The following is a 57,024-nucleotide window of genomic DNA, read 5'->3' on the forward strand; positions in this document are numbered from 1 at the left end:
GTGCGTTCGCTCATGCGTGCACCCCCACGCGGACGCCGCGGAAGCGGGCCGGCGCGGCCGGGTGACCGGTGTGCCCGACCTGGCCGGGCTGCCCCTTGCCGCAGTTGGGCGTGCCCCAGGCGACCGTCTCCGAGGAGAGCATGTCCATCGAGCGCCAGAACGCCGGCCCGATGCCGGTGTAGGTGGGGTTGCGCAGCATCCGCCCCCGGCGGCCCTTCTTCACCTCCCAGCCGACCTCGCAGCCGAACTGGAAGTTGAGCCGCTTGTCGTCGATCGACCAGGACCGGTTGATGTCCATCAGCACCCCGTCGTCGGTGGCGGCGATGATCTCGTCGAGCGTGTGCGGGCCCGGTTCCAGGCCCACGTTCGTCATCCGCACCATCGGCAGCCGTGCCCAGCCGTCGGCGCGTACGCTGCCGCCGTAGCCCAGGCCGGCGACGGCGGCCGAGTCCCGGCCGGCGAGCACACCGACCCACCGCCCCTCGCGGACCGCGTCCCGGGCGACCGCCGGGGAGCCCTCGTCGTCGAAGCCGAAGCTGCCCAGCGCGCCCGGGATGGTCGGGTCGATCGTCACGTTCATCAGCTCGGAGCCGTAGCGCAGCGAGCCGAGGCGGGCCAGGTCGAGCCAGGAGGTGCCGGCGAAGGCCGCCTCCCAGCCGAGGATCCGGTCCAGCTCGATGGCGTGCCCGACCGACTCGTGGATCTGCAACGCGAGCTGCTCGCCGCCGAGGATCAGGTCGGTCTCGCCGGCCGGGCACTCCGGGGCGGTGAGCAGCTCCCGGGACTCCTCGGCGATCCGGGCGGCGTGCGCGGCCAGGTCGAGCGAGGTGACCAGCTCCCAGCCGGTGGTGCCGTACTGCCCGCGGTAGCTCGGGTAGGACCGGCGCTGCGTCTCGCCGTCGCCGATCGAGGTGGCCGAGATGCCGCCGCCGCACTCGCGGATGTGCTGGTCGATCCGGTGGCCCTCGCTGGAGACGAACCACTTGGTGGTGTCCCAGATCTGGTAGAGCCCCTCGGCCAGGTCGGCCCCGTGCTCGCGCATCGTGGCCGTGGCGCCGACCAGCAGGTCGCCCTTGGCCGACAGCGGCACCCCGAGCGGGTCGACCGCGCACTCGGAGGCCCAACTCGCCACCGCCGCGTCGACAGGCACCAGGTCGATCGGCGGCCCCGGGACCCGCGCGCTCGCGGTGGCGACCGCCGCGGCGCGCCGGCCGGCCTCGCGGGCCGCGGCGTCCGACAACTCGGGTACGGCGTGGAAGCCCCAACCGGAGCCGACCAGGGCGCGCACGCCCAGGCCGATGCTCTCGTGCTGGGCCAGCTCCTCGACGTCGCCGTTGCGCGCCGACATCGACTCGTAACGGCGGTGCATCACCCGGGCGTCCGCGTAGCGGGCTCCCGCGTCGAGGGCGGCCTGGACGGCGGCGGTCGCCGCGTCGAATCCCATGCGCCCGACCCTAGGCGAGCGCACCGACATCCGTCAGGCGAGCAGGTCCTCCGGGCGGATCAGGACGCGGACGGGTTCGGTCAGCTCCAACACCTCGCCCGCCTTGGTGACGGACCGTTCGACGTAGTGCGCGCCTCGCCGCTGGTACAGATGCATCGTCAGCGACTCCTGGTCGACGAGGAGGTACCACTCGATCCCGGCAGCCGCGTAGTAGTGCATCTTGAGCACCTTGTCGGTGGCGGCGTTGCTCGGCGAGATGATCTCGCACACCAGGCGGACGCTGCTCGCCTCGATCACCGGATTTCGAAGATCCACGTCCTCGACGACGGCGAGGTCCGGAATCGGTATCCGACCGGGCCTGAGCCGGACGTTCACTGCTTCCAGCACGCGGAGTCCGGCTTGGCGTACCGGTACTCGGAGTGCGGCACGCAGCTCACCGGAGATGTTCTGGTGAAGCGGAGTGGGACCTGGGGTCACGTGAAGGCTCCCGTCGAAGAGTTCGACGCGTTCCTGCGTCTCGCCGAGGGCGAGGTACTCCTCTTCGGTCCACGGGCCGTCGTGGCCGAACACCGCCGCGCTCATGGTCACCTCCACCTCGTGTCGGCGGGAATCTTCCCTTCGTCGTCGGGACCATGGTCGCACCTCCGGTGCGGCGACGAGGCGACCACGCGCAGTTGCGGCGGTGGATGTCCCAGGTGAGGGCTGTTCAGGTGGGAAACCGAGTCGTTACGCTCTGACCGCTGACAGCCCGGCCTTTGTAGCTTATTTTCGCCTCCAGAGGTTTCCTGTAGGTTCTCTTCATCACCGAAGGGGAGGCGGTCATGGGCAGGTCGGAGGCGGTGCCGTCCGGGGAGCCGGACCGCTCGGAGGTGCCGGAGCAGCGCTCCGGTGAAGCGCCCTATCTCCAGGTCAGAGACCTGCGGGTGCGGTTCGACACCGAGGACGGTGTGGTCCGGGCCGTGGACGGGGTGTCGTTCGCCGTGGAGCGCGGCCGCACGTTGGGGATCGTGGGGGAGTCGGGTTCGGGTAAGAGCGTGACGTCGTTGGCGATCCTGGGTCTGCACGACTCGAAGCGGGCCACTATCGCCGGGGAGATTTCGGTGGGTGGGCGTCAGCTCGTGGGGCTGCCGGAGGAGGAGGTGCGGCGGCTGCGGGGTCGGGACATGGCGATGATCTTCCAGGATCCGCTGTCGGCGTTGCACCCGTACTACTCGGTCGGGAAGCAGATCGCCGAGGCGTATCGGGTGCACCATCCGAAGGCGGGGAAGCGGGAGGCGCGTGCCCGTGCGGTGGACATGCTGGGGCGGGTGGGGATTCCGCAGCCGGCGAAGCGGTTCGATCAGTATCCGCACGAGTTTTCCGGTGGGATGCGGCAGCGGGCGATGATCGCGATGGCGTTGGTCAACGATCCGGATCTGGTGATCGCGGATGAGCCGACGACGGCGTTGGATGTGACGGTGCAGGCGCAGATCCTGGACCTGCTCAGTGATCTGCAGGAGGAGTTCCGTTCGGCAATCATCTTGATCACCCACGATTTGGGTGTGGTGTCGCAGGTGGCCGACGACGTGTTGGTCATGTATGGCGGTCGGGCGGTGGAGTACGGCAGTGTGGCGCAGGTGTTGCGGGCGCCGCAGCATCCGTACACGTGGGGGTTGCTCTCGAGCGTGCCGTCGTTGCACGGTGACGCGGACGCGGATCTGGTGCCGATCCCGGGTAACCCGCCGTCGTTGATCAACCTGCCGTCGGGGTGTGCGTTTCACCCGCGCTGCCGCTACGCCGACGACCGCTCCCGCGTCGAGGTGCCGGAACTGCGTGATGCCGGCCAGCCGGGGCACCTGGTGGCGTGTCACCTGTCGGCGCAGGACCGCACCCGGCTGTATCGGCAGGACGTCGCCCGGACGGGGGTGGCCCGATGAGCGCCGAGACCGAGCCGCTGTTGTCGGTGCGGGGGTTGACCAAGCACTTCCCCGTCCGGCAGGGGCTGCGGGGCAAGGCCGTGGTGCGGGCGGTCGACGGCCTGGACTTCGACGTGCGCCCCGGCGAAACCCTGGGCCTGGTCGGGGAGTCCGGCTGCGGGAAGACCACCACCGGGCGGATGCTGGTGCGCCTGCTGGAACCCACGAGCGGCAGCATCACCTTCGCCGGGCGGGACATCACCCACGCCGGGCGTCGTGACCTGCGCGGCCTGCGGCAGGACCTGCAGATCATCTTCCAGGACCCCTACGCGTCGCTGAACCCCCGCCACACCGTCGGGCGGATCGTGGCCATGCCCCTGCAGGTCAACAACATCACCCCACCCGGCGGGGTGAAGAAGCGTGTGCAGGAGTTGCTGGAGCTGGTCGGGCTCAACCCGGAGCACTACAACCGCTACCCCCACGAGTTCTCCGGCGGGCAACGCCAACGCATCGGCATCGCCCGCGCCCTCGCCCTCAAACCGAAACTGATCGTCGCCGACGAACCCGTCTCCGCCCTCGACGTCTCCATCCAGGCCCAGGTCATCAACCTGCTCCGCGACCTGCAACGCGACCTCGACCTGGCCTTCGTGTTCATCGCCCACGACCTCGCCGTCATCCGCCACTTCTGCCACCGCGTCGCCGTCATGTACCTCGGCACAATCGTCGAGATCGGCGACCGCGACACCATCTACACCCACCCGCAGCACCCCTACACCCGCGCCCTGCTGTCGGCCATCCCCGACGTCACCGCCCCCGCACCCGCCGGCCGCATCCGCCTCACCGGCGACGTCCCCACCCCACTGGACCCCCCATCAGGCTGCCGCTTCCGCACCCGCTGCTGGAAAGCCACCGACCACTGCGCCACCGAAACACCCGCACTCACCACCCGCGACGGCGGCACCCAACTCACCGCCTGCCACTACCCGGAGGGCGGGCCTGTCGACGCCGTCGAGCCGGCGACCGTCGGCGGCGGCGACACCCCGCAACTGAAGGAGGTGGCGGAATGAGTCTCTCCCCGGTCGAGGGCGTGGCCCTCGCGGAGATCGAGTCCCCCGGTGAGGGCGACGAGCGCCGGGACAAGGAGTTCGTCGGTCGCTCACCCGGTCAACTCGCGCTGGCGCGGCTCCGGCGGGACCGCACCGCCATGGTCAGCGGCGCGCTGCTCGTCTTCTTCGTGCTTGTCGCGCTGGCCGTGCCGCTGATCCAGGCGCTGTACGGGGTGGGCCCGAAGGAGCAGTTCCAGAGCCGCCTCGACGGCTACGGCATGCCGTTGGGCTACGCCGGCGGTGTCACCGGCGAGCACTGGTTCGGGCTGGAGCCCGGCCTGGGCCGGGACATCTTCATCCGGATGGTGCACGGCCTGCGGACGTCGCTGTTCATCGCGTTCGCCGCCGCCGTGCTGACCGCCGTGATCGGCGTGACGCTGGGTACGCTCGCCGGCTACCTCGGCGGCTGGCTGGACTCGGTGATCAACTGGATCACCGACCTGACCTTGGCCATGCCGTTCCTGATCATCGCGCTGGCGCTGATGCCTACCGTCGCGCTGCGCTTCTACGGCCAGCGGGAGGCCGTGCCGGCGTACTTCCAGATCGGTGTGCTCATCGCGATCTTCGCGCTGTTCGGCTGGACCAGCACGGCCCGCCTGGTGCGGGGCCAGATCATCGCGCTGCGCGAGCGCGAGTTCGTGGAGGCGGCCCGTGCCAGCGGCGCCGGGCTGGGACACATGCTGTTCCGCCAGTTGCTGCCGAACGTCTGGGCGCCGATCCTGGTCGCCTTCTCGCTGGCGGTGCCGCAATACATCACCAGCGAGGCGGCGCTGTCGTTCATCGGCGTCGGCCTGACCGACGAGACGCCGAGCTTCGGGCGGATGATCTACCGCAGCCTCGACTACCTGCAGACCGACCCGTCGTACGTCTTCTTCCCCGGCATCACGATCTTCGCGCTCGTGCTCGCCTTCAACCTCTTCGGCGACGCGCTGCGCGACGCGCTCGACCCGAAGTCGTCCCGGTAGGAGGCCGACCCATGACGCGTTTCCTCGTCCGCCGGCTGCTCTCGGCCGCGCTCACCCTCTTCGCGGTGAGCGTGCTCAGCTTCCTGATGTTCTTCGCGCTGCCGCGGGACCCGGTCACCGGCATGTGCCCGAAGAACTGCAACCCGGAGCGGCTGGAGCGGGTCCGGCAGGAGCTGGGCCTGCGCGACCCGCTGATCAGCCAGTACGCCGGCTACATGAAGGGCATCGTCACCGGCCGGGACCTGGGCAGCGCCCAGGGCGGCAGGTGCGACGCGCCCTGCCTCGGCTGGTCGTACGTCTCCAACGAGGCGGTGTCGGACACCATCGCCCGGGTGTTGCCGGTGACGCTGAGCATCGTCATCCCGGCGGCGGTCCTGTGGCTGCTGCTCGGCGTCGGGCTCGGCATGCTCTCGGCGCTGCGCCGGGGCAGTTGGCTGGACCGGGCGGCGATCGGCTTCTCGCTGACCGGCGCCTCGTTGCAGCTCTACTTCGTCGGCGCGGTGCTGCTCATCGTCTTCGTCTACAACCTGCGGTTGCTGCCGGTGCCGAGCTACACCTCGCTGTTCGACAATCCGCTGAAATGGGTCAGCGGGCTGGTGTTGGCCTGGGTGGCGCTGGCCTTCCTCTTCTCCGCCATCTACGCACGGCTGTCCCGGGCGCAGATGCTGGAGACCCTGTCGGAGGACTTCGTCCGCACCGCGCGGGCCAAGGGCCTGGCCAAACGCTCGGTGTACGGCCGGCACGCGCTGCGCGCCGCGATCACGCCGGTGGTGACAATCGCCGGCCTGGACGTCGGCGGGGCGCTGGGCGGGACGGTGATCACCGAGACGACGTTCGGTCTGAACGGGATGGGGCGTACCGCTGTCGACGCGGTCCGCTCCGGCGACCTGCCGACGATCATGGCGACCGTGCTGATCGCGGCGGTCTTCGTGGTGCTGGCGAACGTGGTGGTGGACCTGCTCTACGCGGTGATCGACCCGCGGGTACGGCTCGGCTGAACCGCGACGAAATTTATCGACAACTGTTACCCAACTTGTAGTTTTTCTTCTTTACGATCCTCGGGACGTCGGCGGATGCGCTCGGCGAACGGGTGGAGGAGGTAGGACATGCGACCACGCGCAGCGGCCGCCGCTGGCGGCGCCATCGCACTGGTTGTGGCACTCGGGGCCTGCTCGGAGAACACGGGCGAAGGCACCAAGGTGGACGGCAACCGGCAGCAGACCGGGGTCATCGCGACCGACCCCAAGGACTCGCAGGGGCCGGCCGCCGAGATCGACGGCGCGGCCAAGGGCGGGACGTTCACCATCATCCGGGAGACCCCCATCTCCCACCTGGACCCGCAGCGGACGTACTCGTTCGCCGGTCTGATGGCCAACCCGCTCTTCGCCCGCTACCTGACCACCTGGAAGGACGACGGCAAGGGCGGCCTGGTCCTGGTCGGCGACCTGGCCGAGACCCCGGGCAAGAACGTCAACAACGACTGCAAGGTCTGGGAATTCACCATCAAGGACGGGGTGAAGTTCGAGGACGGCAGCCCGATCACCGCCAAGGAGATCGCGTACGGCATCGCCCGCTCCTTCGACCCCGACCTGACCGGCGGCCCGACCTACATCCAGGAGTGGCTGGCCGACACCCCGCAGTTCGACACCAAGTGGGACTTCAAGAAGAACAAGACGTCGCTGCCGCCCGGCCTGACCACGCCGGACGACAAGACGCTGCGCTTCGAGTTCGCCAAGCCCCGCTGCGACCTGCCGTTCGCGGTCTCGCTGCCGACCACCGCGCCGCTGAAGCCGCAGGCGGACACCGGGGTCAACCTGGACCAGAAGCCGTTCTCGTCCGGCCCCTACAAGATCGCCAAGAACCAGGTGGGCGTCCAGCTCACCCTGGACCGCAACCCGAACTGGGACGCGAAGACCGACCCGGTGCGCCACCAGTACCCGGACCAGTTCGTGTGGACCTTCGGTCCGACCGCGGACGCCGCGAACAACCGGGTGATCGCCGACAACGGCGCCGACCAGAGCGCGCTGGCCTTCAACTCGGTGCCGGCCTCGCTGGTCGCCAAGGTGGCCGGTGACCCGGCGCTGAAGGCCCGCACCCTGCTGTCGCCGACCCCGAGCGCGAACCAGCTCGTGATCAACACCCAGCGGGTCAAGGACCTGAAGGTCCGCCAGGCGCTCAACTACGCGATCGACCGGGAGGGCCTGGTCAAGGCGCTCGGCGGCCAGACCGTCGCCCAGCCGATCACCACCCTGATGCCGCCGTCGACGATCGGCTACAAGGCGTACGACGCCTACCCGGCCGGCGCCAACGGCAACATGGAGAAGGCGAAGGAGCTGCTCGGCGGCCAGGCGCCCGAGCTGGTCCTCGGCGTCGCGGACAACACCACCGAGCAGCAGGAGGCGGTCCAGCTCAAGGGCAACCTGGAGCGCGCCGGCTTCAAGATCACCGTGCGGAACATCCCGGACGACTCGAAGCTCGACGAGGTCAAGAAGAAGAACAACCCCTGGGACCTCTACATCGGCAACTGGGCCGCGGACTGGCCGAGCGGCGCGTCGATCCTGCCGGTGCTCTACGACGGCCGCACCATCAAGGCCGAGGGCAACAGCAACCAGTCCTACTTCAACGACGACGCCATCAACGCCGAGATGGACCGGATCCTGGCCATGCCCCCGGCCGACCAGGGCCCGGAGTGGGGCAAGCTCGACGAGCGGATCATGAAGGAGCACGCGCCGGTGGTGCCGCTCTACGTCGACGTGGCCTACAACGTGCACGGCTCCAAGGCCGGCGGCGTCTTCATCTCGTCCGTCTTCGGCTACCCGAACTTCGTCAACGCCTACGTCAAGCAGTAACACCGGCCCGCCGGTAAGGAGGGGCCCCCTTTTAACACTCGTTGTTAAAAGGGGGCCCCTCCTATGCAGAATGCGTTAACAGGGGGCCCCTCCTTACATGTGGCGGCGGAGGAAGTCCAGCTCCAGGCGGAGCAGGCGCTCCGACACGCCGCCGGCCGCCAGGTGGCTCGCGCCGGTCAGCGGCAGCACCGCGTGCGGGCGGCCGGTGGACAGCAGCGCGGCGGAGAGCCGGAGCGTGTGCGCGGCCAGCACGTTGTCGTCGACCAGGCCGTGCACCAGCAGCATCGGCCGGGCCTCGGCCGGGTCGCCGAGCGGCTCGGCGGCCAGCTCGACGAGCGAGTGGTGGGCGTAGACGTCCATGCCGTCCTCCGGCATGCCCAGGTAGCGCTCGCTGTAGGCGGTGTCGTACAGCGCCCAGTCGGTGACCGGCGCGCCCACGATCGCGCACGAGAACAGCTCCGGGTGGCGCAGCACCGCCAGGCCGGCCAGCCAGCCGCCGAACGACCAGCCGCGCACCGCCACCCGGCCCAGGTCCAGGTCCGGGTGCTTGCCGGCGAGCGCGGTCAGCGCGTCCACCTGGTCGATCAGGATCACGTCCGCCACCCGGCGGTGGATCGCCTTCTCGAACGAGGGCGCGATTCCCGGCGTACCCCGGTTGTCGACGGTCACCACCGCGAAACCCTGGTCGGCCCACCACTGCCGCTCCAGCCAGGCGCCGCGCGCCGCGATCACCTCCTGGTGACCGGGGCCGCCGTAGATGTCCACCAGCACCGGCAGCCGGGTGCCCTTGACGTGCTCGGTGGGGTAGAGCACCGCGCTGGGCAGCCGCCTGTCGGTCACCCGCACCAGCGTCGGCCGCGGGGCGTACGAGCTGATGGCGGCGAGCGAGCGCAACTCGGCCACCTCGCGGTCGCCGTGCCACACCCGCCAGCGGACCCCGGCGTGCTCCAGCGAGGCGACGCCGACCGCCAGCGTGGAACCGCCGAGCGCGGCGGTGTGCCAGCCCGGGTCGCTGCCCATCCGGCGGGCGTCCATCCCGCCGCCGATGGCGGTCCGCACCCGGTAGAGGTGGCGCTGGCTCGGTTCGCCCTCGCTCGCCTCCACCAGCAGGTCGGCCGCGGTGCCCGGACCGGCCGGCAGTCGCCCGACCACCCGCCGGACGTAGAGCGAGGGCGGGGTGAGCAGCGTGCCGTCGGCGAACAGGCAGCGGGCGTCGTACCCGTCGTGGGCCAGCTCGCCGCCGACCAGCACCCGCCCGTCGGGCAGGTGCGCCGGGGTGCCGGGGATCGGCTCCACCCAGCGCGGGTCGGCCAGCTCGGCGTGCACCTGCGTCTCGCCGGTGCGCGGGTCCACCGCGAGCACCAGGCCGTGCTGCTGCGAGCGGCGCAGCACGGTGATCAGCGGGCCGCCGTCGGCCCATTCGACCGAGCTGAGGTAGGGGTAGGTCTCCCGGTCCCAGTGCACGTCGACCCAGCCGCCGTCGAGGTCGAGCAGGTGCAGGCTCACCTCCGCGTTCGGGCCGCCGGCCACCGGGTACGCCAGCGACGTCGGCGGGCTCGCCGGCTCGGCCGGGTCGTGCAGGTACCAGCGGGGCAGGCGGGACTCGTCCACCCGGGCGGCCAGCACCGAGCGCCCGTCCGGGGCCCACCAGTAGCCCCGGTAGCGGTGGAACTCCTCGGCCGCGACGTGCTCGGCCAACCCCCAGGTCACGCCGCTGTCCTCGCCGGCGAGCAGGTTGTCGGCGCCGTCCGGCTCGACTACCCGGAGCTGGCCCCGGCGGATGCCCTCGGCGGTGTCGGTGACGTAGGCCAGCCGCTCGCCGGTCGGGTCGGGTCGCGGATCGATCACCGGGCCGACGGCGGCCACCTCGATCACGTCGCCGTGCACCAGGTCGGCCCGGAACAGCCGCCCGGCCAGCGCGAACGCGGCGACCCGCCCGGCGGCGTCCAGCGCGTACGAGCCGATGCCGCCGGAGCTGAGCCGCAGCCGTTCGCGCAGCGCCCGCTCGCCCGGCGCCAGGCGAACCGGGTCGGCGTCCGCGCCCAGCAGCACCACCGGGTCGGCGACCAGGTGTTCCTCGCCGCTGTCGACGTCGAGCAGCCAGAGCGCGTCGGCCGGGTCCTCCGGCCCGGCGGACCGCAGGAAGAGCACCCGACAGCCGTCACCCGCGACGGTCACGGCGCGCGGCGCGCCGTGGCTGAACCGACGGGTACGGGCGGCCAGCTCGGGGAAGTCCACGCCTGCAGATCGTAGGCGGGCGTCGGGCGTGATGTGGCCGACCTGGGCGGACGCATGACCGCCGGTGGGGCAGGACCGCCGGTTAGAGTGACGGGCGTGACGACGCTGCCCGACCGACGCCTCCTGCTGGTCCACGCGCATCCCGACGACGAGTCGATCGGCACCGGCGCGACGATGGCGCACTACGCCGCCACCGGCGCCCACGTCACGCTGGTGACCTGCACGCTGGGCGAGGAGGGCGAGATCCACGTGCCGGCGCTGGCCGGGCTCGCCGCGGCCGAGGCCGACCAGCTCGGCGGCTACCGGATCGGGGAGCTGACCGCCGCCTGCGCCGCGCTCGGCGTCACCGACCACCGGTTCCTCGGCGGCGCGGGCCGCTACCGCGACTCCGGGATGATGGGGCTGGCCACCAACGACCATCCGCGGGCGTTCTGGCGGGCCGACCTCGACTCCGCCGCCGGGCACCTGCTGGAGGTGATCCGCGAGGTCCGGCCCCAGGTCGTGGTCACCTACGACCCGAACGGCTTCTACGGCCACCCGGACCACATCCAGGCGCACCGGGTCACCATGCGCGCGGTGGAACTGGCCGCGGCGGAGGGCGTCGCCCCGGCGAAGGTCTACTGGACGGCCATGCCGCGCAGCGTGCTGGACGCCGGCCTGGAGGCGTTCACCGAGTCGTCGGACAATCCGTTCGCCGGCATCGACGACGCGTCGGAGTTGCCGTTCGGCACGCCGGACGCGCAGATCGCGGCGCGGATCGACGCCACCGAGCAGCACGCGGCCAAGGAGGCGGCGATGCGCGCGCACGCCACCCAGATCCCGGCGAACTCCTGGCTCTACGCGATCGCCGGCAACTTCGGCGCCGAGTTCATGGGGGTCGAATACTTCACGCTCGCGGTCGGCGAGAAGGGCCCGGGCCGGGGTCCGTACGGCTGGGAGGACGACCTCTTCGCCGGGGTGGCGCCGGCCGAGCCGGACCGCGCCCCGGTCGCGGCGGCCGGTCTCCGGTGACCTCGCCCGCCGTACCCATGTCGGTCCTTTCCGAGCCGCAGCCGCCCGCCCCGCCGAGCCGGGCGGAGCGGGCGCTGGACCGGGTCTTGCGGGTGGCCGGGGGCGTGGTGTCGCTCTGGGCCGGCGTGCTGGCCGCGCTGCTCGACCTGATCTTCGCCACCTGGGCCTGGGAGACGGTGCAGGGCCGCTCCGGCGGCGCCCAGGCGCTTGTCGGCATCGGGCTCGCGGTCGCCGGGATCGCCGCGGTGGTGGCCTCGACGGTGCTGCTCGGCTGGTTCGCGCACTCCTCGACCGGCAGCCGGTGGGGGGTCGCGCTCGTCGCGCTGCCGTGGTTCCTGGTGATCGTGGTGGGCGGCTTCCGCACCACCGAGGGCGATCTGGCCCTGGCCGGCGACAACGTGCTCGGTCTCGCGCTGATCGTGGCCGGCGCGGTCACCTTCGCGGTGCTCGGCTTCCGGCACGTCGTGACGCCGCCCGCGACCACTGCCCGGTGAGGTGCTGACGCCGCACCGGCGACGGTGGTAGACATTCCTGCCAGAGGCCCGTCGCGGTGACGGGCGGTACGGCGGGAGGCGTGCGATGGGTCAGCGGTGGCGTGCGGTGGGTGTGCTGGCGGCCGCGTTGTTCGCGGTCAACGTGGTGGCCCGGCTGGTCATCAGGTTCGCCTTCCCGGACGACGACACCGCCGCGAACCGGGTCTCGCTGGTGATGTTCCTGGCGATCGGCCTGGTCCTGGCCGGCGCCGCGTTCCGCTGGGGCGCCGCCCGGCCGCTCGGGCACTGGGCGGGTGACCTGGCCGTGGCCGTGGTCGCGGCGCTGGCGCTCACCGTGTTCGTCGGCCCGCTGCTGGTCGGCGAGAACCCGTTCGGCGGCGGCGCCGGCCTCTTCTTCGCCCAGATCTGGCTCTATCTCGCGGCCACCGCGGCCGGTGTGCTGGTCGGCTACCTGACCCTCACCGCGCTCGGCCGGGACTTCCGGTCCCGCCAGCTCAAGCGGTACGCCGAGCTGAAGCAGTCGAGGCCCCGCAAGGTCGTCCGCCGCTGAGTCAGGGCGCCACCCGGGTGAGATAGGTGTGGTGGGTGGTGAAGCCGAGCCGGCGGTAGAGCGCCACCGCGCCGACGTTGCGCTGCTCGACCTGGAGGAAGGCGCGGGTGGCGCCCTCGGCCGCGGCCCAGCCGGCCAGGGCACGCACGACCGCGCCGGCCAGCCCGCGCCGGCGGGCCTCCGGCAGCACCTCGAGCAGGCTCACGCCGAGCCACCGGCCCTCGCCGGTGACGGTGCCCCGGCCCACCGCGAGCAGCCTGCCGTCGAGGCGTACCTCGGCGAAGCGGATCCGGTCCACGGCGGTGAGCACGTGCCGTGCGGCCTCCGGCAGCCCGCCCTTGCGGTCGGCGGCGACCGCCAGCCAGTCGTCGGTGGGCGTGTCGGCGAGCGTCACCGGCGGCCGGTCCGGGTCGGCCGGCGCGCTCAGCGCGGCCAGTGGGACGGTCTGGACCAGCACCGGCGGGCGGGCCGTCCAGCCGCGCGTGTCCAGTTCCGTGCCGACCGGGGCGGCCAGCGGCAGCGGCGTGTTCACCATCGCGGGCTGGCCGTGGTCGGCGTACCAGCGGTGCACCGCGTCCAGCGCCTCGGGCAGCGGCCGGTCCGGGTCGCCGATCGGCAGCGCGCTGTTGGCCCGACCGGTCCAGCCGGCGGAGGAGCGCAGCCGCCAGTCGCCGAGCCGCCCGCGTACCGGCGCCGGCCAGGCCTCGTCGGCGGCGGTCTCCAGCGCGACCACGGCCGCGGCGGTCGGCCGCCGCGCCGGCGGCACCCGCTTGGCCCGGTGCACCTCGCCGACCGGTACGCGCAGCGGCCCGCCGTCGGTGGCCAGCGTGATGTGGGTCTCGCTCAGCTCGACCAGCTCGCCGAGCGCGTCGGTGAACAGCGGCCGGCCCTCGCGAATCCCCACAATCCGGCGGACCACGATCCGGTGTCCCACGTCCTGCTGTCGGAGCACGATCGACCCCCTCCCCGGCGAGATACTAGGCTCTTACCGTTGCGGATGATCGCGACGAGTCTTGCGGAGGAGAAGACCGGTGACCTACATCATCGCCGAGCCGTGCGTGGATGTGCTCGACAAGGCATGCATCGAGGAGTGCCCGGTCGACTGCATCTACGAGGGCAACCGGATGCTCTACATCCACCCCGACGAGTGCGTCGACTGTGGTGCCTGCGAGCCGGTCTGCCCGGTGGAAGCGATCTTCTACGAGGACGACGTGCCGGAGCAGTGGAAGGACTACACCGGCGCCAACTACGAGTTCTTCGAGGACCTGGGCTCGCCCGGGGGCGCCTCGAAGATCGGCAAGGTGGAGAAGGACGCCACCTTCGTCGCCGCGCAGCCGCCGCGCGGCGAGGGCCACTGAGCCGGCCCACGCCGGTCTCGGCACGGCTGCCCGAGTTCACCTGGGACACGCTCGACGCCGCGGCCGCCACGGCCGCGGCGCACCCGGGTGGTCTCATCAACCTCTCCATGGGTACGCCTGTCGACCCGGTGCCGCCGCTGATCCGGCAGGCGCTCGCCGACGCGTCGGACGCGCCGGGCTATCCGCTGACCGCGGGCACGCCCGCCCTCCGGGACGCCATCGCGGCCTGGGTGGCCCGTGCCTGCGGCGCGGGCGTCGACGGGCTGGGCGTGCTGCCCACGATCGGCTCCAAGGAGCTGGTGGCCTGGCTGCCCACGCTGCTGGGGCTGGGCCCCGGTGACGTGGTCGTGGTGCCGTCGGTCGCCTATCCGACGTACGAGGACGGGGCCCGGCTGGCCGGCGCCACGGTGGTGCGCGCCGACTCGCTCACCGCGCTCGGCCCCGACCCCCGGGTCCGCCTGGTCTGGGTCAACTCGCCGGGCAACCCGACCGGTCGGGTGCTGCCCGCCGCCCACCTGCGCAAGGTGGTCGACTGGGCGCGGGAGCGCGGCGCGGTGGTCGCCAGCGACGAGTGCTACCTGCCGCTGGGCTGGGACGCCGAACCCGTGTCGGTGCTCTCGCCGCAGGTCTGCGGCGGGTCGTACGCGGGCGTGCTGGCGGTGCACTCGCTCTCCAAGCGCTCCAACCTCGCCGGCTACCGGGCCGGCTTCGTGGCCGGCGACCCGGCGTTGACGGCCGAGCTGCTCAAGGTGCGCAAGCACGCCGGCATGATCGTGCCGGCCCCGGTGCAGGCCGCCATGGTGGCCGCGCTCGCCGACCAGGCGCACGCCGACGCCCAGCGGGAGCGCTACCGGGCCCGGCGGGAGACGCTGCGGGCCGCGTTCACCGGCGCGGGTTTCACGGTCGAGCACTCCGAGGCCGGGCTCTACCTCTGGCTGACCCGCGACGAGGACTGCTGGGACACCGTCGACTGGCTGGCCCGGCGCGGCATCCTGGTCGCCGCGGGTGTCTTCTACGGCCCGGCCGGCGCCCGGCACGTGCGGGTGGCGCTCACCGAGTCGGACGCGCACGTCGACGCGGTGGCCGGGCGGCTCGCCGAGTCCTGACCGCCGGCCGCCGCCCCCGCACCGGGGGACGGCGGCCGGCGTGGCTCAGCCGTTGATCCGGCGGAACACCGTCAGCAGCGTGTCCCGGCTGCGCTTCTCCAGGAACTCGCTGGCCATCAGCTCCTGCATCTGCACGGTGCGGCCGTCGAACAGCGTCAGCGTGGCCTTCAGCGGCACCTCCCGCCGCACCTCCACCGAGGTGATCTCCTCGTACGGCAGGTAGGGGTGGCGGGCGGCCAGGTCGGCGACCGGCACCGAGCCGACGAGCGCGGTGAGCCGCTTCTCGCCCTCGCCCGCCTTGCCCGGGTCGGCGATCAGCACCAGGCCGTTGTCGAGCACCAGCACGTCGTGCTCCCGGCCGTCGATCTTGATGTTGGCCAGCCCACCGATCAGGTCGGCGTTCCGGGCCGAGGCGCGGGCCTGCACCACTGTGGCGCCGTCGACGTCGACCCCCCGCTCGGCCAGCCGGGCCAGCGCCTCGTCCACGCTCGCCGGTGCCACCGCCAGCTTGGCCACGTCGGCCAGGTCCCAGGGCTCGCCGCCCGGCCCGACCAGTCGCGCCGGGCCGGTCCAGGAGAGTTCCCAGTGGGCCCGACCGGAGCGGACCGCCGCGTTGTCCAGCAGCGTCTCCATCGGGCCGGCGAAGGCGGCCGCCGCCTCCTTGCGGGTGGCGCCGTCGAAGAACTGCTCGGCGAACTCGCCGAGCCGACCGGAGCGGACCAGCTCCAGCACCGTCGGCAGGCCGGGGGAGGGGGTGCCGGTGAACCGGCCGGCCGCGCGGTAGATGCCGTCGGCCCGCCGCTGCACGTCGGCCGCCACCGACTCGGCGACGAACTCCGGCCACGGCAGCACCCGCCGGGAGCCGTGCGCCACCACCAGCGACTGGAGCTGGCGGCCGGCGCCGGCCACGTCGGCCAGCAGCGTCCGCGCCGGCTGGTCGTCCGCGCCGACCGCGGTGGCGGGCGCGGCCGTCATCGCGGCGACCCGTACGCCGATCGGCGGGTGGGTGTCCCAGCGGGACGCCTCCCGGTCCGGCGCGTTCTCCCGCAGCGCGTCGATCTCGTCGCGGCGGGCGTCGAGCAGCGTCGCGAAGCCGCCGAAGAGGTCGTCCGGGGCGAGCCCGGCCGACCAGCCCGACTCGACGTAGCGGCGCATGTAGAAGGCCCAGGCGGCGTCCAGCGCCGGCAGCGTACGCAGCGCCGAGGTGGCCGCCTCGGTGCCGGCGAGCGCCACCGACGCGCGGTCCGCCTCCAGCTCCTGACGGCGCGAGGCGGCGTTGTCCACCATCAGGTAGAGCAGCGCGTAGCCCTTGAACACCCAGCCGATCGGGTTGCGCGGGCTGATCCGCTCGATCGTCTCCCCGATGGCCAGCCGACCCCGGTAGGCCACCCCGCCCAGGCGGGTGTGCCGGCCGGAGTAGTGGCCCAGCTCGTGCGCGAGCACCGAGCGGAGCTGGTCGGTCCGCATCGCCTGCAGCAGCGGCAGCCCGACGTAGAGCGTGCGCCGGCCGCCGACGAGTCCGAGCAGCCGGCTCTGCTCGCCGACCGCCGCGTTCACCTCGGGGACCAGCCGGATCTCGTCCGGCGCCCGGGTGCCGACCGCGGCGGCCAGCTCGCGCACCGTGGCCCAGAGGCGGGGCGCCGCCCGCTCGTCCAGGACCAGGCCGGGCGCCGGCTCGTTCTTCGTACGGATCGCTTTCCACATCCCGACGCCCACCGCGCCCAGCGCGACCACCAGTGGCAGCAGCAGCTTTCCGGTGACCACGCCGTTGGTGTGGCCGAACAGCCAGACCCCGAGCGCGACCACGGCGGCGAGCTGGAGCAGCGCGACGACGTAGAAACCGATCAACATGACCACCGAGGCGAGCGCCCGGTACGTCGCGGACATTGGTCTTCCCCCGTTCCGAAAGGCCCGCACCGGGTGATTCCGGTCGAGCCGCCGGGGGACCGTACGACGCGGGTCCCGCGGGGACATCCACCGTCCGGCCGAATCGATCTCCACCGACGATCCGTTAAGGCGGGGCCCCCTTTTAACGCTTCCGGTAGAGGCGGGGCCCCTTCTTAACGCCCGGGTGTCAAGAAGGGCCCCGCCTTACGTCCGGACCTCGTGGGGGAGGGGCGATATTCTCGGCGGGACTTCCCGCGGGGCCGCCCGGGCTCCGCCGACGACGCGGACGCCGAGGTGGATCGATGGTGGGCGAGGCCGGCGGGCTGGCACGCGCGGCGGTGGTCGGCACCGGCCTGATCGGCGGCTCGGTGCTGCTCCGGCTCCGCGACGCCGGGCTGGACGTGGCCGCCTGGGACCCGGACCCGGCGGCCCGGCGGCAGGTGTCCCAGCGGGGCGTGGCGGCCCCCGACGCGGTCGAGGCGGCGGTCGACGGCCGGGACGTGGTGTTCGTCTGCGGCCCGCTGCCCACGTTGCCCGCCATGCTGGCCCGGGTGGCCGCCGCCACCGACGACCGGTGCGTGCTGACCGACGTGGGCAGCGTCAAGGCGGAGGTGACCACCGCCGCCACCGCGCAGGGGCTGGGGCGCCGGTTCGTCCCGGGTCATCCGATGGCCGGCGCCGACCGGGCGGGCCTGGGCGCGGCCGGTCCGGAGCTGCTCGACGGCGCGGCCTGGGTGCTCTGCCCGGGCCCGACCGGGGTGCACGCGTTCCGGCGGCTCGCCGCGTTGCTCGTCGACGTCTTCCACGCCCGGGTGGTGCCGATGTCGGCCCCGGAGCACGACGCCGCCGCCGCGCTCGCCTCGCACCTGCCGCACCTGCTGGCCGGCGCGCTGGCCGGCACGGTGCAGCGCTCGACGGTGCGGGACGCGGTGCTGGCGCTGGCCGCCGGCAGCTTCTCCGACGGGACCCGGGTCGCCGGGGGGCCGCCCGAGCGGACCGCGAACATGCTGCTCGGCAACCGGGACCGGGTGCTGGCCGAGTTGGCCGAGGTGGGCGTCTTCCTGGACGAGCTGGCCGGCGCGCTGCGTGCCGGTGACGCCGGGGCGCTGGCCGGCCGGCTGGCCGAGGCGCGCACGGCGCGGGAGGCGCTGCGGGGTCGCGCGTTCACCACGCACCGGCGGGAGTTCCCGGCCGGCGCCGACCCCGCGGTCGAGCTGGCCTACCTGCGCGAGGTGGGCGCGGCGGGGGGCCACCTTACCGGGTGCCGGGTGGCCGGAGACGCGGTCGGATACACCGCGCACCTGCCGGGCGCCCCGCCGTTAGGCTGAGCGGCATGGCGGACGCACCGGTCGTGGCGGTACGCGGCGAGGCCTACCGGGAGGTCCCTCCCGAGCTGGCCCGGTTCACGGTGACCGCGACCGTCCGGGACCGGGACCGGGAGACCACGCTGACCCGGCTGGCCGAACGGGCCGCCGCGGTGCGGGCGCTGCTCGACGCGGCCGAGCCGGCGGTGGACCGGCGGGAGACCGGCCAGGTCAACGTCTGGCCGGTGACGAAGCGGTCGGGTGACCGCGTGGTGGCCTGGCAGGGCAGCGTCGGCACCACGGTGACGGTCACCGACTTCACCTCGCTCGGTGAGCTGATGCTCCGTCTGGCCGACCAGGAGCAGGTGGAGGTGGCCGGTCCGGTGTGGGCGCTGCGGCCGGACAGCCCGGCGTACCGGGAGGCGCGGCACGCCGCGATCGCCGACGCGCTGGCCCGCGCCCGGGAGTACGCCGAGGCGCTCGGCGCCCGCGTCACCGCGCTGCGCGAGCTGGCCGACACCGGCCTGACCGCGGCCCCGCCGATGCTCGCCAAGGCGGCGTACGCCCGGTCCGGCGAGTCCGTGCCGGAGCTGGAGCTGGACCCGGCGCCGCAGTCGGTGCAGGCGGCGGTCGAGGCGCGGTTCACCATCAGCGAACCGGTGCTCGGCTGATGCCGCCGGCCGAGGTGCTCGCGCTGGACGAGCTGGTCGCCCGGGCCCGGGCGCTCGCCGAGGACGGCCCGCGGCAGCTTCTCGGCATCGCCGGCGCGCCGGGCGCGGGCAAGTCCACCCTGGCGGAACGGGTCGTCGCCGAGGTCGGCCCGTCCGCCCGGCTGGTGCCGATGGACGGCTTCCACCTGGCCGGCTCGGCGCTGGCCCGGCTCGGCCGGGCGGCCCGCAAGGGCGCGCCGGACACGTTCGACGTGAACGGCTTCGTCGCCACCCTGCGCCGGCTGCGGCGGCTGGAGCCGACCTCGGTGTGGGCGCCGGAGTTCCGCCGTGACCTGGAGGAGCCGGTGGCCGGCGCGATCGAGGTGCCACCCGAGGTGCGGCTGGTCGTCACCGAGGGCAACTACCTGCTGCTGCGGGACGACCCGTGGGAGGAGGTGCGTTCGCTGCTGCACCAGGCGTGGTTCCTCGACCTGGACGCCGAGCTGCGGCTGCGCCGCCTGACCGCCCGGCACGAGGCCTACGGGAAGTCGCCGGAGCAGGCCCGCGCCTGGGCGCTCGGCAGCGACGAGGAGAACGCCCGGCTGGTCACCGGCACCGCCGCGCACGCCGACCTGGTGGTCCGGCTGGCCGAGCCGCCCGCGGGCTGACCGGCAGGCGTGCGGTCCCAAGGTCGGGGCCGCGGTCAACCGGATCCGGGGCGCGGCGAGGGCACGCTGCGTCGCAGTAGGCGTGCCACTACGGCCCTCTCGCGGGCAAACTCGACGGCGTCCGGATAGCCCCTGTGATTGCGGATGGGCGGGTCGGCCACCTCCCCGCCGGAGGGGTGAAGCGCCTCCGGGTCGATCACCGGTACGTCCCGCTCGCCGGCACTGACCTGCCAGCCGAGCGGGTCGGTGTCCCGCCAGAAGTTGGTCCAGGCAACGTGCCCGCCGGGCCAGGTGACCGCCCGAGCCAACGTGCGCAGCCGCTCCGGCCCGAAATAGGACGGGAAGACCCGGCCGTAGAGCCGGGTGAGCTGGCAGCCGTAGGAGAAGAACCAGGTCCTTCCGCGCCACCGGCGGGGCAGTTGCAGTAGCACCGCAGCGCAGATGAGGGTGCCCTGGCTGTGCCCGGAGAGGATCAGGCCGTCCATCCGGTCCGGGTGGTGCGGCGGCAGCGCCAGCAGGCCGGCCACCCGGGTCTGGAGTTCCGGCACGGCCCGCTCGGCGTAGCTGGGCGGGGCGAGCGGATGTGCGGCCCGCGGCCAGAACGTGCAAACGTCCCAGATCACCCCGACGGATCGGCGTACCGCATCCACTCGATAGACCAGCATCCCCAGCGCGCTCATCACGAGTGGCAGGCAGCCGAGGACCACGTCGCCGCGGTCGGCCGCCCAGTGGACGACTACTTGCCAGCCGTCGGGGGAGAGGGGGCTTGGCCTGCTACGGGACAACGCGGCGGCACAGCAGAGGGCTACCAACGCGGCGGCGACGGTGACGAACTGACCGACCAGTCGGAGCGCGTGCTCTCCAATCAGCCGGTGCAGTGCGCGGAATGTGCTGACATCACGGCAGCGGCGCAGATCGTGTGCTGAGAGCCCGGGAGCTGCGGCCAGGCGTGCGTATTCAACTCGCCGGAGCCGTCGTAGCAGGACGGCGGCTCGGACCAGGAGCGCCAGCAGAGCGACCAGCCCGATCACACAGGCCAAGCCTGCCCAGAAGACTCCGAGCGGGGGTACTACCCGGCTTGCCCCTGATGGGTCCGCCCGGATGTCCAACCGATCGCTGACCCAGTAGAGGAGGCCGGCGCAGTAGGCGACAGCGATCATCCAACTCAGCCCGGCGAGCACCGCCGGGGCACAACCACCCCAGGCGAGGTCGGTGTGCGGACCCAGGGGCTGACTCGGTGCCGGGGCGCGGGTTCGCGGCAAGAGCAAGCCGACGGCGGCAATCAGAAGGGCCGGCCCGATCAACATCCAGGTTCGCAGGCCAGATGGTGCGGCGACGATACCCGGCAGCCCACGCTCGATCCAGATCACTCCAAGTGGCAGGAGCAGGGCCGCGATTATCGAGCTGGCGAGGGCGCGGCGGCCGGATCTGTTGACGGCGCCGATCGTCAGCAGGAGCAACACCTGATAGGTGGCAAGCCAGGCGACGGCGGTATCGAAGCCGGGTAGCGACCTGTCGACCCGGCATCCCACGATGTGCGGGTCTGTCACGCACCCGATTGGCGGCCGATAGACAGAGAGTGGTTGTCCTGCGGGGCCGTCCGGCAGTAGGAGGAGCAGAAAGGTGCCAACCAGCGAGAACGCAGTGAGGACGGCGATTGTGGCGCTCCACCGTCCCAGGGGCGTGGCGCCCTGTCGCCTCGTCAACCAGGGCCGACCCAACGCGATCACGGCGATTACCGCCACGGCGACGAACAAGAGGACGGTGGGGGCGGCGATCAGTGCGCGCGCCCCTCGTGGTGGATCCATCAGGAGCACTGCGGTGACCGGCACCGCGGCCGCTGTCACGGCGCCGGTGCACAGGTGCAGGACGGCAGCCCGCCGGAGCTGCCCTTCTCCGTTCCAGAAGGTCGGGTCCTGCAACGGGTTGGTCAACGGTCCCGCATGGTCGTCCGGGCCTTCGTCGTCGGCGTTGGGGCCGGCTGGAGGCTCCGCCGGCATCTCTGCCTCGTACTGATACGTGCGCCAGGCTAGGGCGCCGAGTCCTGCCAGCACCAGCAGCGGCAGCAGGAGGCCGAGTGCGAGCGCCCTGGTGTCCTGACGCCACCAATTGTTGGTGAGGAAGGCCCAGTCGCCTGGGATCTGGCCAAGGCAGTCCCGTCCCACGCATTGCCAGCCGATGAGATCCACACCGACTCCGGTCACGGCCATGATGAGGGTGCAGGTAAGGCTCAGGCAGAACAGCCGCACGAGCCAGGCGGTTATGCCGGACCGGCTTGCCCAGCGCTCCCGGTCAGGGTCCGCCGGGATACCCGAGCGGGCGTGCAGTGCCACGTTCGCGAGCGCGAAGGGCAGCAGCGATGTCCACAGCGCACGTTCGATGTCTCGCCTGGTCCGCGCGCCGGAGGTCAACTTTCCCCAGCTGTAAGCCTCGACGTTGATCGGGTCCTCGCCGACGGCGGTGGTCGAGCGGTAGAACCCGGTTACCGGGCCGCCCGCGATCAACTCCGGCCGAGCGACGTGGGGTTCGGGGGCGAGGCCGAGCAACTGATCGGGCGGAGTGTTGGACACTCCGTGCACCCGTAGTTCCAGCACGCGTACCATCTCTGCCCTCCCAGCGTGTGCAGTTCACTACCCAGAGTGCATGCTGGGTACGGAATCCGCATCCCCTGAAGGAATTGTTTCCGCAGCTCAGGAGGCTATTCGAGGGTTTTGACCGGGCGGGCGGGGCTACCCACCGCCACCACGTTGGCGGGCAGGTCGCGGGTCACCACCGCGCCGGCGCCGACCACCGTGTTGTCGCCGATGCTCACCCCGGCGAGGACGATCGCGCCGCCGCCGAGCCAGACGTTGTCGCCGATGGTGATCGGCTGGGCCGCCTCCCACTTGGCCCGCCGGGCCTCGGGCTCCACCGGGTGGGTGGCGGTGAGCAGTTGCACGTTCGGTCCGATCTGGACGTCCGCGCCGATGGTGATCCGGGCGACGTCGAGGAAGACCGCGTTGAAGTTGACGAAGCTGCGGGGCCCGATGTGGGTCTGGTAGCCGTAGTCGCAGTGGAAGGGCGGCCGGACCCAGGCGTCCTCGCCGAGCGTGCCGAGCAGTTCCCGCAGCGCGGCGACGCGCCCCTGCGGGTCGTCGGCGGAGCTGCGGTTGAAGCGTTCGGTGAGCCGGGCGGCGCGGTCCAGGTCGGCGGCGATCGCGGGGTCGTCGGCGAGGTACGGCTCGCCGGCCAGCATCCGGTCCTTCATGGAGGTCATCGGGGGATCATCCCGGGTTCGACCGGTGGGATGGAACCGATTGCGTCGGAATGGTGACTTCCCGTTGCATACCCGGTATGTAATTCTGATAACCCGCGTCGATGTGTCTCTCATCGATGATGACGCCGCACGGAGGAGAAAAGGTTGCCCCGGAACCGCAGAAAACTGGCCGCACTCGGCCTCACCCTGGGCCTGGCACTCGGCCTGCCGGTGCCCGCACACGCCGCCGCCCCGGCGGCCCCGACCGGCACGCCCGCCCGCACCGGGCCGGCCAGCCGTCCCACCACCGTCACCCTGATCACCGGCGACCAGGTCACCGTCGCCGACGGCAACCGCGCGGCGGTACGCCCCGGCGCCGGGCGCGCCGAGCTCCAGTTCCTGGTGCGCCGCGAGAAGACCGGCCTGAGCGTGGTCCCCCAGGACGCGCTGCCACTGGTCCGCTCCGGCCGGCTCGACCCGCGCCTGTTCAACGTCACCGGGCTGATCGCGGCCGGCTACGACGACGCGCACCGCGACAGCACGCCGCTGCTGGTGTCGTACCGCCCGGGGGTGGCCCGGCGGGCGGCGGCCCCGCTCGCCGGCACCCGGGTGACCCGCGACCTGCCGGCGATCGGCGGCGCGGCGCTCACCGCGGCCAAGTCCGACGCGGGCGCGCTCTGGCGGGCCGTCGGCGCGGACCGCTCCGGAGCCCGGCTCGACGCGGCGGGGGGTGTCGACCGGATCTGGCTGGACGGCCGGCGGCAGCTCACACTGGACCACAGCGTGCCGCAGATCGGCGCGCCGGCCGCCTGGGCCGCCGGCTGGACCGGCAAGGGGGTGAAGGTCGCGGTGCTCGACACCGGCGTCGACCTCACCCACCCGGACCTGGCCGGCAAGGTCGCCGAGTCGCGCAACTTCAGCGAGGAGGCGAACCCGGACGACATCGTCGGGCACGGCACCCATGTCGCCTCCATCATCGCCGGCAGCGGCGCCGCCTCGGGCGGCACGTACCGGGGCGTCGCCCCGGACGCCACGCTGCTGTCCGGGAAGGTCTGCGAGGAGTTCGGCTGCACCGACTCGGCGATCCTGGCCGGCATGCAGTGGGCCGCCGCCGAGCAGCACGCCACCGTGATCAACATGAGCCTGGGCGGATGGGACACCCCGGAGGTCGACCCGCTGGAGCAGGCGGTCGAGACGCTCACCGCGCAGACCGGAACGCTCTTCGTGATCTCCGCCGGCAACGACGGCGCCGACGGCTCGGTCGGCTCGCCGTCCACGGCCGACGCCGCGCTGTCGGTCGGCGCCGTCGACCGGAACGACGAGCTGGCCGACTTCTCCAGCCGCGGGCCGCGCGTCGGCGACGGGGCCATCAAGCCGGACATCACCGCACCGGGTGTGGACATCGTGGCCGCCAGGGCCGCCCACGGCCAGATCGGCGACCCGGTGGGGGACAAGTACGTCGCCCTCTCCGGCACCTCGATGGCGGCCCCGCACGTGGCCGGCGCGGTGGCGTTGATCGCCCAGCAGCACCCCGGTTGGAACGCCGGCCGCTACAAGGCCACGCTGATGGCCTCGGCCCGGCCGCACCCCGACCAGACCGCGTTCCAGCAGGGCGCCGGCCGGGTCGACGTGGCTCACGCGATCACCGAGCAGGTGACCAGCGAACCGCCGTCGGTTTCCTTCGGCACCGCCCTCTGGCCGCACTCCGACGACAAGCCGATCAGCAAGACCGTCACCTACCGCAACAGCGGTGCCGCCGCGCTCACGCTCGACCTGGGCGCCGGGTTCACCGGCCCGGGCGGGCGGTCCGCGCCGGCCGGCATGATCACCCTCAGCGCGACCCGGCTCACCGTCCCGGCCGGCGGCACCGCCCAGGTAACCGTCGTGGTGGACACCCGGCTCGGCGTCGACGGCTACTGGACCGGCCGGCTGACCGCCCGGTCTGGCGACACCGTCGCGGTGACCCCGCTGGCGGTCAACCGCGAGGTGGAGAGCTACGACCTGACCATCACCCACCGCAACCGGTCCGGCGCGCTCACCGGTGACTTCTACACCACCCTGCTCGGGCTCGACGACGGCGCGACCCGGGACGTGATCGACGCCGACGGGACGGCCACCATCCGGGTGCCCAAGGGCCGGTACGGCGTGCAGAGCCTGCTCTTCGTGAGCGACGAGGAGCGCTGGACGGAGATCTCCCTGCTGACCCAGCCGGAGCTGGTGGTGAAGAGCAACCAGCGCCTCGACCTGGACGCCCGGCGGGCAAAGCCGGTCCGCAGCACCGTGCCGCAGCGCGGCGCGGCGCCGCTGCTGATCGACTTCGGGGCCACCTGGTTCAGCGACGAGTTCCAGGCCGGCTTCGGGCTCTGGACGGACAGCTTCGACGGCCTCTACTCGGCCCAGCTCGGACGCACCGTGTCCGACAAGCTCTTTGTCGGATCGCTGGCCAGCCAGTGGGCCGACGTGAAGGCGCCGGAACGCAGCCCCTACTTCTACGGGCTGAGCGAGGTGTTCCCCGGCCGGTTCCCGACCGGTTTCGTCCGGCACTACCAGCCGGCAGACCTGGCCCACGTGACGAGCCGGTTCGCCAACGGCTACCCGGGCCTGGAGAACGAGCGGATCGTCTACCCGGAACCCGACTACAACCTGGGCGCCTCGGCGATCATCCTGCCGGTCCAGGTGCCGGGGAAGCGCGTCGAGCACCTCAACACCGCCCGCACCCGCTGGAACGTCGAGCTGGACTTCGGCACGCGGACGCCCGACGGCTGGCTCGACTACCAGGCCATCCTGGAGGACGGGCCGATCCGCTACCGGGCCGGCCACCACTACACCGAGAACTGGAACAACGCGCCGTACGGCCCGTCGTTCCCGCAGCCACGCTGGCCGGAGCAGGGCATCACCCGCGCCGGGAACCGGGTGGTGGTCGCGCTGCCGGTCTTCAGCGACGCGGCCGGGCACTCGGGCGGTTCGCTCACCGACACCGCACGCACCGCGCTCTACCGCAACGGCAAGCTGGTCGCCGAGGTCGACGCACCGGGGTACGGCGAGTTCGAGGTGCCGTCGGGCGTCGCGAACTACCGGGTCGACACGCTGGCGACGCGCAGCTTCACCGACCTGAGCACCGAGGTCGCGGCGAGCTGGACGTTCCGCTCCAAGCGGGTGCCGGGTGACGAGCCGGCCCGGCTGCCGGCGATGGCGGTCCGGTTCGCCCCGCCGCTCTCGGTGGACGGCACCGCGCCGGCCGGCCGGACGTTCACCGTCCCGGTCGCGGTGCAACGCCAGCCCGGCGCGCCGGCCGGCAAGGTGGTGGCGCTCACCGTCGACGTCTCCTACGACGGCGGGAAGACCTGGCGCAAGGCGGAGCTGAAGAAGCAGGGCGCCGGCTGGGCCGCCACGGTCCGGCACCCGGCCGGGCCCGGCCACGTGTCGCTGCGGGCGGCCGCCCGCGACGACGCCGGCAACACGGTGACCCAGCGGATCATCCAGGCGTACCGCCTGCGGTGAGCCGGACCGTCCGGGTCCGCGGCGATCAGACCGCGGACCCGGACGGGACGTCAGTGTCGTCCCGGTTCGCGGCGAACGTCAGTCGTTGGCGTGCAGAGCGGCGTTCAGCTCGATGCCCCGGCCGGTGCGCGGCCGCGCCTCTAGCGCGCCGGTGACCGAGTTGCGCCAGAACAGCAGCCCGTCCACGCCGGACAGCTCGCGCGCCTTGACCACCCGGCCGTCCGGCAGGGTGACCTTGGAACCGGCGGTGACGTAGCAGCCCGCCTCCACCACGCAGTCGTCGCCGAGTGAGATGCCGATGCCGGCGTTCGCGCCGACCAGGCTGCGCTCGCCGATGCGCACCTTGTCGGTGCCACCGCCGGACAGCGTGCCCATGATCGAGGCCCCGGCGCCGACGTCGGAGCCGTCGCCCACCACCACGCCCTGCACGATCCGCCCCTCGACCATCGAGGTGCCCAGCGTGCCGGCGTTGAAGTTGCAGAAGCCCTCGTGCATCACGGTGGTGCCGGCGGCCAGGTGCGCGCCGAGCCGGACCCGGTCCGCGTCGGCGATGCGCACCCCCGAGGGCACCACGTAGTCGGTCATCCGGGGGAACTTGTCCACCCCGTAGACGGCCAGGTGGCGGCCGGCGGCCCGCTCGATGACGCGCAGCTCGTCCACCCGCTCCGGCGGGCACGGCCCGGCCGAGGTCCAGGCCACGTTTGCCAGCTTGCCGAAGACGCCGTCGAGGTTCAGCTCGTTGGGCCGCACCAGGCGGTGGGAGAGCAGGTGCAACCGCAGGTACGCGTCGGCGGCGTCCTTGATCGGGTCGTCCAGCGAGCCGATCACCGTGGTCACCTCGACGGTGCGCAGGCCGGGCAGCGCCCGCTCGCCGATCGCGCCGGGCGGCAGGTCCAGCACGTCGGCCTGGTCCTCCCCGGGCACCAGGGGCAACTCGCCGAGACCGAGCTTGCCGGTCGGGTACCAGGTGTCGAGCACCTGGTCGTCGGCGGTGACGGTGGCCAGGCCGATGCCCCAGGCGGATGGTGCGGACGTCACGGTGTCACCCTTCTGCTCCGGCGGCGGCGTCCGCCGCTGCTCGCGGCCGCGGGCGCGCAACGTGTGCCTCGCACCCACCGAGGATGACGGTACCGTGCGAGACATGCAGAACCCGTTGACCCCCGAGGTCCTGGCCGATCCGGTGGCGCTGACCCGTGCCCTGGTCGACATCGAGTCGGTGTCCCTCAACGAGAAGGCGATCACCGACTGCGTCGAGGAGGTGCTGCGTGGCGTACCGCACCTGCGCACCTATCGGCACTCGAACACGCTGATGGCCCGCACCGAGCTGGGCCGGGCACAGCGGGTGGTGCTCGCCGGCCACCTGGACACCGTCCCGCTCAACGGCAACTTCCCGTCCACCATGCGCGGCGACCTGATGTACGGCTGCGGCACCTCGGACATGAAGTCCGGGGTGGCGTTCGCGCTGCACCTGGCCGTGTCGCTGCCCGACCCGCGCTACGACGTCACCTACCTCTTCTACGAGGCCGAGGAGATCGAGTCGCGCTACAACGGCCTCACGCTGGTGGGGGAGACCCACCCGGAGTGGCTGGAGGCCGACTTCGCGGTGCTGCTGGAGCCCACCTACGGGATTGTCGAGGCGGGCTGCCAGGGGACCATGCGGGCGATCGTCAGCACGCGCGGCGAGCGGGCCCACGCGGCCCGGTCCTGGCACGGGGTGAACGCCATCCACGGCGCCGGGGAGGTGCTGCGCCGCCTCGGCGCGTACGAGGCCCGTCGGGTGACCATCGAGGGCTGCGACTACCGCGAGGGACTCAACGCGACAGGGATCCACGGCGGGGTGGCCGGCAACGTGATCCCCGACCTCTGCGAGATCGAGCTCAACTACCGGTACGCCCCGGACCGCGACCCGGCCGGCGCGGAGGCCCACCTGCGCGAGGTGTTCGCCGGCTTCGACCTGCGGGTCACCGACGCGGCGGCCGGCGCGGCCCCCGGGCTGGACAACCCGGCCGCGCAGGAGTTCCTGACCGCGGTCGGTGCGGCGCCGATCGGCAAGCTCGGCTGGACGGACGTGGCCCGGTTCGCGGCCATGGGGATCCCGGCGCTCAACTTCGGACCCGGTGACCCGAACCTGGCCCACCACAAGGACGAGCACGTCGAGCTGACCAAGATCCGGGACGGCGCGGCCACCCTGCACCGCTGGCTCGCCTCGGCCTGACGTACCACTGATCCGGGGCCCGCGCCCGGCCGCGCGGGCCCCGGATCAGGTCAGACGCTCGTGGTCAGCGGCGTGTCCGCCTCGTCGGTCCCGCCGGTCGGCTCGGCGCGGTGCGCCTCCGCCATCCGGGCACGGCGGCGCTCCGCCACCACGTCGTGGATCCGCCGCTGCATCTGCCGGCGGATCCGGATCATCTCGCTGTTGCTGATCAAACGCTGGCTCCTCCCCCGAAGGCGCGTCCCCCGGGCATACCGGGTATGTGAATAGTAAGACGTACCAGCGACCGAATTAGTTGCCTCGATCGCAAAGATTTTCTTCGGCTCGCCGGCCCACGCGCCCCGTCGCCGCCGCTCCACTACGGTGGCTCCATGAGCGAGAGCAGCGGACGGCCGGCTGACCAGGGGCCGCGGATGGAGCGGCACCGGGGAGCTGTCACGCTGCGCAACCGGGCGATCCCGACCAGCACCGCGGACCAGCGGCTGCTCGACTCCCGGGGACGCAGCGACTGGAAGACCAAGGACGCCTGGCGGGCCCTACGGATCCTGTCCGAGTTCGTCGAGGGGTTCGACACGCTCGCCGACCTGCCGCCCGCGGTCAGCGTCTTCGGCTCGGCCCGCAGCAAGCCGGACAGCCCGGAGTGCCGGCTGGCCGAGGAGTTGGGCGGCGCGCTGGCCCGGGCCGGCTACGCGGTGATCACCGGGGGCGGGCCGGGCGTGATGGAGGCCGCCAACCGGGGCGCCGGCGAGGCCGGCGGTCTCTCCGTCGGGCTCGGCATCGAGCTGCCGTTCGAGCAGGGCCTCAACGACTGGGTCGACCTCGCCATCGACTTCCGCTACTTCTTCGCCCGCAAGACCATGTTCGTCAAGTACGCCCAGGCGTTCGTGGTGCTGCCCGGCGGCTTCGGCACCATGGACGAACTCTTCGAGGCGCTCACCCTGGTGCAGACCGGCAAGGTGACCCGGTTCCCGGTCGTGCTGATGGGCGCCGACTACTGGGGCGGCCTGCTCGACTGGCTGCGCGACACCATGGCCGCCGAGGGCAAGATCGGGCCGAGCGACCTCGACCTGATCCGCGTCACCGACGACGTCAACGAGGCGGTCCGGCACATCGTGGAGGCCGAGGCGGTGCTCTCCGCCGAGCAGGAGGCGGTCCGTGAGGAGGCGGTCGCCCGGGTGGCCGCCGACCAGCAGGCCGCCGCCGAGGCCGCGCCCGAGGGCCCCGCCGGGTCGCGCTGACATGGCGAACATCTGCGTGTTCTGCGCGTCCTCGCGCACCCTCGACGCCCGCTGGCTGGAGCTGGCCACCGAGACCGGCGCGGAGCTGGCCCGGCGCGGGCACACGCTGGTCAGCGGCGGCGGCTGCGTCGGGATGATGGGCGCGCTCGCGGACGGCGCGCGGGCGGCCGGCGGTCGCACGCTGGGCGTCATCCCGCAGACCCTGGTCGACCTGGAGGTCGCCGACCTGGCCGCCGACGAGCTGCTGGTCACCGACGGCATGGCGAGCCGCAAGACGCTGATGGTCGACAAGTCGGACGCGTTCGTCACGCTCCCCGGCGGGCTGGGCACGCTCGACGAGCTGTTCGAGGTCTGGACCACCGCCACGCTGGCCCTGCACGCCAAGCCGATGGTGCTTGTCGACGCCGACGGGTTCTACCGGCCGCTGCTCGACTGGCTCGGCACTCTCGCCGACTGCCACTTCCTCAAGCCGGCCGGGCTCGACCTGCTGATGGTCGCCGACAGCGTGCCCGCCGCGCTCGACCTCCTCGACGCCCGCCTCACCTGACGCCCCCTCGCCCCGCGCCGCCCTCCCCTCTCCGGCCCTCCGCCCTGCGCTGCACTCCGCCCGCGCCCCCTCCCGCGCCCGCGCCCGCGCCCCCGCTCGTGCCCGCGCTCGTGCCGGTGCCCGCGCTCGTGCACCCGCCCGCGCCCTCTGCGCCCATCGCCAGACACCCATACCGTTCCACTCACCTCGTGCGGATCGGGTGGGTGGAACGGCATGGGTGTCTCAGGCCCGGTTTGACACCCATGCCGTTCCACTGATGGCGTGCGGGGCGGGCGGGTGGAACGGCATGGGTGTCTGCTGGGGACTTCGGGTGCGGCCGGAGGTGCTGCCCCGCGCGGGCCGGGTCTGCTTGCGGTGGGCGGCGGGGGTGACCGGCGCTCGGGGCGCGGCGAGCGCGTCTGCCGGCCGGACAGGTGGCTACCGTTCCCGCTGTTCGGGTGAGCTGCGGCGCGCCGGACGGTATCGATTTCCGGGTGTCGTACCGGCGTGGTGGGATGTCGGTGATGCAGGCGTACCGGTTGGTGCGCCGGCCCGGCGGCGCGGGGACGGGGGTCACCCACGACGCCGGGGCGGGGCAGGGGGTGGACCGGTCCGACGGGCCGGCCGTGACGGAGCCGCGATCCGGGGGGTCGACGGGCGATGCCGCGCATCCGCCGCTCGACGACAGGCGAGTCGTCGACGAGGCCGCGCGCCCGGTGGCCGGCACGCCCGTGGTCGAGGCCGCACGCCCGGTGGCCGGCACGCCCGCAGTCGAGGGCGGGACGGGCGGTCGGCTGGCCGATCCGGTGCAGGCCGAGGTCGTCGCGCACACCGACGGGCCGATGCTGGTCGTGGGCGGTCCCGGCACCGGGAAGACCGCGACGCTTGTCGAGGCGGTCGCCGCCCGGGTGGCCGAGGGCGTCGACCCGGAACGGGTCCTGGTGCTCACCTTCGGCCGGCGGGGCGCCACCGAACTGCGCCGCCGGATCGAGGCGCGCATCGCCGGCGACGGGCACCGCGTGGTCCGCGAGCCGCTGGTCCGCACGTTCCCGGCGTACGCCTTCGGCCTGCTCCGCCGGGCCGCCGCCGAGCGGGGCGAGCCCTCGCCGCGACTGCTCACCGGCCCCGAGCAGGATCTGATCATCCGGGAGCTGCTGGACGTGGTCGGCGAGGAGCCCGGCGACGACCCGGTCGGCTGGCCGGAGGACCTGCTTCCCGCGCTGCGCACCCGGGCGTTCGCCCAGCAGCTCCGCGACCTGCTGATGCGGGCCGCCGAGCGGGGGGTCGGCCCGGTCGAGCTGGCCCGGCTGGGCGAGAGGCTGGGCCGCGACGACTGGCCGGCCGCCGCGCGCTTCCTCCGGGAGTACGTCGCCGTGCTCGCGCTGCGCGACGTCAGCAACCGGGGCTCGATCGCGTACGACCCGGCGGAGCTGGTGCGGGCCGCCACCGGCATGCTGCTCGACGACCCCGAGCTGCTCGCCGCCGAGCGCCGCCGGCTCACCCACGTCTATGTCGACGAGCTGGCCGACACCGACCCGGCCCAGGTGGACCTGCTCGCCGTGGTGGCCGGCGGCGGCAAGTCCCTTGTCGCGTTCGCCGACCCGGACTCCTCCACGTACGCCTTCCGGGGCGCCGATCCGGCCGTGGTCGCCACGTTCGGCCACCGGTTCCGTACCGCCTCCGGCGCGCCGGCCGCCCAGGTCACGCTGACCACCTCCTACCGGGCCGGGCCGGAGCTGCTGGCGGCGACCGCCCGGCTGGCCCGCCGGCTCCGCGGCCCGGCGGCGCACCGGCGGTTGCGCCCCCGGCCGGACGCGCCGGCCGGCGCGGTCGAGGTCCGCACCTTCCGCTCGGCCACCAGCGAGTCGGCCTGGCTGGCCCACGCGCTGCGCGAGGCGCACCTGCTCGACGGGGTGCCGTGGTCCCGGATGGCGGTGCTGGTCCGGTCCACCGGGCGGCAGCTCCCGTCGCTGCGGCGCGCCCTGCACACCGCCGGCGTGCCCACCGTGGTGCACGGCGAGGACCTGCCGCTGCACCTCCAGCCGGCGGTGGCCCCGCTGCTGCTCCTGCTCCGCTGCGCGCTCGACGCCGACCGGCTGGACGAGGAGGCGGCCGTCGCGCTGCTGCACTCCCCGCTGGGCGGGGCCGACCCGCTGGCCGAGCGGCGGCTGCGGCAGGGGCTGCGGGCGCTCGCGCTGGCCGCCGGGGACCGCCGCCCCTCCGGCGAGTTGCTGGTGGAGGCGCTGCGCGACCCGGCCGAGCTGGCCACCATCGAGCGACGCTGGGCCGCGCCCGCGCAGGCCGTGGCGCACCTGCTGTCGACCGCCCGGCAGGCCGCCGGCACGTCCGGCGCCACCGTGGAGGACGTGCTCTGGGCCGTCTGGCGGGAGAGCGGGCTGGCGGAGCGCTGGGGCGGGGCGATCACCCGGGGCCGGGCGGCCACCGGCGAGCACGAGACGGCCCAGCGCTGGCGGGCCGAGGCGGCCGACCGCGACCTGGACGCCGTGCTGGTGCTCTTCGACGCGGCGGCCCGGTTCGTCGACCGGCTGCCGGGCGCGCGCACCGAGGTCTTCCTGGACCACGTGCTCGGCCAGGAACTGCCGGCCGACACGCTCGCCGCGGCGGCCGACCGGGGCGAGGCGGTCCGCCTGCTCACCGCGCACGCGGCCAAGGGGCTGGAGTGGGACCTGGTCGCCGTCGCCGGCGTGCAGGAGGGCGTCTGGCCCGACCTGCGCCTGCGCGGCAGCCTGCTCGGCTCGGAGCGGCTTGTCGACGTGCTCGCCGGCCGGGCCGACGGGTCCGGGCTGCGGGCCAGCCTGGTCGGGCAGACGTCGGCGCTGCTGGACGAGGAACGGCGGCTGTTCCACGTCGCGGTCAGCCGGGCCCGACGCCGGCTGCTGGTCACCGCGGTGGCCTCGGCTGCGGTCGGCGGCGACGACCACGAGGAACAGCCGAGCCGCTTCCTGCACGAACTCGCCGCCGGCGACCCGGTCGCCACCGGCGCGGGCGGCGCCGCCCCGCCACCCCCGGACAGCACTGACCCGAACGGCGCCGGCCCGAACGGCGCCGGCCCGAGCGGTGCCGGCCCGAGCGGTGCCGGCCCGAGTGGCGCCGGCCCGAGTGGCGCCGGCCCGAGTGGCGCCGGCCCGAGTGGCGCCGGACCGAGTGGCGCCGGCCCGAGTGGCGCCGGACCGAGTGGTGCCGGCCCGAGTGGCCCCGGACCGAGCGATGCTCGGCCGAACAGCGCCGGCCCGAGCGGCGCCGACCCGGATGGGCACGGCCGGAACGGCATCGGCCCGGACGGGCGCGGAGTGGACCCGGCCGGGACGGGTCGGGACCGGGTCGCGGCCGGTGGGGGACCGGCGGGGGACGGGCCGGCGCCGCACGGCGACGAGCACCCCCAGGACGGGCCGCCAGCCGCGCTCCCGGTGACCCTGCCGCCGCGCGGGCTCACCCTGTCCGCGCTGGTGGCGGAGCTGCGTACCGCGATCACCGACCCGGCGGCGCCGATCACCCGGCGGCGCGCGGCGGCGGGCGAGCTGGCCCGGCTGGCCGCCGCCGGGGTGCCCGGCGCGCACCCGGACGACTGGTGGGGGTTGCGCGGCCTCTCCGACGACCGGCCGCTCGTCGACGACGGCGAGCCGGTGCGGGTCACCCCGTCGGCCATGGAGAGCGCGATGCGGTGCAGCCTGCGCTGGCTGCTGGAACGGCACGGCGGCAGCGGGCCGGCAAGCGCGGCGCAGGGTGTCGGCAACCTGGTGCACGCTGCCGCCATGCTGGCCGAGGACGCGAGCGTCGACCGGGAGGCGCTGCTGGAGTACGTGGCCGCCCGGTTCGACGCGATCGAGCTGGCCGCCCGCTGGATGGTCGGCCCGGAACGGCAGCGCGCCGAGGCGATGGTCGACAAGCTGCTGCGCTGGCTGGCCGGCAACCCGCGCCGGCTGCTCGCCATCGAGCACGAGTTCGCGGTCCGCCTGGACGACCCGACCCGGCCGATCGAGCTGACCGGCCGGGTCGACCGGCTGGAGGTCGACGCCGAGGGCCGGCTCGTGGTGATCGACCTGAAGACCGGCAAGTCCACCGCGGTCACCGAGCGGGAGGTCGCCGAGCATCCGCAGCTCGGCGCGTACCAGGCGGCGGTCGAGGCGGGCGGGTTCGCGGAGTTCGGCGAGGAGTCCGGCGGCGCGGCGCTGGTGCAGCTCGGCACCGCCGCGAAGGACGCCCGGGAGCAGGCCCAGCCCGCGGCCGGCGAGGGCCCGGAGGCCGGCTGGGCGACCGCGCTGGTCCGCCGGACCGCCGACACGATGGCCGCCTCCACCTTCGCCGCCGTGGCCAACGCGAAGTGCCGGGTCTGCCCGGTACGCACCAGCTGCCCGGTCTCCGGCCAGGGCCGCCAGGTGGTCGAGCCGCCCCCGGAGAGCCAGCCGTGAGCGCGCGCAGCCGACCGAGGACCGGATCATGACCACCCAACCGGCGTTGTTCGACGCCGCCGGCACGCCCGCGCCCCGGGCCGCCGACGCCGGCCCCCGCTACACGCCCGTCGAGCTGGCCCGGCTGCTCCGGCTGCCGGCGCCCACCCGGGAGCAGGCCGCGATCATCGCGGCGCCGGTGGAGCCGCTGCTGGTGGTCGCGGGCGCCGGGTCGGGCAAGACCGAGACGATGGCCGCCCGGGTGGTCTGGCTGGTCGCCAACGCGTACGTGCGCCCCGAGCACATCCTCGGGCTCACCTTCACCCGTAAGGCGGCCGGCGAGCTGTCGCACCGGGTGCGGACCCGCCTCGACCAGCTCGTCCGTCGACTGGGCCGGCCGCGACGGGACCCGCGCGACGATCCGTTCGCGGGCGAGCCGACGGTGTCCACCTACCACTCGTACGCCGGGCGGATCGTCACCGAGCACGGGCTGCGCGCCGGGTACGAGCCGACCACCCGGCTGCTCACCGAGGCGTCCCGCTGGCAGTTGGTGGACCTGCTGGTGCGCCACTACGACGGGGACATGTCGGAGGTGGACCGGATGCCGTCCACGATCACCGACGCGGTGCTGGCCCTCGCCGGCGAGCTGGACGAGCACCTGGTCGACCCGGACGAACTGGCCGCCTGGACCGGCCGCTTCTTCGCCGAGGTGCAGTCGCGCCCCGGCCGGGTCTACGCCGACGTGCGCAAGGCGCTCCAGCTCCAGCGGACCCGGCTGAAGCTGCTGCCGCTGGTCCGGGCGTACGGCCGGCGCAAGGACGACTTCGAGGCGATGGACTTCGCCGACCAGCTCGCCCGCGCGGCCCGGGTGGCCCGCGACCACCCGGGCGTCGGCGTGATCGAGCGGGACCGCTACCGGGTGGTGCTGCTCGACGAGTACCAGGACACCAGCCACGCCCAGGTGGTGCTGCTCAACGCGCTGTTCGGCGGCGGCCACCCGGTCACCGCCGTGGGCGACCCGTGCCAGTCCATCTACGGCTGGCGCGGGGCCAGCGCCGGCACGCTCGACCGGTTCCCCGGCGAGTTCGCCCGCGCCGACGGCACCCCCGCCGACGTGCTGGGTCTCACCACGAGCTGGCGCAACCGGCCGGATATCCTCGACGTCGCCAACGCGCTCTCGGTGCCGCTGCGGGCGGCCGGCGCGCGGGTGCCCGAGCTGCACGCCGCGCTCAGCGTCCGCGACCCGATCCCGCACCGCACGCCCGGCGGTCGGGCCGCCGGCACCGTGCACTGCGCGCTGCTGCCGACGTACGCCGACGAGGCCGACTGGATCGCGGACAGCGTGCTGGCGGCCTGGCGGGGCGCGGCCGGGATGCCTGGTGCGCTGCCCGAGCACATCCCGGCCGACCGCCGCCCCACCACCGCCGTGCTGGTGCGGTTGCGCAGCCAGATCCCGGCGATCGAGGCGGCGTTGCGGGCCCGGGGGCTGCCGGTGGACGTGGTCGGGCTGGGCGGCCTGCTGGACACCCCCGAGGTACGGGACGTGGTCTGCACCCTGCGGGTGCTCGCCGACCCGACCGACGGGGCGGCGCTGCTGCGGCTGCTGACCGGCGCGCGCTGGCGGATCGGGCCGCGCGACCTGGTCGCCCTGCACCGGCGGGCCCGGGCGATCGCCCGCGCTCGCCGGGAGCTGACCGGGGACGACGGCCCGGAGATCGTCGTGGACGTGCTGGACGAGGCGACGCTCGTCGAGGCGCTTGCCGACCTCGGGCCGGCCCAGGCCTACTCGGCGGAGGGCTTCGCCCGGCTCCGGTCGTACGGGATGGAGCTGGCGCTGCTGCGCTACCGGCTGGACCAGTCGCTGCCGGAGCTGATCGCGGACATCGAACGCACGATCGGGCTGGACGTCGAGGTGGCGGTCCGGGCCGGCCGGGACGGCGCCGGGGACGCCGGGCTGGCCCGCGCCCACCTGGACGCGCTCGGCGACGTGGCGGCCCGGTTCGGCGGCGAGACGCCCGGCGCCACGCTGGCCGGTTTCCTCGCCTACCTGTCCGCCGCCGAGGACGAGGAGCGCGGGCTGGCCCCGGGCGAGGTCGAGGTGGTGGCGGGGGCGGTGCAGGTGCTCACCGCGCACGCCGCGAAGGGCCTGGAGTGGGACGTGGTGTCGGTGGCCGGGCTGACCCGGGGGGTCTGGCCGGGGCCGGTGCGCAACTCCGACCACTGGCTGGGCGGGCTCGGCGTGCTGCCGTTCCCGCTGCGCGGCGACGCGGACGGCCTGCCCGAACTGGCCCTGCCGGAGGCGGCGGACCAGCGTGCGGTGGCTCGCGCGCTGGCGGAGTTCACCGACGCCTGGCGGGCGCACGACGAGCGGGAGGAGCGCCGGCTGGCCTACGTGGCGGTGACCCGTCCCCGCCGGCTGCTGCTCTGCTCCGGCTACTGGTGGGGGGAGGGGACGAAGCGGTTCCGGGGGCCGGCGGTGTTCCTGCGCGAGGTGCACGACGCCGGCCTCACCGGCGCGGACGGGCACGTGGTCGACGCGTGGGCGCCGGAGCCGGCCGGGGACGCGGTGAACCCGACCACCGAGACGGTGCTGCGCGCGGAGTGGCCGGCCGACCCGCTCGGCGGTCGCCGGCCGGCGTTGACCGAGGCCGCCGCGCTGGTCCGCCGCCACCTCGCCGACCCGGAGGCGGCCCGCCGCGAGGCGGCCCTGCTGGCGACCGTCGCCGACACCGCGATCCCGACGGCCGGGGCCGGGGTGGGCGACGGCATTGCGGCCGGGGCCGGCGGGGTGGTCCCGGCCGAGGAGGGGGTCCCGGCGGATCCGGAGGTGGCCCGGTGGCGGCGGGAGGCCGACCTGCTCCTCGCCGAGCGGGCGGAGTTGGCCCGCCGGGCCGAGGCGGTCGAGGTGGAGTTGCCCGGCCAGCTCTCGGTGACCCAACTGGTGGCGTTGCGGCGGGACCCGGAGGCGCTGGCCCGTACGCTGCGCCGACCGATGCCGAGCGAGCCCAGCCCGTACGCGCGGCGGGGCACCGCCTTCCACGCCTGGCTGGAGCAGCGCTTCGGCGCCGACCGGCTGCTGGACGTGGACGAGCTGCCCGGCGCGGCCGACGAGGGCGCCGCGCCGGACGACGCGCTGGCCGAGTTGCAGGAGCGCTTCCTGGCCAGCGAGTGGGCCGACCGGGTGCCGGTGGAGGTCGAGGTGCCGTTCGCCACGGTGATCGCCGGTGTGGTGGTCCGGGGCCGGATGGACGCGGTCTTCGCCCGGCCGGGCGGGCGCTTCGACGTGGTCGACTGGAAGACCGGCCGGCAGCCCGCCGGGCGGGAGGCCGAGGCGGCGGCGGTGCAGTTGGCGGTCTACCGGCTGGCCTGGGCGGAGCTGGCGGGCGTGCCGGTGGACCGGGTCGGCGCGGCGTTCCACTACGTGCGGGACGCGGTGACGGTCCGCCCGACCGACCTGCTGAACGTCGCGGGGCTGACCGGCCTGGTGACCGCCGTACCGGAATTTTCGGCGTGATCTCCCCATCGGCCGAGATCCGTGATACGTTGATCGCGTTGCAGTTTTGGTTTCCAGAGACTCTGTGTGCGCCTGGCGGATTGTGGCCCCAGGCGCTCTTTGTTGTGTCCGGAGTTCTCCGGGCGGGGCGACCAGCAGCGACAGGCACGCCACGCAGCCAACGCGTGGGGTGCTCCTCTCCGGCCCGCAACACGTGCGGGCCGACCGTTCCGTCAAGGAGACGAAACACATGGCAATTGGCACCGTCAAGTGGTTCAACGCTGACAAGGGCTTCGGCTTCATCACCCCGGACGACGGCGGCGCCGACGTCTTCGCCCACTTCTCGGCGATCCAGACCTCCGGCTACCGGAGCCTGGACGAGAACCAGCGGGTCGAGTTCGAGGTGACCCAGGGCCAGAAGGGCCCGCAGGCGGAGAACATCCGTCCGCTCTGATCTTCGGATCAACCGGCACCACCACCGCGCCCCGCCGGGCGTGGTGCACGGGCCGGCCCGCCGCGCCGCCCTCCCGTACGGGACGTGGCGCGCCGAGGCGGGTCGGCCCGTACCTTTTCGGTTCGTGCTTGTGACCACCGGCCAGGCCGGTGACGCGCCGCCGGTCGGCGCCCTTCCTCGACACGTGCCGCCTCGAGGAAGGCTGTCCGCATGACCACCACCCTGCCCACGTTCGCTTCCACCGGCCTGGCCCCGGCGCTCGTCGCCGAGCTGGTCGCGCAGGGCATCACCGCCCCGTTCCCGATCCAGTCGGCCACCCTGCCCGACTCGCTGGCCGGCCGGGACGTGCTCGGCCGCGGCCGGACCGGCTCCGGCAAGACGCTCGCGTTCGGGCTGCCGCTGCTGCACCGTACGGCCGGCCGCCGGGCCCGCCCCGGCCGCCCGCTCGCGCTGGTGCTGGTGCCCACCCGGGAACTGGCCGCGCAGGTGACCGCCGCGCTCACCCCGTACGCCTCCGCGCTCGGGCTGCGCTGCGCGACAGTGGTCGGCGGCCTCTCGCTGACCCGGCAGGCGGACGCGTTGCGCGCCGGCGCCGAGGTGCTGGTGGCCACGCCGGGCCGGCTGCACGACCTGATCGACAGGGGTTCCGCCCGGCTGGACCAGGTGGACATCACCGTGCTCGACGAGGCGGACCAGATGGCCGACATGGGCTTCCTGCCGCAGGTGACGAAGCTGCTGGAGCAGGTCGCGCCGGGCGGGCAGCGGATGCTCTTCTCGGCCACCCTGGACCGGGGCGTGGACCGGCTGGTCCGCCGCTTCCTGGCCGACCCGGTCACGCACTCCGTCGACCCGGGCACCGCCACGGTCACCGCGATGACCCACCACGTGCTGCACCTGGAGCCGGAGGACAAGCCGGGCGCGCTGGCCAGCATCGCCGCCCGTGAGGGCCGCACCATCGTCTTCATCGCCACCAAGCACCGTGCCGACCGGGTGGCCCGCCAGTTGCTGGCCAAGGGCGTACGCGCGGCGGCCCTGCACGGCGGCAAGTCGCAGCCGCAGCGCACCCGGATCCTGGAGCAGTTCCGCACCGGCCAGGTCACCGCGCTGGTGGCCACCGACGTGGCGGCCCGGGGCATCCACGTCGACGGGCTGGACCTGGTGGTCAACGCCGACCCGCCGACCGAGGCCAAGGACTACCTGCACCGGGGCGGCCGGACCGCGCGGGCCGGGGAGTCGGGCACCGTGGTCACCCTGGTCCTGCCGGAGCAGCGCCGCGACGTCGCCCGGCTGATGAGCACCGCGGGGATCAACCCGAAGACCACCCGGGTACGCCCCGGCGACGCGGAGCTGGGCCGGCTGACCGGCGCGCGGGAGCCCTCCGGCACGCCGGTGACCATCACGCCGCCGGCCGCCGCGCACCCCGCTCCGGCGACCCGTCCCCGGCGCCGCCCGCGCCGCCGCTGACCGGTAGGCGTTTCCGGTGTGGTCGACCGGCCGTTCCGATAGGGCCGGCCGGTCGCTCGGCGCCACGTCGCTGAGTCGGGGATCAGCGAATCTTCAGTCGGGTGGCCGACTGTCCGCTGTCGTCGGGGCGACGATGCTGGTCCCGCGCGGTCCGGGGGGACCGGCCGGAGGCGGGAGGGGACCATGGCGGGTGACGCCGGCCCGGGCGGGGCCCGGGAGGTGCTGCTGGTGCTCGCGGTGGCGGGTGCCGGCCTGGCGCTCGCCGTGGTGGTCGCGTTCGGCCCCTGGCATCCGACCGCGGGCGGTCCACCGGACCGGGGTGCGGCCCGCACGTTCAACCCCGGCTGATCATCTTCGCCGGTCGGGTCGTCACGCGGTGTGACCCCGGTCGGCGGCCGTTCGAAAAAAATGGATATACCTCAGAGGCATAAAAATGCCTCTCGGTCATATCGCGTCGGAGCGATGCCTTCTTCCGCGGGCATCCACCGGCCGGGTCGCCGGTCCGGTCAGCGCCGTCGCGGGCGGCGCGGCCGACGGCCCCGGCGCACCCGACGCGACCGCCCGGGGCGCGAGCAGCCGGGCGGGGCCCCGGCACCGGGCCCCGCCCGGCGTCCCCAGCGCCGGCGTCCCCAGCGCCGGCACCGTCCAGCGCCAGCACCGTCCAGCGCCGGCTCGTCGGGCCCACCGCGTGGCGGGCCGGACGGCGCGGCAGGTCGGGTCAGGACGCCGACGCGCGGTCCGCCAGCAGGTCCGCCAGGGTGGTGCGGTCCACCACCAGCGCGATCGCGCCGTCCACGGCCAGCCACACGTCGCGCAGCCCGGTGGCGACACCGTGGTAGCCGGCCCGGTCGGCGGGCAGGCCGCGCACGCTGGTGAGCGCGCCGCCGACGGCGCGCAGCACGTCGCCGACGCTGATCTCGGCGGGCGGCCGGGTCAGCGCGTACCCGCCCTCGGTGCCGCGGTGGCTGTGCAGCAACTCGGCCCGGCGCAGGTCGAGCAGGATCCCCTGGAGGAAGCTGAGCGGGATGTCCTGGCTGTCGGCCAGGCTCGCGGCCTTGACCAGCTCGCCGCCGCCGGAGAATCCGTCGCCGGGGGAGCCGGCGTCGGCGACGGCGAGCATGGCCCGGAGCGCGTAGTCGGCGCGCGCGGAGATGTACACGACGTCAGTTGCCGGCCTGGTCCAGCACGCCCCAGCGGCGCCGGATCGCCTTGTCGGCCGCGCCGAACGCGGTGTCCACCAGCAGGCCGACCACCAGGATGACGATCATGATGGCCATCAACCGGGGCGCCTCGCTCAGTTCCCGGGCGTAGGTGAGCTGCGCGCCGATCGAGGTGCGGGTGGCGATGACCACCAGCAGCTCACCGGCCATCAGGCTGCGCCAGGCGAACGCCCAACCCTGCTTGAGCCCGGCCACGATGGCGGGCAGCGCGGCCGGCGCGATCACGTACCGGTAGAGGTTGAGCCCACGGGCGCCGAGGTTGCGGCCGGCCCGGACCAGCAGCGGCGGCACGTAGTCGACGCCGTGGATGACGCCGTTGGCGACCGACGGCGCGGCGCCGAGCACCACCACGAAGAAGATGGCCTGCTCGCTGAGCTGGAACAGCAGGATCGCCAGCGGGAACCAGGCGATCGACGGCATGGTCTGCAACGCGGTGATCATCGAGCCGAGCGCGGCGCGCAGCACCTTGACCCGGGCCACCCCGAGGCCGAGCAGCAGGCCGACCGCGACCGCGGCGGCGAAGCCGACGGCGGCCCGGCGGGCGGTGGTGGCGAGCCCTTCCCAGAGCGCGGAGCTGACCAGGTAGTGACCGAGATCGGCGAAGACCACCGCCGGACCGGGCAGCGCCCAGGGCTCCTTCCAGCCGCTCCACACCACTGCCTGCCAGAGGGCTACGGCCAGCGCCAGCGCGGCGAACTTGGGCCAGGTGGCGGACCAGAGCCGGCGTATCCGGGACGGGCCCTTCTCCTGGCCGGCGATTTCCAGCGCGTCGAGGCCGGAGATCTCGGCGTCGGTACGCGCCGACCCGGTGAGGGTGTCACTGGCCATGCCGGCCCACCTCCTTGCGCAGCCGGTCGGTGACCTCGGCGGCGATCGCCGACACCTCCGGCGAGTCGATCCGCCGGGGACGGGGCACGTCGACCGGGGTGGAGTAGATGATCCGGCCGGGCCGGCTGGAGAGCAGCACGATCCGGTCGGCGAGCCGGGCCGCCTCGCGGACGTTGTGGGTGACGAACAGGACGGTCAGCTTGCGCTCGCCCCAGATCCGCTCCAACTCGTCGTGCAGGATGTCGCGTGTCATCGCGTCGAGCGCACCGAACGGCTCGTCCATCAGCAGCACCGGGGTGTCCAGCGCGAGCGTGCGGGCCAGCGCGACCCGCTGCCGCATGCCGCCGGAGAGCTGGTGTGGGCGCTTGCGGCCGAACTCGGAGAGGTGGACCGTGCGCAGCAGCTCGGCGACCCGCTCCCGGCGCTGGTCGCGGGGGAGGCCGCGCAGCTTCAGCGGCACCTCGACGTTGCCCTCGACGGTGGACCACGGGAACAGCGCCGGCTCCTGGAACATCAGGCCCGGGTTGACGCCCTCGCCCAGCTCGATCGTGCCGCCGCTGACCCGGTCCAGGCCGGCGACCAGGTTGAGCAGCGTGCTCTTGCCGCAGCCGGACGCGCCGACCAGGCAGACGAACTCGCCCGGCGCGACGTCCAGCGACAACCCGTCCAGCGCCAGGACCGCCTGCTCGCCCTGGCCGTACACCTTTGTCACGCCGCGCAGCGCGACCGAGCCGGTCGCGCTGCGCGGGGTCGTCGTGGTCGACGTCACGGCTGGGTGACCTCGGGCTTGCCCGCGGCCTTCAGCACCTCGTTGAGGAACTTCAGGTCGTAGAGGCCCTTCAGGTCGACCGGCTGGGTCAGCCCGACCGCGACGGCGTGGTCCAGGCCGGTCTTCAGCGAGGACGAGATCGGGTCGTTGGTGAACTCCAGCGTCGGCCAGGCCTGCTTGATCAGCTTGATGTCCAGCGGCTTGCCGGTGATCTTGCCGATGTGCTCGGAGATGGCCTGCTGCGCCTCGTCCGGCTTGGTGTTGACGAACTCGTTCGCCGCCACCTGGCCCTCGACCAGCTTCTTCACCACGTCCGGGTGGGCCTTGAGGAACTTGGTGCTGACCAGCAGGTTGGTGATGACGAACTTCTTGTCCGGCCAGAGGTCGCGCTCGTCGACGAGCACCTTGCCGCCGGCGTTGACCAGCCGGGAGACGAACGGCTCCGGCACCCACGCGCCGTCGATGGCGCCGCTGCCGAAGGTCTCGACGGTCTGCGCGTTCTCCTGCGGGACGATCTTGACGTCGCCGCCGCCCTCCTTGGTGGTCTCCAGGCCCTTCTCCTTGAGCCAGTAGCGCAGCGCCACGTCCTGGGTGTTGCCGAGCTGCGGCGTGGCGATCTTCTTGCCGCGTAGCTGCTCCGCCGAGGTGATGCCGGGCTTGACCACCAGCGCGACGCCGCCGGACGCGGCGCCGGAGATCACCCGGACCGCCTCGCCCTTGGACTTCGAGAAGGCGTTCACGGTCGGGTTCGGACCGATGTACGTGGCGTCGAGCGCGCCGGAGAAGACCGCCTCGACGGCCGCCGGGCCGGCGTTGAACGTCTTCGTCTCCAGCGTGACGTCGCTGCCCAGCTTCTCCTTGAAGATCCCCTTCTCCACGCCGACCACGGCCGGCGCGTGGGTGATGTTCGGGAAGTAACCCAGGCGCAGCGTCACCGGACCGGAGGCGCCGGCGGCGTCGCTGTCGTCGCCGCAGGCGGCGGTGGTGCCGAGCGTGGCCGTGCCGACCGCGGCCAGGGTGGCCAGCGTGACCAGGCGGCGCAGGGGGAGCCGTCTCATCGAAAGTCCAATCCGCAGTATTCCTATTTAGTTGGTAGGAAGAGTGGGGCAGGACGAGGTCGGCGTCAAGACCCGTCCCGCATCTGTCCACCGTTCGGCCAGGGCACACCGCCGGTGCGGCCGGTACGGAGGCGCTAGTGTCGATCGCGTGCCGACCAGGAGAGCCAGGATTCCCGCCACGAAGTACCCGGTCGAGCGGTTCGCCCTCGACAACGGCCTGCGAGTGGTGCTCACTCCCGACCGCAGCGCCCCGGTCATCGGGGTGGCGGTGGTCTACGACGTCGGCATCCGCTCCGAGCCGGAGGGCCGCACCGGCTTCGCCCACCTCTTCGAGCACCTGATGTTCCAGGGCTCGGAGAACCTGGAGAAGCTGGCCCACTTCCGGCACGTCCAGGGTGCCGGCGGCACCTTCAACGGCTCCACCCACCTGGACTACACCGACTACTTCGAGACGCTGCCGAGCAACGCCCTGGAACGGGCGCTGTTCCTGGAGGCCGACCGGATGCGCGGCCCCCGACTGACCGAGGAGAACCTGCGCAACCAGGTCGACGTGGTCAAGGAGGAGATCCGGGTCAACGTGCTCAACCGCCCGTACGGCGGGTTCCCCTGGCTGACGCTGCCCCCGGTGATGTTCGACACCTTCCCCAACGCGCACGACGGCTACGGCTCCTTCGACGACCTGGAGTCGGCGACCGTGGCCGACGCGGCCGACTTCTTCCGCCGCTACTACGCCAGCGGCAACGCGGTGCTCGCGGTCAGCGGCGACATCGACGTCGCCGAGGCGACCGCGCTCGTCGAACGGCACTTCGGCGACGTGCCGGCCCGTCCCGCCCCGGAGCGACCCGACTTCACCGAGCCCGACCTGACCGCCGAGCGGCGCAGCACCTACACCGACGCGCTGGCCCCGTTGCCGGCGGTGGCGGCCGCCTGGCGGGTGCCCGACCCGGTCACCGACTTCGCCGGCTACCTGCCCTACGTGGTGCTGGCCGAGGTGCTCACCGACGGCGACGCGTCCCGACTCGTCGAACGGCTGGTGCAGCGGGACCGCACGGTCACCAGCGTCGGCGGCTACCTCGGCTTCATGGGCGACCCGTTCGACGTGCGCGACCCCACCGCGCTGCTGCTCCAGGCGCACCTGCCGCCCGGCGGCGACGTGGACAAGGTGCTGCGCACCGCCGACGAGGAGCTGGACCGGCTGGCCACCGACGGGCTGGTCGAGGGCGAGCTGGCGCGTACCCAGGCCCGGATGGCCACCCACCTGCTGCGCGACACCGACGCGGTGCTCGGCCGGGCGCTGCGGATGGCGGTGCTGGAACAGCAACGCGGCGAACCGGGGCTGCTCAACGACCTGCCCCGGCTGGTCGGCGCGGTCACCGAGGACCAGGTCCGCGCCGCCGCCGCCACGCTGCGGCCCGAGCGCCGCGCGTCGATCGAGGTCGTGCCCGGAGGTGTGCGGTGAGCGCGAGGAGTGAGCCGATTTTGCGAGCCCCGCAGTCGCGAACGGAGATGGCTCAGTGACCGCCCCCACCACCGTCCGGCCGCTGCCGGCGCTCGGCCCCAACCGCCGGCTCGCCGTGCCGAAGCAGGCCGAGCGCACGCTCGGCAACGGCCTCACCGTGATCGCGGTACGCCGTCCCGCCGTACCCCTGGTCGAGCTGCGGCTCTGGATGCCGTTCGGGCGGACCCACCTGGCCCGCGGCGCGATGCTGGCGCAGACCATGCTGGCCGGCACCGAGGCGCACAGCGCCACCGAGATCGCCGCCGAGCTGCAGAAGGTCGGCGGCGGGCTCTCCGCCGGCCTCGACCCGGACCGGCTGATGCTCTCCGGCGCGAGCCTGGTGACCGGGCTGGACCGGATGCTGGAACTGCTCGCCGAGGTGCTCACCGGCGCCAGTTACCCGGGCGACTGGGTGGCGACCGAGCGGGACCGTCTGGTCGACCGGATCCAGGTGGCCCAGAGCCAGCCGTCACACCTGGCCCGGACCGCGTTGCTCAAGCGGATCTATGGCCGCCACCCCTACTCGGTGCAGACCCCCGAGCCCGACCAGGTGCGGGCGGTCCGGCCGGCCGCGCTGCGCAAGCTGCACGCCGAGCGGGTGCATCCGGCCGGCGCGGTGCTGGTGCTCGTCGGCGACGTGCGGCCGGAGCGGGCGCTGGACGCGGCCGAGGCGGCGCTCGCCGGCTGGCGGGGGGACGGTCACGTGGCCGAGCTGCCGCCCGCCCCGCCGCTGGAGCCGGGGCCGCTGCTGCTGATCGACCGGCCCGGCTCGGTGCAGTCCTCGCTGCGCATGGCGCTGCCGGCGGTGCCCCGCACCCATCCCGACCACGCGGCGCTGCAACTGGCGAACCTGATCTTCGGCGGCTACTTCTCCTCCCGTTGGGTGGAGAACATCCGCGAGGACAAGGGCTACACGTACGGGCCGCACTCGCTCGTCGAGCACTCGGTGGCCGGGTCGGTGCTGGTCGCCGGCGCCGAGGTGGCGACCGAGGTGACCGCGCCCGCGCTGCTGGAGACCCACTACGAGCTGGGCCGGCTGGCCACCGTGCCGCCGAAGCCCGAGGAGTTGGAGCAGGCCCGCCAGTACGCGCTCGGCACGCTCCAGCTCGGCATGTCCACCCAGGCCGGTCTCGCGTCGCTGACCAGCGCGTACGCCGGCAACGGGCTGCGGCTGGACTTCCTCACCGAGCACGCCGCCCGGCTGGCCGCCGCGACCGTGGACGACGTCGCCGAGGTGGCCGCCCGTTACCTCGCCCCGGCGCACGCGGTCACCGTGGTGCTCGGGGACGCGTCGCGGGTGGCCGACTCGCTCGCCGCGCTCACCCCGGTGCGGACGGAACCGTCCCCGTGAGCGTGCGGAGTGAGCCGGGTTCGCCAGCCCCGGAGTCGCGAACGGACGGTGGCACATGACGGGTGAGGCGGCGCCGCCGCTGGCCCGGTCCACGCTGGACCGGGCCGCCCACCGGCGTACCGACCCGGCCTGGCTGGCGGAGGCGTGGGAGCAGGCCCGGGTGCTGGTCCTGGACTCGACCGACGAGGGCCGGACGCTGGTTCGCGGCGAGGGCGCGCCCCCGGAGCTGGTGCTCGTCGGCTCCGGTGAGTTGCCCGAGGTGCCGCGCTCGGTGCCGATGTTCCTCGGTCTGGAGCCGGACGGGGCGCCGGTCTTCGCGGTGGACGGGCCGCTGCCGGCGCTGCCCGGCGCCCGCCGGGCCCACCTGCGCGAGGTCGGTCACCTGATGACCGACCGGGACGCGGGCCTGTTCACCACCGCGTTGGCGCTGCTCAACTGGCACCTGCGGCACGGCTACTCGGCGTCGACCGGGCAGCCGACGCGGGTCGACGAGGCGGGCTGGTCCCGGATCGACCCGGGCGGCCACCGCACCTGGCCGCGTACCGACCCGGCGATGATCGTGCTGGTGCACGACGGGGTGGACGGCCCGGAGGGGCGCTGCCTGCTGGGCAACAACGCCGCCTGGCCGAGCAGTCCCGGCGTGCGCCGCTACTCCTGCCTGGCCGGCTACGTCGAGCCCGGCGAGTCGGCCGAGGCGGCCGTGCTGCGCGAGGTCCGCGAGGAGGTCGGCGTCGCGGTCGAGGAGATCGGGTACGTGTCGAGCCAGGCCTGGCCGTTCCCCGGCTCGCTGATGCTCGGCTTCCTGGCCCGGGCGGACGCCGACGAGGAGATCCGGGTCGACCCGGCCGAGATCGCGCACGCGCGGTGGTTCAGCCGACGGGAGATCGGGGCGGCGTTGGCCGGTGAGCCGGTGCCGGTGGACGGCGGGGACCGCCTGCTTCTGCCGCCGCCCTCGTCGATCGCGTTGTTCCTGGTGCACCGCTGGCTCGACGGCCACTGCTGACCCGTTCCGCCCGCCGACCGTGTCCCGCGGGCCGTCGCCAGCGCGGGGTCCGGGCGAAGGCGATGTCGCCACTTCGCCGAACTTGCTCGGCCGGCCACTTCGCGCGTCCCAGGGAGGCGATTCGCCCGACTTGCCGCTCGCGCGGCAGGGTCTCTTTGAGATCTTGGAACGAAATGGCCCCCCTGGGGGCACTTTCGTTCCAAGATCTCGGGCCATTCTGAAGTGTGAAACCGGACTCCTGTCTGGTGGGAGTCCTCGCGCGGGTTCGCCCCCGCCCTCGGGTACTGGCTCGGCAGAGCCGCGGCCCCGGGCCGCCAAGCGCGGGGAGGCGGAGCGGTCCGGCTCAGACGGGCCGGTCCTGGCCCGGCTCGCGCCGGACTGGTCGGGCTGGGCTTGGGTCGGGCCGGGTCCGGCCCGGCGCCGTGCCGCGCCGGGCTGGGTCCCGCTCGCGCTGGGCCGGATCGAGCTGGGTCCGGCTGGGTCGGGTCGGGCTCGGGTTGGATCTGGCTCGCATCGGGGTGGGCCGGATGAGGCGGCTCGGGACAGGGCGGAGACGCGGTCCCGGCCCGGACCGTCGTTGCCGCGGCGGTCTCGGGCCGGGAACACGGGCCGTCGTGGCCGGGTGAGGCGTGGAGCACGGCGGGGGAGCCGGTCCGGCCACGACGGACGTCAGCGGCCGGTCATCCGCCGTCCCAGCGGTAGGGGTGGCCGGGGGTGGGCTCGTCGATGGGCAGCACCTTGACCCGGTGCCGGCCGGCGCGGACCGCCCCGACGGCGGACAGCGCGCGGGCGAGCAGGAGGGCGGCGTCCCGGTCCTCGGCGTGGACGACCTGGCGGCGGGGCTCCGGGGCGCGGGTCTCGTCCCGCAGGCGACCCCCGTCGGCCCAGGCGGCGGCGATGTCGGCGTCGGCGGCGTTACGGATCTCGGTGCGGACGATCAGGAACCGCATGGTGTCCCCCGGAGACGGACGGATGCGCGGTGGAACTTCCACGTCACTCCATGCGTCATCGTACGCCCGCGCCTCGTCCCAGCAAGTGAAACCGGCCGGCTCGTCCGTTCGGGGGATCCCAGGTCAGCACGGTTGTCCGGGGTGGACATGCGAGGGGGCCGCCGGCATGACGCCGACGGCCCCCGGGCACTCGCCGGATCAGTTCAGGTCGAACTGGCCGTTCTTCGCTCCGGCGATGAAGCCGAGCCAGCCGGCCCGGTTGAACAGCAGCACCGGCCCGCTCGGGTCCTTGCTGTCGCGCAGCGCCATGGTCGCCGGCCCGGTGCCGAGCGGCGCGACCTCGACGCAGTTCGAGGTCTGGCTGCGGGTGCTCTTGCGCCAGGCGGCGCCGGCGAGGTGCCCCGAGCGGGCGGTGGTGCTGTGGCGGATCTCGTTCATGGTGTCCTGCTCCTGGTGAGGTGCTCCGATGGGGAACGAGCGACGCCGCCGCCGGACGGCGTCCGGCGGGATCACCGTTCCGTCGTGAGGCGCCCCGAGTCCCGGCGACGCTGGGTCGGCGCCGTTGCCGGCCCGTGCGCCACGGTGGACTCGACTGCCGTGCCGGTCAGCCGTCCCGTCGCCTCGATCAACCAGGAGAGGGTGTCCGATGCGGAGAGTGCTGACGAGCATAGCCACTCGTACACCACTTTATAGCGATTTAGGGTGTTTGCCTCGGTCGACATGACGTCGGTGAACCCACTTTCGATCGCCAACGTCTCCGGATCGAGGGGATCGGCGAACCGATAGAGCGAGAAGGCGGTCGGCGGAAGGTACCAGTCGCCCACCCGGGTGTCCCGCAGCAGCAGCCGCAGCTCCACGTTCGGCAGTCCGGCCAGGTCGCACAGGTGGGCGAGCTGCTCGCGCAGCACCTCCGGCGGTCCGGCCCGCCGGCCGAGCGCGGCCTCCTCCAGCACCGCGGTGTACCGGGGGACGTGGGTCAACAGAGACTGGCGCGCCTGCCGGGCGGCCACCTCCGTCTCCGGGTCCTCCGGCTCCGGGTCGCCGGCCTGGTCGGCCACCCGGGCCGCGGAGAGGATCCGGTGCCGGGCGTACCCCGGGGTCTGCAACAGCCCGGGCACCAGCACCGGGTTGTACTCGCAGATCTCTGCGCAGCCCGCCTCCAGCTCGGCGAAGGCACGCTGCTGCTGGGTCATCACCGGGAAGTTGCGCAGCCAGCCCCGCATGTCGCCGGCCTCGTGGGTGATCCCGGTCAGCTCCGCGCGCTGCTCGTCGTCGGCGCCGTAGAGCGTCAGCAGCACGTCGACGTCGTCCGGGTCGGGGCGGCTGCGGCCGTTCTCCAACCGGGACAGCTTGGATGCGGAGGCCCAACCGATCCGCTCGATGACCTGGTCACCGGTGAGACCGGCTTGTTCGCGGAGCCGGCGCAGCTCGGTGCCGAGGCGGCGGCGACGCAGGAACGGGCCTGGTGCGGCAGGAGGCACGGCGTCCTCTTTCCCGTCGACCGTCGCGAGACGCGACGGTAACTGTATGGAATTCGCCCCCCACGGCCAGTATGGACGGCGCGACCGGTGTCGGCGGGTCCGGCAAGGGCGTGTCACGAGACAAAAAGAGGACTCTGGAGAGCGCCTACACGCGGCGCCCGCCCCCGACGCGCCCGCGGGCGCACCCCTGCCGGAGGGAACCGATGCGCACCGTCCTGCGCCGCCCCGACTTCCGCCTGCTCTTCGCCGCGATGGTGGCGAGCATGGCGGCGGAGTCGATCCTGCTGCTCGCCCTGGCCGTCTGGGTGAAGGACCTGACCGGCTCGGACAGCCTGGCCGGGGCGACTCTCTTCGCCGTGATCGCGCCGATGGCGTTCGCCCCGCTGGTCGGCTGGGTGGTCGACCGCTACCGCCGCCGGCCCTTCTTCGTCGCCGCCAACCTGGTCGCCGCCGTGCTGCTCGGCCCGCTGCTCACCGTGCGGGACCGGTCCGACGTGTGGGTCATCTACCTGGTGGCCGCGCTCTACGGCTTCTCCTCGATCACGGTGACCGCCGTGCTCAACGGGCTGATCCGCAACCTGGTGCCGGCCGACCTGCTGGCCGACGCGAACGGCGCGCTGCAGACCGTCCGGCAGGGGCTGCGGCTGGTCGGGCCGCTCGCCGGGGCCGGCATCTACGCCGCCGTCGGCGGCTGGCTGCTGGTGACCCTGTCCATGGGCGGGTTCCTCGCCGCCGCGGCGGTGGTCGGTCTGCTCCGGGCGGACGAGAGCGTGCCGCCGGACCCGGGGCGCCGCTGGTCGGCCGGGGTGGGCGCCGGGCTGCGCCACCTGGCCCGCCAGCCGGCGCTGCGCCGGGCGCTCGTCGGCTACGGGCTCGGCTCGTTGGTGATGGGCTTCACCGAGTCACTGATCTTCGCGTACGTCGATCTGGGCCTGCGCCGCGACGCCGCGTTCGTCGGCGTGCTGGTCATGGTGCAGGGCGTCGGCGGCCTGATCGGCGGCGTGCTGTCGGCCGCGGTGGTCCGCCGGCTCGGTGAGCTGGGCGCGCTGGCCGCCGGGGTGACGTTCTTCGGCCCGGCCGCGCTGGCGCTGGCGTACCCCCGGCTCTGGCTCGGGGTGGTGGCGCTGCTGCTGGCCGGCGTCTCGCTGCCGCTGACCATGGTGGGGCTGCACACGCTTGTCCAACGCCGGACGCCGCCGGCGCTGCTGGGTCGGGTCACCGCCGCGTCGAAGGCGCTGATCAGCGGGCCGCAGGCGATCTCCATCGGGACCGGCGCGCTGCTCGTGGGGGTGTTCGACTACCGGCTGCTGTTCGCCCTGGTCGGGGCGGTCACCACGGCGGCCGGTCTCTACCTCTGGCAGGGGCGGAGGCTCACCCCGCCGGGCGCCGGCCCGGCCCGCGTGCCGGGGCCCCGACGGCCGCTCGACGACGAGATGCTCGCCACCACCGACCGGCGCCGCATCCGCTGAGCGGACGACGAGCGGCCGCACCCGACGGGGTGCGGCCGCTCGGCAGGTCCGCTCCGGTCAGCCGGGGAGCGCGGCGAGGTGCTGCTTCACCTGGTTGATCGACGGGTTGGTCAGGGCGCTGCCGTCGGCGAAACGCAGCGTCGGCACGGTCTGGTTGCCGCCGTTGACACCCATCACGAACTCCGCGGCGGCGGTGTCCTGCTCGATGTCGACCACCTCGTACGCGATGCCCTCCCGGTCGAGCTGCGACTTCAGCCGGTGGCAGTAGCCGCACCACGGGGTGGAATACATCGTCAGCATGGTCTGGTCCTCCAAGGGTGGCTCGTCGCCCGGTCCGATCAGGCCAGGCTAACCGCTGCAACGTCGGACGGGGCTGGGATGATTCCCTGCTGTGGGGGTTCACTCAGCGGCGGAACGGGTGCTGACCGGGCTGGATCCGGAGCAGCGGTCCGCGGTCACCGCCCCGGCCGGCCCGGTCTGCATCCTGGCCGGCGCCGGCACCGGCAAGACCCGGGCGGTGACCTCGCGGATCGCCTACCGGGCGCTGACCGGCGACATCGCCGCCCGGCACGTGCTGGCGGTCACGTTCACCGCCCGCGCCGCCGCCGAGATGCGGAGCCGGCTCGCGGTGGCCGGGGTGGGCGGCGTCCAGGCGCGCACGTTCCACGCGGCGGCGCTGCGCCAGGTCCGCTACTTCGCCCCCCGGTTGCTGGCCGGGCGGGCCATGCCGGAGTTGCTGGACAGCAAGGTGCGGGTGGTCACCCTGGCCGCCGCCAAGGTGGGCCTGCGCGCCGACCGGGCCGCCGCCCGCGACCTCGCCGCCGAGATCGAGTGGGCCAAGTCGTCCCTGGTCGAGCCGGACGAATACGCGGTGGCCGCGGCGAAGGCGCTGCGCGAGACGCCGTACGAGCCGGCCCGGGTGGCCGAGGTGTTCACCGCGTACGAGCGGCTCAAGCGCGGCAACGGGGTGATCGACTTCGAGGACATGCTGCGCGCCGCGGTGTGGGGGATCGAGGAGCACCCCGATGTGGCCGAGCAGGTGCGCAACCAGTACCGCCACTTCGTGGTCGACGAGTACCAGGACGTCAACCCGCTCCAGCAGCGGCTGCTGGACGTCTGGCTCGGCGGCCGGGACGACCTGACCGTGGTCGGCGACGCCAGCCAGACGATCTACTCGTTCACCGGCGCGACCTCGTCCTACCTGGTCGACTTCCCGCGCCACCACCGGGGCGCGACGGTGGTCCGGCTGGTCCGCGACTACCGCTCCACCCCACAGGTGGTCGGCCTGGCCAACGCGGTGATCTCGGCGGCCCGGGGCGCGGAGGCGCGGCTGCGGCTGGAGCTGCACGGCCAGCGCCGGCCCGGCCCCGAACCGGAGCTGCGGATCTTCACCGACGAGCCGGCCGAGGCTAACGCCGTCGCCGCCCGCTGCCGGGCGCTGGTGACCGCCGGCACCCCGGCGCGGGAGATCGCGGTGCTGTTCCGCACCAACGCGCAGTCCGAGGCGTACGAGAAGGCGCTCTCCGAGGCCGAGGTGCCCTACGTGCTGCAGGGCGCGGAGCGGTTCTTCGAGCGGCCCGAGGTGCGCCAGGCGATGATCGCGCTGCGCGCCGCCACCCGCTCGGTGCCGGGGGAGACGCCGCTGAGGGCGGCCGTGGTGGAGGGGCTCGCCGCGGTCGGCTGGGCGCCGGACGCGCCCCCGGCCGGCGGCGCCGCGCGGGAACGCTGGGAGGCGCTCGCCGCGCTGGTCCAGCTCGCCGAGGAGTACGCCGCCACCCCCGAGGTGGTGCCGATCGGCGAGGCCGCCGCCGTGGAGCGGCAGGTGACGCTTGCCGGCTTCACCGAGGAGTTGGCCCGGCGCGCCGCCCAGCAGCACGTGCCCACCGTCGAGGGCGTGACGTTGGCGTCGCTGCACTCGGCCAAGGGCCTGGAGTGGGACGCGGTGTTCCTGGTCGGGCTGGCCGAGGGCACGCTGCCCACCTCGTACGCGAAGACGCCGGAGCAGGTCGAGGAGGAACGGCGGCTGCTCTACGTGGGGATCACCCGGGCCCGGGAGTGGCTCTGGCTGTCGTACGCGGCGGCGCGCTCGCCCGGCGGACGGGCCCGTCGGCCGTCCCGCTTCCTGCCCCAGCTCGACCGTTCCGGCGGCGGCGAGCGGGCCGGCGGCACGGGTCCGGTCCGCAAGGCCGAGCGGCGGCGACCGCAGGTGGTCTCCTGCCGGATCTGCGGCGCGACGCTGCTCGCCGGGGCGGACCGGAAACTCGGCCGCTGCCCGACCTGCCCGTCGGACCTGGACGAGGAGCTGTACGAGCGGCTGCGCGAGTGGCGGCAGCGGGTGGCCGGCGCGCAGAAGGTGCCGGCCTATGTGGTCTTCACCGACGCCACGCTCACCGCGCTGGCCGAGCGGAAGCCCGGACGCGTCGAGGATCTGGTCGCGATCGCCGGGATCGGGCCCCGGAAAGTGGGGCTTTACGGCGATACGGTGCTGGCCCTGGTGGCCGGGGCGACGGTGGACGACGTCTGCCCGCAGAAAAGTTTCTAAATCTGGCCGTAAATCGTTTGCCCTCCCCCGAGGGCGAGGAATAGCCTCAGGACACACCTCGAAGCGGCGCTGTTCTGGCTGCTCACGGGGGATGAGTCCATGGTCGGCACGAGGAAGGTCAGGGAGGTGGCACCAATGGAGATCTACATCTACGAGCGTCCGGCGGCGATGCCAGCTGCCGGCGTTCCCCTGTCGTCCGTCCGGGTGGCCCTTGCCGCTCGACCGTGGGCTCCGCAGGCGCACCAGGTCCAGGTTCAGGCCGAGCTGAACCTGACCGTCGCGCCGATCAACGGGGTCGACGGGACCAGTGGCTTCACGGGCATGGGCATCGGCGCCGACAAGCGCACTGATGTCCGCGGCGTTCCACCTCGAGGTAGACCGGTCTGATCCACAGACCACCGGCTCACCTCGAGGCCGCGGAACCCGCACACCGGGATCCGCGGCCTCAGTTTTTTTGTACCGCCGTCGTACGTCGGAAATGCGATCCACGAGATCGAAGTGAGAGAGAGGTGACCGGAGGATGAGTCTGGCGTTGGCCCCACTCGACGTGAGCGTCGAGGTGGAGGCGAACCTGCCCTGCCGGAAGTTCGACCCCGACCTGTGGTTCTCCGACTCGCCCGCCGAGCTCGAGCTGGCCAAGTCGCTCTGCGGGGACTGCCCGCTGCGCGTCGAGTGCCTGGCCGGGGCGGTGGAGCGAGCCGAGCCCTGGGGCGTCTGGGGCGGCGAGATCTTCGAGCGTGGCGCGGTCGTCCCGCGCAAGCGGCCCCGTGGCCGTCCGCGTAAGGAGGACCTCGCCCGCGACGCGCAGCTCCGGGTCGAGGCGGAGGCGCGACTGGCGGCCAGCGGGCTGTCCGAGTCGCGTAGCGCCGTCCGGCTGGCAGCCTGACACACCTACGTTCCGAGACCGACCGATGCCGGTGTCCCTCCACCGGCCGACCTGAGAAGAGAAACCCGATGCTGCACCTGCCGAACGGAACCGAGATGCAACTACTCCACGAAGCGTTGTCGAGGGCTCGAATGCCCCGGCCTCAGGCCGGTCGCACCACCACGAGCACTGAGGCAACCCGTTCCGCCCGTACCGTAGCGATGCGGGGTCGCGGCCAGTCGGCCCGCGACCTGGGCGTTCTCTAGATCGACCAATAAGGAGGGGGCGGTGACCGAACGGTCACCGCCCCTTCGGCGTGCTTCGCGCTCAGGCCACCGGGGCGAAGCCGGGCAGCCAGCGCTCCAGGATCGCCCGGTAGGACGCCTTCGCCTCCAACTGGCAGAGCACCCCGATCGACCCCAGCGTCACCCGGTGGATCATCAGGTAGGACGGCGGCAGGTTGAGCTGCCGGCTGAGCTGGTAGGCGGCCGAGCGGGGGCTGGCCAGCCGGGCCGCCTCGGCCCGCAGCCAGGCCCGGGTGAACCGGAACTCGTCGGCCGCGATCGGCTCCAGCATCGGCCGGAGGAAGTCGAGCACCGCCGGGGCGTCGATCGACTCGTTCCGGCCGACGAAGCCCTCGTCGCGCAGCCCGTCCACCACGCCGTCGGCGTCGCCGCGCAGCGCGAGCGCGGCGATCCGGCCGATGGGCTCCGGCGTGCCCTCCGGCATGCGGGCGACCGCGCCGAAGTCGATCACGCCGAGCCGGCCGTCCGGCAGCAGCCGGAAGTTGCCCGGGTGCGGGTCGGCGTGCAGCAGCCCGGCCCGCTCCGGCGCGGAGAGGTGCAGCTCGGCCATCAGGCGGCCGGCCTCGTTCCGCTGCTCCTCGGTGCCCTCCCGGATGATCTCGGACAGCGGGATGCCCTCGACCCATTCGGTGATCAGCACCCGGGGCGCGGCGTCGAGCACCTCGGGGATGAAGATGTCCGGGTCGTCGGCGTACGCGGCGTGGAAGGTCCGCTGCGACTCGGCCTCCAGCTCGTAGTCCAGCTCCTCGGTGATCCGCTCGCGCAGCTCGGCGAGGAGCGGTTTGACGTCCAGCCCCGGTTGGATGGCGCGGAACATGCCGCCCAGGCGGGAGAGCTGCTTGAGGTCGGCGAGCAGGGCGTCGCCGGCTCCCGGGTACTGGATCTTCACGGCCACGTCCCGGTGCCGCGGGCCACCGTTGGGCCCGTAGCCCGGGTCGCGCCACACCGCCCGGTGCACCTGGCCGATGCTGGCCGCGGCGGCCGGGACGTCGTCGAAGGAGACGAAGCGGTCACGCCAGTCCGGCCCGAGTTGCTCGGCGAGCACCTTGTGCACGGTTGCCACCGGCAGCGGCGGGGCGGCCTCCTGGAGCTTGGTGAGCGCCTGCCGGTAGGGCGCGGCGATCTCGTCGGGCAGCGCCGCCTCGAAGACCGACAGGGCTTGGCCGAACTTCATCGCCCCGCCCTTGAGCTGCCCGAGGACGCTGAACAACTGCTCGGCGGTGCGCTGCTGGATCTCGGCGGAGATGACGTCGGACGCGAGCCCGGTGACCCGCTTGCCCATGCCGAGGACGGTTCGACCGGCGAATCCGAGCGGCAGGGCGGCGAGTTTGGCGGTGCGGGACACGGCCCGCCGCGGGATGTCGGTCACCCGACCATTGTTACCGACGGGAGGGGCCCGCTGCTGCCGTGCGGCCTTCAGCGGGCGGGCCCGACCGGATCGGGCGACGCCCGCAGCAGTCGCACGAGGGGTGCGGGGACCATCGTCGGCGCCGGAGACGGCCGGGGCCCCGGACCTCCACCGCCGCACCGAGCGTCTCCGGGGTGCCGCCGTCCACCTGGGCCAGCGCCTCGGCCGCCGCGAGGGCCGCCGCGGCGAGCCGGGTGCTGACCGTGCAGGTCCGTTCGCC

General features: G+C 73.7%; 48 protein-coding genes (1 of these 48 cut by a window edge). 29 read left to right on the forward strand and 19 right to left on the reverse strand.

Annotated features, from left to right (window positions below):
* Positions 1-10: 10 nt before the first annotated feature.
* Together ACIA5A_RS02215 and ACIA5A_RS02220 are read right to left on the reverse strand one after the other, a co-directional pair.
* Positions 11-1,444: a TldD/PmbA family protein gene (locus ACIA5A_RS02215; RefSeq protein ID WP_396755526.1), complete on the reverse strand. Its 1,434-nt coding sequence runs from the start codon at positions 1,442-1,444 to the stop codon at positions 11-13.
* A gap of 33 nt (positions 1,445-1,477) precedes the next feature.
* On the reverse strand, positions 1,478-2,026 hold the full coding sequence (locus ACIA5A_RS02220) for a Uma2 family endonuclease (protein WP_396755528.1): 549 nt from the start codon (positions 2,024-2,026) through the stop codon (positions 1,478-1,480).
* 239 nt (positions 2,027-2,265) lie between these two features.
* On the opposite strand from ACIA5A_RS02220, the gene ACIA5A_RS02225 reads away from it, so the two are divergent.
* The 5 genes from ACIA5A_RS02225 to ACIA5A_RS02245 all read left to right on the forward strand — a co-directional run bounded on the left by ACIA5A_RS02225 (position 2,266) and on the right by ACIA5A_RS02245 (position 8,259).
* Positions 2,266-3,360, forward strand: coding sequence for an ABC transporter ATP-binding protein (locus ACIA5A_RS02225; protein ID WP_396755530.1), 1,095 nt, complete (start codon positions 2,266-2,268; stop codon positions 3,358-3,360).
* The gene (locus tag ACIA5A_RS02230) at positions 3,357-4,406 is read left to right on the forward strand and encodes an ABC transporter ATP-binding protein (RefSeq protein WP_396755532.1); all 1,050 of its coding nucleotides are present in this window, start codon (positions 3,357-3,359) and stop codon (positions 4,404-4,406) included. The genes ACIA5A_RS02225 and ACIA5A_RS02230 overlap by 4 nt, the downstream gene beginning before the upstream one ends.
* Positions 4,403-5,410, forward strand: coding sequence for an ABC transporter permease (locus tag ACIA5A_RS02235; RefSeq protein ID WP_396755534.1), 1,008 nt, complete (start codon positions 4,403-4,405; stop codon positions 5,408-5,410). Before ACIA5A_RS02230 ends, ACIA5A_RS02235 begins: the two co-directional genes overlap by 4 nt.
* Before the next feature lie 11 nt (positions 5,411-5,421).
* Positions 5,422-6,408: an ABC transporter permease gene (locus tag ACIA5A_RS02240; RefSeq protein WP_396755536.1), complete on the forward strand. Its 987-nt coding sequence runs from the start codon at positions 5,422-5,424 to the stop codon at positions 6,406-6,408.
* Between the two features lie 108 nt (positions 6,409-6,516).
* A complete protein-coding gene (locus ACIA5A_RS02245; RefSeq protein ID WP_396755538.1) occupies positions 6,517-8,259 on the forward strand; it encodes an ABC transporter substrate-binding protein in 1,743 nt (580 codons plus the stop codon).
* A 93-nt stretch (positions 8,260-8,352) separates the two neighbouring features.
* On the opposite strand, the gene ACIA5A_RS02250 is transcribed toward ACIA5A_RS02245, so the two are convergent.
* Positions 8,353-10,497, reverse strand: a complete 2,145-nt coding sequence (locus tag ACIA5A_RS02250; RefSeq protein WP_396755540.1) for a prolyl oligopeptidase family serine peptidase — start codon at positions 10,495-10,497, stop codon at positions 8,353-8,355.
* A gap of 87 nt (positions 10,498-10,584) precedes the next feature.
* Between ACIA5A_RS02250 and mshB the strand changes: the two genes are divergently transcribed.
* The 3 genes from mshB to ACIA5A_RS02265 all read left to right on the forward strand — a co-directional run bounded on the left by mshB (position 10,585) and on the right by ACIA5A_RS02265 (position 12,552).
* Positions 10,585-11,508 carry an N-acetyl-1-D-myo-inositol-2-amino-2-deoxy-alpha-D-glucopyranoside deacetylase gene (mshB, locus tag ACIA5A_RS02255; protein ID WP_396755542.1) on the forward strand — a complete coding sequence of 308 codons (924 nt, stop codon included), beginning with the start codon at positions 10,585-10,587 and terminating at the stop codon, positions 11,506-11,508.
* A gap of 17 nt (positions 11,509-11,525) precedes the next feature.
* Positions 11,526-12,002, forward strand: a complete 477-nt coding sequence (locus ACIA5A_RS02260; protein ID WP_396755544.1) for a hypothetical protein — start codon at positions 11,526-11,528, stop codon at positions 12,000-12,002.
* A gap of 85 nt (positions 12,003-12,087) precedes the next feature.
* On the forward strand, positions 12,088-12,552 hold the full coding sequence (locus ACIA5A_RS02265) for a hypothetical protein (protein ID WP_396755546.1): 465 nt from the start codon (positions 12,088-12,090) through the stop codon (positions 12,550-12,552).
* A 1-nt stretch (position 12,553) separates the two neighbouring features.
* Here the strand turns inward: ACIA5A_RS02265 and ACIA5A_RS02270 are convergent, their stop codons facing one another.
* Positions 12,554-13,504 carry a GNAT family N-acetyltransferase gene (locus ACIA5A_RS02270; RefSeq protein ID WP_396755548.1) on the reverse strand — a complete coding sequence of 317 codons (951 nt, stop codon included), beginning with the start codon at positions 13,502-13,504 and terminating at the stop codon, positions 12,554-12,556.
* A gap of 79 nt (positions 13,505-13,583) precedes the next feature.
* Between ACIA5A_RS02270 and fdxA the strand changes: the two genes are divergently transcribed.
* Positions 13,584-13,910, forward strand: a complete 327-nt coding sequence (fdxA, locus tag ACIA5A_RS02275) for a ferredoxin (RefSeq protein WP_007464872.1) — start codon at positions 13,584-13,586, stop codon at positions 13,908-13,910.
* Positions 13,907-15,016 (forward strand): succinyldiaminopimelate transaminase, encoded by a 1,110-nt coding sequence (gene dapC, locus ACIA5A_RS02280; protein ID WP_396755839.1) that lies wholly within the window; start codon positions 13,907-13,909, stop codon positions 15,014-15,016. The genes fdxA and dapC overlap by 4 nt, the downstream gene beginning before the upstream one ends.
* A 45-nt stretch (positions 15,017-15,061) precedes the next feature.
* On the opposite strand, the gene ACIA5A_RS02285 is transcribed toward dapC, so the two are convergent.
* On the reverse strand, positions 15,062-16,903 hold the full coding sequence (locus ACIA5A_RS02285; protein ID WP_396755550.1) for a M48 family metalloprotease: 1,842 nt from the start codon (positions 16,901-16,903) through the stop codon (positions 15,062-15,064).
* 302 nt (positions 16,904-17,205) lie between these two features.
* Here ACIA5A_RS02285 and ACIA5A_RS02290 point away from each other — a divergent pair, with 302 nt between their 5' ends.
* Genes ACIA5A_RS02290 through ACIA5A_RS02300 form a run of 3 tightly spaced genes read left to right on the forward strand, consistent with a single transcriptional unit; the run spans position 17,206 to position 19,525 of the window.
* Entirely contained in the window at positions 17,206-18,231 is a 1,026-nt protein-coding gene (locus tag ACIA5A_RS02290; RefSeq protein ID WP_396755552.1) for a prephenate dehydrogenase, read from the forward strand.
* 5 nt (positions 18,232-18,236) lie between these two features.
* Complete coding sequence (locus ACIA5A_RS02295; RefSeq protein WP_396755554.1) at positions 18,237-18,878, forward strand: SIMPL domain-containing protein; 642 nt, start codon at positions 18,237-18,239, stop codon at positions 18,876-18,878.
* Positions 18,878-19,525, forward strand: a complete 648-nt coding sequence (locus ACIA5A_RS02300; protein ID WP_396755556.1) for a nucleoside/nucleotide kinase family protein — start codon at positions 18,878-18,880, stop codon at positions 19,523-19,525. The genes ACIA5A_RS02295 and ACIA5A_RS02300 overlap by 1 nt, the downstream gene beginning before the upstream one ends.
* Before the next feature lie 35 nt (positions 19,526-19,560).
* Here the strand turns inward: ACIA5A_RS02300 and ACIA5A_RS02305 are convergent, their stop codons facing one another.
* Both ACIA5A_RS02305 and ACIA5A_RS02310 read right to left on the reverse strand, forming a co-directional pair.
* Positions 19,561-22,128 carry a hypothetical protein gene (locus tag ACIA5A_RS02305; RefSeq protein WP_396755558.1) on the reverse strand — a complete coding sequence of 856 codons (2,568 nt, stop codon included), beginning with the start codon at positions 22,126-22,128 and terminating at the stop codon, positions 19,561-19,563.
* A gap of 95 nt (positions 22,129-22,223) precedes the next feature.
* Positions 22,224-22,781, reverse strand: coding sequence for a sugar O-acetyltransferase (locus tag ACIA5A_RS02310; RefSeq protein ID WP_396755559.1), 558 nt, complete (start codon positions 22,779-22,781; stop codon positions 22,224-22,226).
* A 144-nt stretch (positions 22,782-22,925) separates the two neighbouring features.
* Here ACIA5A_RS02310 and ACIA5A_RS02315 point away from each other — a divergent pair, with 144 nt between their 5' ends.
* Positions 22,926-26,261 (forward strand): S8 family serine peptidase, encoded by a 3,336-nt coding sequence (locus ACIA5A_RS02315; RefSeq protein ID WP_396755561.1) that lies wholly within the window; start codon positions 22,926-22,928, stop codon positions 26,259-26,261.
* A 78-nt stretch (positions 26,262-26,339) separates the two neighbouring features.
* Here the strand turns inward: ACIA5A_RS02315 and dapD are convergent, their stop codons facing one another.
* Positions 26,340-27,299, reverse strand: coding sequence for a 2,3,4,5-tetrahydropyridine-2,6-dicarboxylate N-succinyltransferase (gene dapD, locus ACIA5A_RS02320; protein WP_396755841.1), 960 nt, complete (start codon positions 27,297-27,299; stop codon positions 26,340-26,342).
* 103 nt (positions 27,300-27,402) lie between these two features.
* Here dapD and dapE point away from each other — a divergent pair, with 103 nt between their 5' ends.
* Positions 27,403-28,476: a succinyl-diaminopimelate desuccinylase gene (dapE, locus tag ACIA5A_RS02325; RefSeq protein ID WP_396755563.1), complete on the forward strand. Its 1,074-nt coding sequence runs from the start codon at positions 27,403-27,405 to the stop codon at positions 28,474-28,476.
* Positions 28,477-28,526: 50 nt separating this feature from the next.
* On the opposite strand, the gene ACIA5A_RS02330 is transcribed toward dapE, so the two are convergent.
* Positions 28,527-28,688: a hypothetical protein gene (locus tag ACIA5A_RS02330; protein ID WP_181570171.1), complete on the reverse strand. Its 162-nt coding sequence runs from the start codon at positions 28,686-28,688 to the stop codon at positions 28,527-28,529.
* Positions 28,689-28,844: 156 nt separating this feature from the next.
* On the opposite strand from ACIA5A_RS02330, the gene ACIA5A_RS02335 reads away from it, so the two are divergent.
* The 7 genes from ACIA5A_RS02335 (at position 28,845) to ACIA5A_RS02365 (ending at position 40,405) form a co-directional block, all read left to right on the forward strand.
* Positions 28,845-29,711 (forward strand): TIGR00730 family Rossman fold protein, encoded by an 867-nt coding sequence (locus ACIA5A_RS02335; protein ID WP_396755565.1) that lies wholly within the window; start codon positions 28,845-28,847, stop codon positions 29,709-29,711.
* A gap of 1 nt (position 29,712) precedes the next feature.
* Complete coding sequence (locus ACIA5A_RS02340; RefSeq protein ID WP_396755567.1) at positions 29,713-30,258, forward strand: TIGR00730 family Rossman fold protein; 546 nt, start codon at positions 29,713-29,715, stop codon at positions 30,256-30,258.
* Positions 30,259-30,761: 503 nt separating this feature from the next.
* The gene (locus ACIA5A_RS02345) at positions 30,762-34,667 is read left to right on the forward strand and encodes a PD-(D/E)XK nuclease family protein (protein ID WP_396755843.1); all 3,906 of its coding nucleotides are present in this window, start codon (positions 30,762-30,764) and stop codon (positions 34,665-34,667) included.
* Positions 34,668-34,695: 28 nt separating this feature from the next.
* Entirely contained in the window at positions 34,696-38,160 is a 3,465-nt protein-coding gene (locus ACIA5A_RS02350) for an ATP-dependent helicase (RefSeq protein WP_396755569.1), read from the forward strand.
* Positions 38,161-38,389: 229 nt separating this feature from the next.
* Positions 38,390-38,593, forward strand: coding sequence for a cold-shock protein (locus tag ACIA5A_RS02355; protein WP_013288421.1), 204 nt, complete (start codon positions 38,390-38,392; stop codon positions 38,591-38,593).
* 210 nt (positions 38,594-38,803) lie between these two features.
* Positions 38,804-40,057 carry a DEAD/DEAH box helicase gene (locus tag ACIA5A_RS02360; protein WP_396755571.1) on the forward strand — a complete coding sequence of 418 codons (1,254 nt, stop codon included), beginning with the start codon at positions 38,804-38,806 and terminating at the stop codon, positions 40,055-40,057.
* A gap of 183 nt (positions 40,058-40,240) precedes the next feature.
* Positions 40,241-40,405 (forward strand): hypothetical protein, encoded by a 165-nt coding sequence (locus ACIA5A_RS02365; RefSeq protein WP_396755573.1) that lies wholly within the window; start codon positions 40,241-40,243, stop codon positions 40,403-40,405.
* Between the two features lie 370 nt (positions 40,406-40,775).
* On the opposite strand, the gene ACIA5A_RS02370 is transcribed toward ACIA5A_RS02365, so the two are convergent.
* The 4 genes from ACIA5A_RS02370 to ACIA5A_RS02385 are packed head-to-tail and all read right to left on the reverse strand — an operon-like array spanning position 40,776 to position 43,932.
* Positions 40,776-41,216 carry an RrF2 family transcriptional regulator gene (locus ACIA5A_RS02370; RefSeq protein ID WP_396755575.1) on the reverse strand — a complete coding sequence of 147 codons (441 nt, stop codon included), beginning with the start codon at positions 41,214-41,216 and terminating at the stop codon, positions 40,776-40,778.
* Positions 41,217-41,220: 4 nt separating this feature from the next.
* Entirely contained in the window at positions 41,221-42,105 is an 885-nt protein-coding gene (locus tag ACIA5A_RS02375) for an ABC transporter permease (RefSeq protein WP_396755577.1), read from the reverse strand.
* Positions 42,095-42,874 (reverse strand): ABC transporter ATP-binding protein, encoded by a 780-nt coding sequence (locus ACIA5A_RS02380; RefSeq protein WP_181570163.1) that lies wholly within the window; start codon positions 42,872-42,874, stop codon positions 42,095-42,097. The genes ACIA5A_RS02375 and ACIA5A_RS02380 overlap by 11 nt, the downstream gene beginning before the upstream one ends.
* Complete coding sequence (locus ACIA5A_RS02385; RefSeq protein WP_396755579.1) at positions 42,871-43,932, reverse strand: ABC transporter substrate-binding protein; 1,062 nt, start codon at positions 43,930-43,932, stop codon at positions 42,871-42,873. The genes ACIA5A_RS02380 and ACIA5A_RS02385 overlap by 4 nt, the downstream gene beginning before the upstream one ends.
* Before the next feature lie 148 nt (positions 43,933-44,080).
* Between ACIA5A_RS02385 and ACIA5A_RS02390 the strand changes: the two genes are divergently transcribed.
* Genes ACIA5A_RS02390 through nudC form a run of 3 tightly spaced genes read left to right on the forward strand, consistent with a single transcriptional unit; the run spans position 44,081 to position 47,784 of the window.
* Complete coding sequence (locus ACIA5A_RS02390; protein WP_396755581.1) at positions 44,081-45,391, forward strand: M16 family metallopeptidase; 1,311 nt, start codon at positions 44,081-44,083, stop codon at positions 45,389-45,391.
* A gap of 55 nt (positions 45,392-45,446) precedes the next feature.
* Positions 45,447-46,781 carry a M16 family metallopeptidase gene (locus ACIA5A_RS02395; protein ID WP_396755583.1) on the forward strand — a complete coding sequence of 445 codons (1,335 nt, stop codon included), beginning with the start codon at positions 45,447-45,449 and terminating at the stop codon, positions 46,779-46,781.
* 55 nt (positions 46,782-46,836) lie between these two features.
* Positions 46,837-47,784: an NAD(+) diphosphatase gene (gene nudC, locus ACIA5A_RS02400; RefSeq protein ID WP_396755585.1), complete on the forward strand. Its 948-nt coding sequence runs from the start codon at positions 46,837-46,839 to the stop codon at positions 47,782-47,784.
* Positions 47,785-48,464: 680 nt separating this feature from the next.
* On the opposite strand, the gene ACIA5A_RS02405 is transcribed toward nudC, so the two are convergent.
* The 3 genes from ACIA5A_RS02405 to ACIA5A_RS02415 form a co-directional block, all read right to left on the reverse strand.
* Positions 48,465-48,734, reverse strand: coding sequence for a hypothetical protein (locus ACIA5A_RS02405; RefSeq protein ID WP_396755587.1), 270 nt, complete (start codon positions 48,732-48,734; stop codon positions 48,465-48,467).
* A 198-nt stretch (positions 48,735-48,932) separates the two neighbouring features.
* Positions 48,933-49,172 carry a DUF397 domain-containing protein gene (locus ACIA5A_RS02410; RefSeq protein WP_181570157.1) on the reverse strand — a complete coding sequence of 80 codons (240 nt, stop codon included), beginning with the start codon at positions 49,170-49,172 and terminating at the stop codon, positions 48,933-48,935.
* 71 nt (positions 49,173-49,243) lie between these two features.
* Positions 49,244-50,215: a helix-turn-helix domain-containing protein gene (locus tag ACIA5A_RS02415; RefSeq protein WP_396755589.1), complete on the reverse strand. Its 972-nt coding sequence runs from the start codon at positions 50,213-50,215 to the stop codon at positions 49,244-49,246.
* 203 nt (positions 50,216-50,418) lie between these two features.
* Here ACIA5A_RS02415 and ACIA5A_RS02420 point away from each other — a divergent pair, with 203 nt between their 5' ends.
* A complete protein-coding gene (locus ACIA5A_RS02420) occupies positions 50,419-51,684 on the forward strand; it encodes an MFS transporter (protein ID WP_396755591.1) in 1,266 nt (421 codons plus the stop codon).
* 57 nt (positions 51,685-51,741) lie between these two features.
* On the opposite strand, the gene ACIA5A_RS02425 is transcribed toward ACIA5A_RS02420, so the two are convergent.
* Positions 51,742-51,984: a mycoredoxin gene (locus ACIA5A_RS02425; protein WP_091068606.1), complete on the reverse strand. Its 243-nt coding sequence runs from the start codon at positions 51,982-51,984 to the stop codon at positions 51,742-51,744.
* A gap of 91 nt (positions 51,985-52,075) precedes the next feature.
* Here ACIA5A_RS02425 and ACIA5A_RS02430 point away from each other — a divergent pair, with 91 nt between their 5' ends.
* From ACIA5A_RS02430 to ACIA5A_RS02440, 3 genes are all read left to right on the forward strand, one after another.
* Positions 52,076-54,226 (forward strand): ATP-dependent DNA helicase UvrD2, encoded by a 2,151-nt coding sequence (locus ACIA5A_RS02430; protein ID WP_396755594.1) that lies wholly within the window; start codon positions 52,076-52,078, stop codon positions 54,224-54,226.
* A gap of 135 nt (positions 54,227-54,361) precedes the next feature.
* Entirely contained in the window at positions 54,362-54,613 is a 252-nt protein-coding gene (locus ACIA5A_RS02435; protein ID WP_396755596.1) for a hypothetical protein, read from the forward strand.
* 133 nt (positions 54,614-54,746) lie between these two features.
* A complete protein-coding gene (locus ACIA5A_RS02440; RefSeq protein ID WP_073828771.1) occupies positions 54,747-55,112 on the forward strand; it encodes a WhiB family transcriptional regulator in 366 nt (121 codons plus the stop codon).
* Between the two features lie 306 nt (positions 55,113-55,418).
* Here ACIA5A_RS02440 and ACIA5A_RS02445 read toward each other — a convergent pair whose 3' ends face one another.
* The gene (locus ACIA5A_RS02445; RefSeq protein WP_396755598.1) at positions 55,419-56,765 is read right to left on the reverse strand and encodes an ABC1 kinase family protein; all 1,347 of its coding nucleotides are present in this window, start codon (positions 56,763-56,765) and stop codon (positions 55,419-55,421) included.
* 10 nt (positions 56,766-56,775) lie between these two features.
* Positions 56,776-57,024, reverse strand: partial view of a TOMM precursor leader peptide-binding protein gene (locus ACIA5A_RS02450; protein WP_396755600.1) — the 3' end only. It continues 864 nt past the right edge of the window; 249 of the gene's 1,113 nt are visible here — the last part of the coding sequence; the start codon falls outside the window, past its right edge; it ends in the stop codon at positions 56,776-56,778.

Source organism: Micromonospora sp. NPDC051300 (genome assembly GCF_044455315.1).
GTDB lineage: Bacteria > Actinomycetota > Actinomycetes > Mycobacteriales > Micromonosporaceae > Micromonospora > Micromonospora robiginosa.

Coding starts and splice junctions, on each gene's coding strand:
- ACIA5A_RS02300 (WP_396755556.1), top strand. CDS start 18,878: ATGCCGCCGGCCGAGGTGCTCGCGCTGGACGAGCTGGTCGCCCGGGCC.
- ACIA5A_RS02265 (WP_396755546.1), top strand. CDS start 12,088: ATGGGTCAGCGGTGGCGTGCGGTGGGTGTGCTGGCGGCCGCGTTGTTC.
- ACIA5A_RS02225 (WP_396755530.1), top strand. CDS start 2,266: ATGGGCAGGTCGGAGGCGGTGCCGTCCGGGGAGCCGGACCGCTCGGAG.
- ACIA5A_RS02405 (WP_396755587.1), bottom strand. CDS start 48,734: ATGCGGTTCCTGATCGTCCGCACCGAGATCCGTAACGCCGCCGACGCC.
- ACIA5A_RS02440 (WP_073828771.1), top strand. CDS start 54,747: ATGAGTCTGGCGTTGGCCCCACTCGACGTGAGCGTCGAGGTGGAGGCG.
- nudC (WP_396755585.1), top strand. CDS start 46,837: ATGACGGGTGAGGCGGCGCCGCCGCTGGCCCGGTCCACGCTGGACCGG.
- ACIA5A_RS02355 (WP_013288421.1), top strand. CDS start 38,390: ATGGCAATTGGCACCGTCAAGTGGTTCAACGCTGACAAGGGCTTCGGC.
- ACIA5A_RS02240 (WP_396755536.1), top strand. CDS start 5,422: ATGACGCGTTTCCTCGTCCGCCGGCTGCTCTCGGCCGCGCTCACCCTC.
- ACIA5A_RS02345 (WP_396755843.1), top strand. CDS start 30,762: ATGCAGGCGTACCGGTTGGTGCGCCGGCCCGGCGGCGCGGGGACGGGG.
- ACIA5A_RS02220 (WP_396755528.1), bottom strand. CDS start 2,026: ATGAGCGCGGCGGTGTTCGGCCACGACGGCCCGTGGACCGAAGAGGAG.
- ACIA5A_RS02215 (WP_396755526.1), bottom strand. CDS start 1,444: ATGGGATTCGACGCGGCGACCGCCGCCGTCCAGGCCGCCCTCGACGCG.
- ACIA5A_RS02350 (WP_396755569.1), top strand. CDS start 34,696: ATGACCACCCAACCGGCGTTGTTCGACGCCGCCGGCACGCCCGCGCCC.
- ACIA5A_RS02340 (WP_396755567.1), top strand. CDS start 29,713: ATGGCGAACATCTGCGTGTTCTGCGCGTCCTCGCGCACCCTCGACGCC.
- dapE (WP_396755563.1), top strand. CDS start 27,403: ATGCAGAACCCGTTGACCCCCGAGGTCCTGGCCGATCCGGTGGCGCTG.
- ACIA5A_RS02435 (WP_396755596.1), top strand. CDS start 54,362: ATGGAGATCTACATCTACGAGCGTCCGGCGGCGATGCCAGCTGCCGGC.
- ACIA5A_RS02230 (WP_396755532.1), top strand. CDS start 3,357: ATGAGCGCCGAGACCGAGCCGCTGTTGTCGGTGCGGGGGTTGACCAAG.
- ACIA5A_RS02365 (WP_396755573.1), top strand. CDS start 40,241: ATGGCGGGTGACGCCGGCCCGGGCGGGGCCCGGGAGGTGCTGCTGGTG.
- ACIA5A_RS02360 (WP_396755571.1), top strand. CDS start 38,804: ATGACCACCACCCTGCCCACGTTCGCTTCCACCGGCCTGGCCCCGGCG.
- ACIA5A_RS02285 (WP_396755550.1), bottom strand. CDS start 16,903: ATGTCCGCGACGTACCGGGCGCTCGCCTCGGTGGTCATGTTGATCGGT.
- ACIA5A_RS02245 (WP_396755538.1), top strand. CDS start 6,517: ATGCGACCACGCGCAGCGGCCGCCGCTGGCGGCGCCATCGCACTGGTT.
- ACIA5A_RS02290 (WP_396755552.1), top strand. CDS start 17,206: ATGGTGGGCGAGGCCGGCGGGCTGGCACGCGCGGCGGTGGTCGGCACC.
- ACIA5A_RS02295 (WP_396755554.1), top strand. CDS start 18,237: ATGGCGGACGCACCGGTCGTGGCGGTACGCGGCGAGGCCTACCGGGAG.
- ACIA5A_RS02375 (WP_396755577.1), bottom strand. CDS start 42,105: ATGGCCAGTGACACCCTCACCGGGTCGGCGCGTACCGACGCCGAGATC.
- ACIA5A_RS02420 (WP_396755591.1), top strand. CDS start 50,419: ATGCGCACCGTCCTGCGCCGCCCCGACTTCCGCCTGCTCTTCGCCGCG.
- ACIA5A_RS02335 (WP_396755565.1), top strand. CDS start 28,845: ATGAGCGAGAGCAGCGGACGGCCGGCTGACCAGGGGCCGCGGATGGAG.
- ACIA5A_RS02385 (WP_396755579.1), bottom strand. CDS start 43,932: ATGAGACGGCTCCCCCTGCGCCGCCTGGTCACGCTGGCCACCCTGGCC.
- ACIA5A_RS02410 (WP_181570157.1), bottom strand. CDS start 49,172: ATGAACGAGATCCGCCACAGCACCACCGCCCGCTCGGGGCACCTCGCC.
- ACIA5A_RS02260 (WP_396755544.1), top strand. CDS start 11,526: ATGTCGGTCCTTTCCGAGCCGCAGCCGCCCGCCCCGCCGAGCCGGGCG.
- ACIA5A_RS02305 (WP_396755558.1), bottom strand. CDS start 22,128: ATGGTACGCGTGCTGGAACTACGGGTGCACGGAGTGTCCAACACTCCG.
- ACIA5A_RS02425 (WP_091068606.1), bottom strand. CDS start 51,984: ATGCTGACGATGTATTCCACCCCGTGGTGCGGCTACTGCCACCGGCTG.
- ACIA5A_RS02310 (WP_396755559.1), bottom strand. CDS start 22,781: ATGACCTCCATGAAGGACCGGATGCTGGCCGGCGAGCCGTACCTCGCC.
- ACIA5A_RS02235 (WP_396755534.1), top strand. CDS start 4,403: ATGAGTCTCTCCCCGGTCGAGGGCGTGGCCCTCGCGGAGATCGAGTCC.